The organism is Paenibacillus sp. OK003 (genome assembly GCF_900109515.1).
Lineage (GTDB): Bacteria > Bacillota > Bacilli > Paenibacillales > Paenibacillaceae > Paenibacillus > Paenibacillus marchantiae.
In genome coordinates, this window is the sequence record NZ_FOBD01000004.1 from 1 (window position 1) to 57,671 (window position 57,671).

53 protein-coding genes, 9 tRNA genes, 2 rRNA genes and 2 pseudogenes (1 of these 66 running past the window's edge) are annotated in these 57,671 nt (G+C 46.2%); 50 read left to right on the forward strand and 16 right to left on the reverse strand.

The window, feature by feature from the left end; translation table 11 throughout:
* The 19 genes from BMW94_RS07020 to yajC form a co-directional block, all read left to right on the forward strand.
* Positions 1 to 95 (forward strand): 23S ribosomal RNA (locus BMW94_RS07020); the annotation flags it as partial.
* Between the two features lie 143 nt (positions 96 to 238).
* A 5S ribosomal RNA gene (gene rrf, locus BMW94_RS07025) occupies positions 239 to 355 on the forward strand.
* An 84-nt stretch (positions 356 to 439) separates the two neighbouring features.
* Positions 440 to 515, forward strand: a tRNA-Asn gene (locus BMW94_RS07030).
* A 4-nt stretch (positions 516 to 519) separates the two neighbouring features.
* A tRNA-Glu gene (locus BMW94_RS07035) sits at positions 520 to 591 on the forward strand.
* A gap of 124 nt (positions 592 to 715) precedes the next feature.
* Positions 716 to 791: transfer RNA gene (locus BMW94_RS07040), tRNA-Val, on the forward strand.
* A gap of 19 nt (positions 792 to 810) precedes the next feature.
* Positions 811 to 884: transfer RNA gene (locus BMW94_RS07045), tRNA-Met, on the forward strand.
* Positions 885 to 911: 27 nt separating this feature from the next.
* Positions 912 to 989: transfer RNA gene (locus BMW94_RS07050), tRNA-Asp, on the forward strand.
* 138 nt (positions 990 to 1,127) lie between these two features.
* Positions 1,128 to 1,202 (forward strand) — tRNA-Gly (locus BMW94_RS07055).
* Positions 1,203 to 1,208: 6 nt separating this feature from the next.
* Positions 1,209 to 1,285: transfer RNA gene (locus BMW94_RS07060), tRNA-Arg, on the forward strand.
* Between the two features lie 14 nt (positions 1,286 to 1,299).
* Positions 1,300 to 1,378 (forward strand) — tRNA-Leu (locus BMW94_RS07065).
* Positions 1,379 to 1,385: 7 nt separating this feature from the next.
* Positions 1,386 to 1,459, forward strand: a tRNA-Pro gene (locus tag BMW94_RS07070).
* A gap of 240 nt (positions 1,460 to 1,699) precedes the next feature.
* Positions 1,700 to 2,392 carry a BofC C-terminal domain-containing protein gene (locus tag BMW94_RS07075; RefSeq protein WP_175480609.1) on the forward strand — a complete coding sequence of 231 codons (693 nt, stop codon included), beginning with the start codon at positions 1,700 to 1,702 and terminating at the stop codon, positions 2,390 to 2,392.
* Between the two features lie 282 nt (positions 2,393 to 2,674).
* The gene (gene ruvC / locus BMW94_RS07080; RefSeq protein WP_053779097.1) at positions 2,675 to 3,178 is read left to right on the forward strand and encodes a crossover junction endodeoxyribonuclease RuvC; all 504 of its coding nucleotides are present in this window, start codon (positions 2,675 to 2,677) and stop codon (positions 3,176 to 3,178) included.
* Positions 3,175 to 3,789 carry a Holliday junction branch migration protein RuvA gene (gene ruvA, locus BMW94_RS07085; RefSeq protein WP_090996321.1) on the forward strand — a complete coding sequence of 205 codons (615 nt, stop codon included), beginning with the start codon at positions 3,175 to 3,177 and terminating at the stop codon, positions 3,787 to 3,789. The genes ruvC and ruvA overlap by 4 nt, the downstream gene beginning before the upstream one ends.
* 55 nt (positions 3,790 to 3,844) lie before the next feature.
* Positions 3,845 to 4,855 carry a Holliday junction branch migration DNA helicase RuvB gene (gene ruvB, locus BMW94_RS07090; RefSeq protein WP_053779099.1) on the forward strand — a complete coding sequence of 337 codons (1,011 nt, stop codon included), beginning with the start codon at positions 3,845 to 3,847 and terminating at the stop codon, positions 4,853 to 4,855.
* Positions 4,856 to 4,921: 66 nt separating this feature from the next.
* Complete coding sequence (locus BMW94_RS07095) at positions 4,922 to 7,009, forward strand: SpoIID/LytB domain-containing protein (RefSeq protein WP_254790179.1); 2,088 nt, start codon at positions 4,922 to 4,924, stop codon at positions 7,007 to 7,009.
* 7 nt (positions 7,010 to 7,016) lie between these two features.
* Positions 7,017 to 8,045 (forward strand): tRNA preQ1(34) S-adenosylmethionine ribosyltransferase-isomerase QueA, encoded by a 1,029-nt coding sequence (gene queA, locus BMW94_RS07100; RefSeq protein ID WP_090996328.1) that lies wholly within the window; start codon positions 7,017 to 7,019, stop codon positions 8,043 to 8,045.
* A gap of 45 nt (positions 8,046 to 8,090) precedes the next feature.
* Positions 8,091 to 9,227: a tRNA guanosine(34) transglycosylase Tgt gene (tgt, locus tag BMW94_RS07105; protein ID WP_064635839.1), complete on the forward strand. Its 1,137-nt coding sequence runs from the start codon at positions 8,091 to 8,093 to the stop codon at positions 9,225 to 9,227.
* Positions 9,228 to 9,294: 67 nt separating this feature from the next.
* Positions 9,295 to 9,606, forward strand: coding sequence for a preprotein translocase subunit YajC (gene yajC, locus BMW94_RS07110; protein WP_063567705.1), 312 nt, complete (start codon positions 9,295 to 9,297; stop codon positions 9,604 to 9,606).
* Positions 9,607 to 9,738: 132 nt separating this feature from the next.
* Here the strand turns inward: yajC and BMW94_RS07115 are convergent, their stop codons facing one another.
* Positions 9,739 to 10,131, reverse strand: a complete 393-nt coding sequence (locus tag BMW94_RS07115) for a TIGR04086 family membrane protein (RefSeq protein ID WP_090996331.1) — start codon at positions 10,129 to 10,131, stop codon at positions 9,739 to 9,741.
* Between the two features lie 222 nt (positions 10,132 to 10,353).
* Between BMW94_RS07115 and BMW94_RS07120 the strand changes: the two genes are divergently transcribed.
* The gene (locus BMW94_RS07120) at positions 10,354 to 11,076 is read left to right on the forward strand and encodes a YetF domain-containing protein (protein ID WP_090997040.1); all 723 of its coding nucleotides are present in this window, start codon (positions 10,354 to 10,356) and stop codon (positions 11,074 to 11,076) included.
* 3 nt (positions 11,077 to 11,079) lie between these two features.
* Here BMW94_RS07120 and spoVB read toward each other — a convergent pair whose 3' ends face one another.
* Complete coding sequence (gene spoVB, locus BMW94_RS07125) at positions 11,080 to 12,681, reverse strand: stage V sporulation protein B (RefSeq protein WP_090996334.1); 1,602 nt, start codon at positions 12,679 to 12,681, stop codon at positions 11,080 to 11,082.
* 223 nt (positions 12,682 to 12,904) lie between these two features.
* Here spoVB and BMW94_RS07130 point away from each other — a divergent pair, with 223 nt between their 5' ends.
* The 6 genes from BMW94_RS07130 (at position 12,905) to BMW94_RS07155 (ending at position 19,422) form a co-directional block, all read left to right on the forward strand.
* The gene (locus BMW94_RS07130) at positions 12,905 to 13,144 is read left to right on the forward strand and encodes a post-transcriptional regulator (RefSeq protein ID WP_175383441.1); all 240 of its coding nucleotides are present in this window, start codon (positions 12,905 to 12,907) and stop codon (positions 13,142 to 13,144) included.
* 90 nt (positions 13,145 to 13,234) lie between these two features.
* The gene (gene secD, locus BMW94_RS07135) at positions 13,235 to 14,485 is read left to right on the forward strand and encodes a protein translocase subunit SecD (RefSeq protein WP_090996337.1); all 1,251 of its coding nucleotides are present in this window, start codon (positions 13,235 to 13,237) and stop codon (positions 14,483 to 14,485) included.
* Entirely contained in the window at positions 14,475 to 15,383 is a 909-nt protein-coding gene (gene secF / locus BMW94_RS07140; RefSeq protein WP_090996340.1) for a protein translocase subunit SecF, read from the forward strand. The genes secD and secF overlap by 11 nt, the downstream gene beginning before the upstream one ends.
* Before the next feature lie 75 nt (positions 15,384 to 15,458).
* The gene (locus tag BMW94_RS07145; protein ID WP_090996343.1) at positions 15,459 to 16,424 is read left to right on the forward strand and encodes a cation diffusion facilitator family transporter; all 966 of its coding nucleotides are present in this window, start codon (positions 15,459 to 15,461) and stop codon (positions 16,422 to 16,424) included.
* Positions 16,425 to 16,463: 39 nt separating this feature from the next.
* Positions 16,464 to 18,872: a single-stranded-DNA-specific exonuclease RecJ gene (recJ, locus tag BMW94_RS07150; protein ID WP_090996346.1), complete on the forward strand. Its 2,409-nt coding sequence runs from the start codon at positions 16,464 to 16,466 to the stop codon at positions 18,870 to 18,872.
* 37 nt (positions 18,873 to 18,909) lie between these two features.
* Entirely contained in the window at positions 18,910 to 19,422 is a 513-nt protein-coding gene (locus BMW94_RS07155; protein WP_024633046.1) for an adenine phosphoribosyltransferase, read from the forward strand.
* Between the two features lie 194 nt (positions 19,423 to 19,616).
* On the opposite strand, the gene uraA is transcribed toward BMW94_RS07155, so the two are convergent.
* Complete coding sequence (gene uraA / locus BMW94_RS07160; RefSeq protein WP_090996349.1) at positions 19,617 to 20,933, reverse strand: uracil permease; 1,317 nt, start codon at positions 20,931 to 20,933, stop codon at positions 19,617 to 19,619.
* A 375-nt stretch (positions 20,934 to 21,308) separates the two neighbouring features.
* On the opposite strand from uraA, the gene BMW94_RS07165 reads away from it, so the two are divergent.
* From BMW94_RS07165 to BMW94_RS07220, 12 genes are all read left to right on the forward strand, one after another.
* Positions 21,309 to 23,486, forward strand: coding sequence for a RelA/SpoT family protein (locus tag BMW94_RS07165; RefSeq protein WP_090996351.1), 2,178 nt, complete (start codon positions 21,309 to 21,311; stop codon positions 23,484 to 23,486).
* Positions 23,487 to 23,498: 12 nt separating this feature from the next.
* Positions 23,499 to 23,960: a D-aminoacyl-tRNA deacylase gene (gene dtd, locus BMW94_RS07170; protein ID WP_090996354.1), complete on the forward strand. Its 462-nt coding sequence runs from the start codon at positions 23,499 to 23,501 to the stop codon at positions 23,958 to 23,960.
* Between the two features lie 77 nt (positions 23,961 to 24,037).
* Positions 24,038 to 24,205, forward strand: coding sequence for a hypothetical protein (locus BMW94_RS30405; RefSeq protein WP_175480610.1), 168 nt, complete (start codon positions 24,038 to 24,040; stop codon positions 24,203 to 24,205).
* A 285-nt stretch (positions 24,206 to 24,490) separates the two neighbouring features.
* Positions 24,491 to 24,997 carry a type 1 glutamine amidotransferase domain-containing protein gene (locus tag BMW94_RS07175; protein WP_090996358.1) on the forward strand — a complete coding sequence of 169 codons (507 nt, stop codon included), beginning with the start codon at positions 24,491 to 24,493 and terminating at the stop codon, positions 24,995 to 24,997.
* 114 nt (positions 24,998 to 25,111) lie between these two features.
* The gene (locus BMW94_RS07180) at positions 25,112 to 25,558 is read left to right on the forward strand and encodes a hypothetical protein (RefSeq protein WP_090996361.1); all 447 of its coding nucleotides are present in this window, start codon (positions 25,112 to 25,114) and stop codon (positions 25,556 to 25,558) included.
* Positions 25,559 to 26,173: 615 nt separating this feature from the next.
* Positions 26,174 to 27,451: an SEC-C metal-binding domain-containing protein gene (locus BMW94_RS07185; protein WP_090996364.1), complete on the forward strand. Its 1,278-nt coding sequence runs from the start codon at positions 26,174 to 26,176 to the stop codon at positions 27,449 to 27,451.
* An 821-nt stretch (positions 27,452 to 28,272) separates the two neighbouring features.
* The gene (hisS, locus tag BMW94_RS07190; RefSeq protein ID WP_090996366.1) at positions 28,273 to 29,526 is read left to right on the forward strand and encodes a histidine--tRNA ligase; all 1,254 of its coding nucleotides are present in this window, start codon (positions 28,273 to 28,275) and stop codon (positions 29,524 to 29,526) included.
* 202 nt (positions 29,527 to 29,728) lie between these two features.
* Positions 29,729 to 31,507 (forward strand): aspartate--tRNA ligase, encoded by a 1,779-nt coding sequence (gene aspS, locus BMW94_RS07195; protein ID WP_090996368.1) that lies wholly within the window; start codon positions 29,729 to 29,731, stop codon positions 31,505 to 31,507.
* A gap of 18 nt (positions 31,508 to 31,525) precedes the next feature.
* A complete protein-coding gene (locus BMW94_RS07200) occupies positions 31,526 to 32,284 on the forward strand; it encodes a tRNA threonylcarbamoyladenosine dehydratase (RefSeq protein WP_090996371.1) in 759 nt (252 codons plus the stop codon).
* 189 nt (positions 32,285 to 32,473) lie between these two features.
* Positions 32,474 to 33,772 carry an NCS2 family permease gene (locus BMW94_RS07205; protein WP_090996374.1) on the forward strand — a complete coding sequence of 433 codons (1,299 nt, stop codon included), beginning with the start codon at positions 32,474 to 32,476 and terminating at the stop codon, positions 33,770 to 33,772.
* A gap of 38 nt (positions 33,773 to 33,810) precedes the next feature.
* Positions 33,811 to 35,634, forward strand: a complete 1,824-nt coding sequence (locus BMW94_RS07210) for an ABC transporter ATP-binding protein (RefSeq protein ID WP_254790155.1) — start codon at positions 33,811 to 33,813, stop codon at positions 35,632 to 35,634.
* A 538-nt stretch (positions 35,635 to 36,172) separates the two neighbouring features.
* Positions 36,173 to 36,478 (forward strand): hypothetical protein, encoded by a 306-nt coding sequence (locus BMW94_RS07220; RefSeq protein WP_090996380.1) that lies wholly within the window; start codon positions 36,173 to 36,175, stop codon positions 36,476 to 36,478.
* Between the two features lie 197 nt (positions 36,479 to 36,675).
* On the opposite strand, the gene BMW94_RS07225 is transcribed toward BMW94_RS07220, so the two are convergent.
* The 3 genes from BMW94_RS07225 to BMW94_RS07235 all read right to left on the reverse strand — a co-directional run bounded on the left by BMW94_RS07225 (position 36,676) and on the right by BMW94_RS07235 (position 38,126).
* The gene (locus tag BMW94_RS07225; protein ID WP_175480611.1) at positions 36,676 to 37,341 is read right to left on the reverse strand and encodes a winged helix-turn-helix domain-containing protein; all 666 of its coding nucleotides are present in this window, start codon (positions 37,339 to 37,341) and stop codon (positions 36,676 to 36,678) included.
* A gap of 351 nt (positions 37,342 to 37,692) precedes the next feature.
* A complete protein-coding gene (locus tag BMW94_RS31255; RefSeq protein ID WP_368086904.1) occupies positions 37,693 to 37,806 on the reverse strand; it encodes a transposase in 114 nt (37 codons plus the stop codon).
* A 5-nt stretch (positions 37,807 to 37,811) separates the two neighbouring features.
* Positions 37,812 to 38,126: an ISL3 family transposase gene (locus BMW94_RS07235; RefSeq protein ID WP_139209319.1), complete on the reverse strand. Its 315-nt coding sequence runs from the start codon at positions 38,124 to 38,126 to the stop codon at positions 37,812 to 37,814.
* Positions 38,127 to 39,159: 1,033 nt separating this feature from the next.
* Between BMW94_RS07235 and BMW94_RS30870 the strand changes: the two genes are divergently transcribed.
* Both BMW94_RS30870 and BMW94_RS30875 read left to right on the forward strand, forming a co-directional pair.
* Complete coding sequence (locus BMW94_RS30870; protein ID WP_254790156.1) at positions 39,160 to 39,369, forward strand: hypothetical protein; 210 nt, start codon at positions 39,160 to 39,162, stop codon at positions 39,367 to 39,369.
* A 171-nt stretch (positions 39,370 to 39,540) separates the two neighbouring features.
* Positions 39,541 to 39,645 (forward strand): annotated as a pseudogene (locus BMW94_RS30875) (IS30 family transposase); the annotation flags it as partial.
* Between the two features lie 300 nt (positions 39,646 to 39,945).
* On the opposite strand, the gene BMW94_RS07245 reads toward BMW94_RS30875, so the two are convergent.
* The 7 genes and pseudogenes from BMW94_RS07245 to BMW94_RS07265 form a co-directional block, all read right to left on the reverse strand.
* On the reverse strand, positions 39,946 to 41,730 hold the full coding sequence (locus BMW94_RS07245) for an ABC transporter ATP-binding protein (protein WP_090996394.1): 1,785 nt from the start codon (positions 41,728 to 41,730) through the stop codon (positions 39,946 to 39,948).
* A gap of 220 nt (positions 41,731 to 41,950) precedes the next feature.
* Entirely contained in the window at positions 41,951 to 42,601 is a 651-nt protein-coding gene (locus BMW94_RS07250) for a hypothetical protein (protein ID WP_090996397.1), read from the reverse strand.
* Positions 42,602 to 42,605: 4 nt separating this feature from the next.
* Positions 42,606 to 43,115, reverse strand: a complete 510-nt coding sequence (locus BMW94_RS07255) for a MauE/DoxX family redox-associated membrane protein (RefSeq protein WP_090996401.1) — start codon at positions 43,113 to 43,115, stop codon at positions 42,606 to 42,608.
* 422 nt (positions 43,116 to 43,537) lie between these two features.
* On the reverse strand, positions 43,538 to 43,867 hold the full coding sequence (locus BMW94_RS07260) for a transposase (RefSeq protein ID WP_368086905.1): 330 nt from the start codon (positions 43,865 to 43,867) through the stop codon (positions 43,538 to 43,540).
* Between the two features lie 45 nt (positions 43,868 to 43,912).
* Positions 43,913 to 44,044: a hypothetical protein gene (locus tag BMW94_RS31125; RefSeq protein ID WP_302847994.1), complete on the reverse strand. Its 132-nt coding sequence runs from the start codon at positions 44,042 to 44,044 to the stop codon at positions 43,913 to 43,915.
* Between the two features lie 111 nt (positions 44,045 to 44,155).
* Positions 44,156 to 44,362, reverse strand: a pseudogene (locus BMW94_RS31260) (hypothetical protein); the annotation flags it as partial.
* Between the two features lie 16 nt (positions 44,363 to 44,378).
* The gene (locus BMW94_RS07265; RefSeq protein ID WP_139209320.1) at positions 44,379 to 44,762 is read right to left on the reverse strand and encodes a hypothetical protein; all 384 of its coding nucleotides are present in this window, start codon (positions 44,760 to 44,762) and stop codon (positions 44,379 to 44,381) included.
* Between the two features lie 346 nt (positions 44,763 to 45,108).
* Between BMW94_RS07265 and BMW94_RS07270 the strand changes: the two genes are divergently transcribed.
* Positions 45,109 to 47,295, forward strand: coding sequence for a HelD family protein (locus BMW94_RS07270; RefSeq protein ID WP_090996410.1), 2,187 nt, complete (start codon positions 45,109 to 45,111; stop codon positions 47,293 to 47,295).
* A 135-nt stretch (positions 47,296 to 47,430) separates the two neighbouring features.
* Here BMW94_RS07270 and BMW94_RS07275 read toward each other — a convergent pair whose 3' ends face one another.
* Positions 47,431 to 48,333, reverse strand: coding sequence for a DMT family transporter (locus BMW94_RS07275; RefSeq protein ID WP_090996414.1), 903 nt, complete (start codon positions 48,331 to 48,333; stop codon positions 47,431 to 47,433).
* Between the two features lie 28 nt (positions 48,334 to 48,361).
* Positions 48,362 to 49,102, reverse strand: coding sequence for an SDR family NAD(P)-dependent oxidoreductase (locus BMW94_RS07280; protein ID WP_175480628.1), 741 nt, complete (start codon positions 49,100 to 49,102; stop codon positions 48,362 to 48,364).
* Between the two features lie 162 nt (positions 49,103 to 49,264).
* On the opposite strand from BMW94_RS07280, the gene BMW94_RS07285 reads away from it, so the two are divergent.
* From BMW94_RS07285 to crcB (BMW94_RS07300), 4 genes are read left to right on the forward strand one after another with little or no spacing between them, the layout of a single operon-like run.
* Complete coding sequence (locus tag BMW94_RS07285) at positions 49,265 to 50,143, forward strand: LysR family transcriptional regulator (RefSeq protein ID WP_090996421.1); 879 nt, start codon at positions 49,265 to 49,267, stop codon at positions 50,141 to 50,143.
* Positions 50,144 to 50,196: 53 nt separating this feature from the next.
* Positions 50,197 to 51,504, forward strand: coding sequence for a replication-associated recombination protein A (locus tag BMW94_RS07290; RefSeq protein WP_090996424.1), 1,308 nt, complete (start codon positions 50,197 to 50,199; stop codon positions 51,502 to 51,504).
* 28 nt (positions 51,505 to 51,532) lie between these two features.
* The gene (crcB, locus tag BMW94_RS07295) at positions 51,533 to 51,934 is read left to right on the forward strand and encodes a fluoride efflux transporter CrcB (RefSeq protein ID WP_090996427.1); all 402 of its coding nucleotides are present in this window, start codon (positions 51,533 to 51,535) and stop codon (positions 51,932 to 51,934) included.
* The gene (crcB, locus tag BMW94_RS07300; RefSeq protein WP_090996430.1) at positions 51,931 to 52,290 is read left to right on the forward strand and encodes a fluoride efflux transporter CrcB; all 360 of its coding nucleotides are present in this window, start codon (positions 51,931 to 51,933) and stop codon (positions 52,288 to 52,290) included. The genes crcB (BMW94_RS07295) and crcB (BMW94_RS07300) overlap by 4 nt, the downstream gene beginning before the upstream one ends.
* Before the next feature lie 141 nt (positions 52,291 to 52,431).
* Here crcB (BMW94_RS07300) and mnmA read toward each other — a convergent pair whose 3' ends face one another.
* Complete coding sequence (mnmA, locus tag BMW94_RS07305) at positions 52,432 to 53,556, reverse strand: tRNA 2-thiouridine(34) synthase MnmA (RefSeq protein WP_139209321.1); 1,125 nt, start codon at positions 53,554 to 53,556, stop codon at positions 52,432 to 52,434.
* A gap of 323 nt (positions 53,557 to 53,879) precedes the next feature.
* Between mnmA and BMW94_RS07310 the strand changes: the two genes are divergently transcribed.
* The 5 genes from BMW94_RS07310 to BMW94_RS07330 all read left to right on the forward strand — a co-directional run.
* Positions 53,880 to 54,299 (forward strand): cysteine metabolism transcriptional regulator CymR, encoded by a 420-nt coding sequence (locus BMW94_RS07310; RefSeq protein ID WP_076287765.1) that lies wholly within the window; start codon positions 53,880 to 53,882, stop codon positions 54,297 to 54,299.
* A 125-nt stretch (positions 54,300 to 54,424) separates the two neighbouring features.
* Entirely contained in the window at positions 54,425 to 55,576 is a 1,152-nt protein-coding gene (locus tag BMW94_RS07315) for a cysteine desulfurase family protein (RefSeq protein WP_090996434.1), read from the forward strand.
* Positions 55,577 to 55,740: 164 nt separating this feature from the next.
* Entirely contained in the window at positions 55,741 to 56,262 is a 522-nt protein-coding gene (locus tag BMW94_RS07320; protein ID WP_024633069.1) for a PRC-barrel domain-containing protein, read from the forward strand.
* Positions 56,263 to 56,272: 10 nt separating this feature from the next.
* On the forward strand, positions 56,273 to 56,482 hold the full coding sequence (locus BMW94_RS07325; protein ID WP_024633070.1) for a hypothetical protein: 210 nt from the start codon (positions 56,273 to 56,275) through the stop codon (positions 56,480 to 56,482).
* Between the two features lie 251 nt (positions 56,483 to 56,733).
* A protein-coding gene (locus BMW94_RS07330; RefSeq protein WP_076287766.1) for an AI-2E family transporter crosses the window boundary here: on the forward strand, positions 56,734 to 57,671 show its 5' portion. 130 nt of this gene lie beyond the right edge of the window; only the first 938 of its 1,068 coding nucleotides appear in the window; the start codon lies at positions 56,734 to 56,736; the stop codon falls past the right edge of the window.

Below are 57,671 nucleotides of genomic sequence, written 5' to 3' on the forward strand. Positions count from 1 at the left end.
AAGACCCCTTGAAGACGACGAGGTAGATAGGCTGGGGGTGGAAGTGCAGCAATGCATGGAGCTGACCAGTACTAATCGGTCGAGGGCTTATCCAATATGCAGGTTATAAATCGCGAATTTCGTTTCGGATCTAGTTTTCAGAGAATAATCTCTGAAATGAAAATCGGTACATCACGGAATGTGTGTATGATTTTCAGTTCTACAATGATTTCAAGAAGCTATGCTTCGACAAATCGCGTTTGGTGGCGATGGCGGAGGGGTTCCACACGTACCCATCCCGAACACGACCGTTAAGCCCTCTAGCGCCGATGGTACTTGGACCGCAGGGTCCTGGGAGAGTAGGACGCCGCCAAGCGAACTCTTTCATCCTACATAGAAAACAGGCTCTGCATGTTAGCCTCGTACGATGAATTGCATTTGCACTGCAGATGCTTAGTATTCCCTGATAGCTCAGTTGGTAGAGCACTCGACTGTTAATCGAGTTGTCACAGGTTCGAGCCCTGTTCGGGGAGCCATTAAGGCCCGTTGGTCAAGGGGTTAAGACACCTCCCTTTCACGGAGGTAACAGGGGTTCGAATCCCCTACGGGTCATTGCTATATTTATTAGCTTGAAAGAGGGATGAGAATCCCAAAGGTTCGTCGGAGGATAAACTTCGTTAGCAGTTGCTTCGCAGTCTCGAACGAAGTGAGAGTATCCCCTACGGGTCATATATATGGAGGCTTAGCTCAGCTGGGAGAGCATCTGCCTTACAAGCAGAGGGTCGGGGGTTCGATCCCCTCAGCCTCCACCATATCATTTTTGAATAACGACGCGGGGTGGAGCAGCCCGGTAGCTCGTCGGGCTCATAACCCGAAGGCCGCAGGTTCAAATCCTGCCCCCGCAATTATACTTTCCTTTGAGAAAGTGATCTGGAACCGTGGTGTAGTTGGCCTAACATGCCTGCCTGTCACGCAGGAGATCGCGGGTTCGAATCCCGTCGGTTCCGCCATCTTGATTTTGCTTCAGGGATGAGAATCCGTTTTTGGGTTCGTCGGAGCAATCACTTCGAGAGCATAAGCTTCGCAGTCTCGAACGAAGTGAGAGTATCCCGTCGGTTCCGCCATTTTTATATTTATTAATACCGTATGCGGAAGTGGCTCAGCGGTAGAGCATCGCCTTGCCAAGGCGAGGGTCGCGGGTTCGATTCCCGTCTTCCGCTCCAATATTTGCGCCCTTAGCTCAGCTGGATAGAGCGTTTGACTACGAATCAAAAGGCCGGGAGTTCGAATCTCTCAGGGCGCGCCATTACAACTTCATACGCCGGCGTGGCGGAATGGCAGACGCGCTCGACTCAAAATCGAGTGGGAAACCGTGGAGGTTCGAGTCCTCTCGCCGGTATATATAACGGGATGTAGCTCAGCTTGGTAGAGCACCTGGTTTGGGACCAGGGGGTCGCATGTTCAAATCGTGTCATCCCGATCTCAAAAAATACGGATTATCTATTTATAGATAGTCCGTATTTTTATTTATGTCTAAAAGTTGATTGTGTTTTAAGCAATCATAACCTCTTAATTCATGACAACGTTTAATAAGGAATAAATGTAGCTTTCATCTTATTTGCGCTCAAGCGCAAAGTATTGCTGGTGCCTTAGGTTAATTTTGCATAAACCCCAGTTCTTTCGGTCACAATAGGTTTAAAAAGTGATAGAAGGGGTTCATGTGAACACGTTTAACTTCAAAAAACAATTTAAGAGACGCTGGCGTCGGTGGAAGCGAACAGTGTGGATGACTGCAGCGTTGGTTGCCGTAGCTATACTGGCTTACAGTGGTTTGCCGATTTCTTCTGCGGTCGAGCGTTTATTAACGACAAATTTCAGTGAGGCTGTATCTGTAATGGGACCTGCAGCGAGTGAACAAAGGTCTGAGCAAAAAATTCAGACTTTGATGGAACAACTCGGGTCTGATCCGGATCGTTTAACGAGCGTTGTATTAGAGACGCAATATATTTGTGGGGTAGAGACGGAACAATTGGGAAAGATGGCGATTCCCCAATTGAAGATGCTGCTTGTTCAACATCCGGATTGGGATGCTCAGGTTGAATCGGCAGAAGTGTTACGCATTAAGCAGCATGTGGATGATCTTTCTCCATTATGTAAAGAGCAGGCGTATATTAGCATAGATGCTGTGGGTAATCTCAATCTTTATGAAGGACGGCCCACAGAAGAGAAAGTCATCCGTACTTTTTTTCAAATGGACGTAGGCACGTTGGAGACATCATTGCCTGAAGGTGTGTTGGAGCAATTACAGCAGGGTATCCGTATCCAGGACAAGGATGAGTATGACAGTGTAATCTCTACGTTCAGCGATTATGCGGTGGATGAGGCCAATAAAGAAATCCGTAATGGCGGATAAAAAGAACAGGCTGATCCGCACTGAATGTATTTTTTAACATGGCGTAGAAGAGAAGTGCCTGGTCGAAGGACATTCAAAGATTATAGAACATACCAAGTGAACCGAGGGGCATCGAAAGATGTCCTTTTTGTCGTTCCATGACCGATACATCTGAATATAGGAAGGTATTCACGAATTGAAGCGAGTATATGGAAGGACAAAGTTTTTCCTGCCGTAGGGTCTATCTTTTGTTATAATGAAATGAACGATACATATGTTCGCTTTTGTAAGGGAGAGATGGATTTGCGTTTTTTGGGAATTGACCCGGGGATTGCAATTGTCGGTTTTGGTTTTGTGGATAAAATCGGCAGTAAGGTAACACCTGTACAATATGGCTGTATTCAGACAGAAGCTCATACCCCTGAAGAGGAACGACTGCTTCATGTATATGAGGGCATGGTACAGCTGATTGATAAATATAAACCGGACGCGGTAGCACTGGAGAAACTTTTTTTCAATCGTAACGTCACAACAGCGATGTCTGTAAGTCAGGCTAGAGGTGTTATGGTACTGGCTGCTGCCCAGAAGGGACTGCCTATTGCCGAATATACGCCGATGCAGATTAAGCAGGCGATTGTTGGATACGGAAAAGCAGAGAAGCGGCAAGTGCAGGAGATGGTGAAAATGTTTTTGCGTTTACAGGTGATTCCGAAGCCGGATGACGTAGCAGATGCTTTGGCTGTAGCCGTGTGTCATGCACACTCTTATACATTAAATTCCAAGTTGAATGAGGTACTGCGAAAATGATTGATTTCCTAAGAGGACAGTTCGTACATCTGGAGAATGAATATATTGTGCTTGATGTGCATGGGGTTGGTTATCGTGTGTTCTGTCCTAATCCTTTTGCATTTGCGAAGCAAGAAGGCGAAATTATGGTGTATACCCATCACCATGTACGTGAGGATGCGATGTTGCTGTTTGGCTTTGCTACTCGGGATGAACAGAAGTTATTTCGCAAGCTGATCGAGGTATCAGGTATTGGACCCAAAGTTGCTCTGGGTATACTCGCTGGCGGTACGCCGGACCATGTCGTGACTGCCATTTATCAAGAGAATTTGACGTTCCTGACCAAACTGCCGGGGATTGGTAAGAAAACAGCGCAGCGTATGATACTGGATCTTAAGGACAAATTGGATGGTTTCGGTGCTGCTACGTATGCAACAGGTTTGTTTGCCCCTCCTTCGGAAGAAGCAGGAAGCGGCTCGGCCTGGGATGAGGCTCGTGAAGGTCTTAAGGCGCTGGGTTATACTGACAGTGAACTGGATAAAGTATGGCTCAAACTGAAGAAAGATGTCACTTCGGCCGATTCTGTTGATGTGTTGATGAAACGGGCACTGCAAATGCTGTTTACGGGATAATTAATTTTGCCTCTATAATAGAGCAGTAAGCCGCATAAAAAAGGTAGGGATGAACATGGATGACCGGATTATTTCCGCGAACCTGATGATGGAGGATCAAGCTGTGGAGCTTAGCCTTCGTCCCCGGTATTTGAATGAATATATCGGGCAGAACCAGGTCAAGGAGAATTTGAAAATATACATTGAAGCCGCCAAGATGCGCAATGAGGCGCTCGATCATGTGTTGTTATATGGCCCGCCTGGACTGGGTAAAACAACACTTGCCAATATCATTGCCAATGAATTGGGTGTTAACTTGCGCACAACATCGGGACCGGCGATTGAACGCCCAGGTGATCTGGCTGCATTGCTTACAAACCTGCAAGAAGGGGATGTCCTGTTTATTGATGAGATTCATCGCCTTCATCGGACGGTAGAAGAAGTGATGTATCCCGCCATGGAAGACTTCGCACTGGATATCATGATCGGAAAAGGCCCAAGTGCCCGCTCCGTACGTCTTGATCTGCCATCCTTTACGCTGATTGGTGCTACAACCCGTGCAGGCTTGCTGTCTGCGCCTCTCAGAGACCGATTTGGTGTTATCAGTCGGCTTGAGTTCTACACGGTGGATGAGCTGGCCTACATCGTCTCACGGGCCTCAGAGATTCTAGGGGTTGAGATTGTTGGTAATGCCGCAGAAGAGATCGCATTGCGCTCCCGTGGGACACCGAGGATTGCCAATCGATTGCTAAAAAGGGTGCGTGACTTTGCCCAGGTACGGGGTGATGGTATTATCACACAGGCTCTGGCGGAAGAAGCACTGCAACGTCTTCAGATTGATCCGCGTGGTCTGGACGAGATCGATCACAAGATGCTCAAATCAATGATTAACAGTTTCCGGGGAGGCCCTGTGGGTCTGGATACGATTGCCGCTACGATTGGTGAGGAGAGTCAGACCATAGAGGATGTCTACGAGCCGTATCTATTGCAGATTGGCATGCTTCAACGCACACCGAGGGGCAGAATTGTAACGGACCTGGCCTATCATCATCTGGGTTTGCCAGTTCCACCGAGAGACGCCAAATAATTGTGATGATATATCAATGAGATTCATTTTAATATACAACTTGGGACAAACATGGAGAGGAGACTGATCGTGAAAGCAATACAAACAAAGAAGTGGAGTCGGCGTTTGAAGGTGTTGGCCGCAGCTCTGTTGACGGTAGGATGCCTGCAAGTGCCGGTTTATGCCGCTGAAGGTGATGGGCAGATGATCCGGGTAGCCATGTTTGCAAATCTGGGAAGTACGTATAAATCGACTACACCACTGATTACGCTTGAGTCGAATGGAAAATGGAATATCGGTTCGGAAAGCGGGGCAAGTATAACTCTGCCAGCAGGACAAATCCGTTTCAGTGCAGATGGATTCCGTGTCAAAGTGTTGGAAACAGGGGATTTCAAAACGGCAGCAGCAGCCGCAAAATTGTTGCAGGCCACTAGTGATAAACCGTTGTTGTTTACAACGTCTCTGAATGGTAAAGCGACCTATCAGCTCTACACAGGAAACTATGCAACAGAAGCGTTGGCCGGACAAGCGGTAGCACGTGTACAAAAAGTGGCTGCAGCCCAATTGGGTGGACAAAAACCAGCGGTGACGGGCAGCAAGCGTCTGTCTGCAGGAGTCTACAGTTCTCTCCAAGAGGCAGAAGCTGCACAAGCATCCCTTTCATCAGCAGGAGTTAGTTCCTATACAGTGCTTCAACTGGATGGAGGGAGTCAAGGGTATGCCGTATGGGTGGGAGAAGCCGCATCAGATGCTGATCTGTCTGCATTCAAAAAGAATGTGGAAGCCAGTGTTCCAGGAGTAAGCCTATCTCCGGTGAACAGTAACAGTGCTGCGCTTATCATCCGCCAGGATGCCGGGTTAAGCACAGATACTCTTAAAACAGCCCCGCATTACACCATTGCTGGCAGTGAAGCCAAAGCTTTTGTGCAAGGAGACGGCAGTGGAATCAAAGTGGTGGAACGTTCCGGGCGGACGTATCGCGGTGACATGGAAATTAGCATTGTAAGCGGCGATTTGGCTTTGGTTAATGTAGTTCCACTGGAGCAATATTTATATTCTGTTGTTGGTGCAGAAGTGTATTCCTCCTGGCCAGCAGAAGCGCTGAAAGTACAGGCTGTCGCTGCACGCTCTTATGCGCTTCAACAGGGAGATCGTTTTAAAATTGCCAACGTTGTGGATACCACGCTCAGTCAGGCATACAACGGAATGGGTTCAGAGAATGATAAAGTCTCCAGTGCGGTTGACGCTACCTCTGGAGAAGTCATCAAGAGCGGCGGTAAAATTGTGGAAGCTGTATTCTCTTCCAATGCGGGGGGACAGACTGCACATCCATCCGAAGTATGGAACGGAGGAGGGGATGTATTCAGTAATGTGGATAGCCATGGAGATACATCGGCTCAAGCTGGATTGCAAACCTGGTATCATGTGCTGTTGAGTACAGGAGTCAGCGGCTATATCCGCGAGGATAATGTAAAAGAATTAACGACCAAAACGGATGCGGGTTTAGCCAAAGTGACGGTTACTGCCCAAAACACCAATGTACGTCCCGTTCCGCTAATTCAATCCAATGTTGATCCGGTAGCGAAAATGAATCCAGGCAACGAGGCTGTTGTTCTGGCCAAAGTGCCGCAATCCAATGATTATGCTTGGGTAAGAGGACCGTTTACGTCAGCCCAGTTGGTCAAATCTTTGCAGGGTAAAACGACTTCTACTGTTCCATCCTCGATCTCAACGCTCGAAGTGACCAAACGTGGGCCATCAGGAAGAGCGGTTGAAGTTACAGCCAACGGCCAGCCCATGACGGTAAAATATGCAGATACATACCGCTCTGCTTTAGGTGGATTACCGAGTACTTTATTTGATATTGCAGGGACCGGAAGTTATACTGTATTAGGCGCTGACGGCAAGACAGCAAGCAAAACCGGCTCACAGGGTGCTGCTGTACTATCTGTCTCAGGCACAGGAACTTCATCCAGTAATGCTCTTGTGGTTATGAGTGGTGATGGTCAAGCCCGAGCTGTAACTCAGGGCCAGAGCTTCATGATCATCGGTCAGGGTAATGGGCATGGATTGGGCTTGTCCCAATGGGGTGCCAAAGGCATGGCAGATGAAGGGTATGATTACCAGGCAATATTGAAACACTATTATCAAAATGCGACTATTGTTAAGGAATGAATTGAATATGAATGTGAACTTATATGATTTTGAATTGCCGGAGCAATTGATTGCACAGACGCCACTGCTTGATCGCACGGCGTCCCGGTTGCTTACCTTAAACAAGGAGAGCGGTGAGGTTAACCATCACACGTTCCCTGATATTATCGACTTCCTTCAGCCTGGAGATACACTGGTGTTGAATGATACACGTGTTCTTCCAGCCCGTTTGTTCGGAACCAAAGAGGACACGGGGGCAAAGGCTGAAGTACTCCTGCTCAAAAACGTGGAGGGCGATCGTTGGGAAGCTTTGGTTAAACCGGGCAAGAAGCTGAAAGCTGGTTCGGTCATCGTTTTTAGTGACGAGCTCAGGGCGGTCATTGATGAAGAAGGCGAAATGGGTGCTCGTTTGCTTACTTTCTCCTATGATGGAATCTTTCAAGAGATTCTGGATCGTCTGGGTGAAATGCCGCTGCCTCCTTATATCAGAGAGACGCTGGATGACCGTGAAAGGTATCAAACGGTATATGCGAAACATGAAGGATCAGCCGCTGCACCGACAGCAGGATTACATTTTACAGAAGAACTGCTAAACCGGATTCGGGATAAAGGGGTTAATGTTGCTTTCATCACGCTTCACGTTGGACTCGGAACATTTCGGCCCATGTCGGTTGACAATGTAGAAGAGCATGTCATGCATGAGGAATATTACTCTTTGTCTCAAGAGACGGCGGATTTGATTAATGAAACGAAAAAACGTGGCAACCGTATATTTGCTGTAGGAACGACAAGTTGTCGTACACTTGAAACGGTAGGCAGCAAGTTTGAAGACGGGCAGTTGCAAGAAAGCAGCGGCTGGACCAAAATCTTTATCTATCCGGGATATACGTTCAAAGTGATCGACGGGATGCTTACGAATTTCCATCTCCCCAAATCCACGTTGGTCATGCTGGTCAGTGCGCTTGCGGGTAGAGAACAAATCATGCATGCATATGAGGAAGCAATTAAAGAACAATACCGTTTCTTCAGCTTTGGCGATGCCATGTTGATTTATTAAGATATGAATGTATTACGATTAATTTTTAGAGGATGATTAAAACCAATGGCAGCAATTACGTATGAACATATCAAAACCTGTAAACAATCCGGAGCTCGTTTGGGACGTGTACATACACCTCACGGTATTATTGAGACACCAACCTTCATGCCTGTAGGAACACAGGCGACGGTGAAGACGATGAGTCCCGAAGAGCTGAAAGAGATGGATGCACAGATCATTTTGAGCAACACGTACCATCTGTTTCTGAGACCCGGACATGAAATTATTCGTCAGGCAGGCGGCCTGCACAAATTTATGAACTGGGATCGCCCGATTTTGACTGACAGTGGCGGGTTCCAAGTGTTTTCTCTGAGTGAGATGCGCAAAATCACGGAGGAAGGCGTTAACTTCCGCTCCCATCTAAACGGAGATAAAAAATTCCTTTCGCCTGAAGTGGCAATGGAAATCCAGAATGCACTGGGCTCCGATATTATGATGGCATTTGATGAATGTCCGCCGTATCCGGCTGAGTATGAATATGTAAAAAAATCACTTGAAAGAACGAGCCGCTGGGCAGAACGTTGTCTGGAAAGTCATGCTCGTCCGAATGATCAAGGGCTGTTTGCCATCGTACAGGGAGGCATGCATGAAGATCTTCGTCGCCAGAGCGCGGCAGATTTGACTTCCATGGATTTCCCGGGTTATGCTATTGGTGGACTGAGTGTTGGAGAACCGAAACATTTGATGTATGGTGTATTGGATTACACAATTCCTTTGTTGCCGTCCAATAAACCACGCTATTTAATGGGGGTAGGTTCACCCGATGCATTGATTGAGGGATCGATTCGCGGAGTCGACATGTTCGATTGTGTTCTACCTACCCGAATTGCCCGTAACGGAACAACGATGACCAGCCAAGGACGTCTGGTAGTTCGTAATGCCAAGTTTGCAACTGATTTTGGGCCACTAGACCCTGAATGTGATTGCTATACTTGTCGTAACTATTCAAGAGCCTATTTGCGTCATTTAATCAAAGCGGATGAAACGTTTGGCTTACGTTTGACGACCATCCACAATCTTCATTTCTTGCAGAATTTGATGCGCAATGTGCGTAAAGCCATAATGGAAGATCGTTTGCTTGATTTCCGGGATGAATTTTTCGATCAATATGGTCTTCATGACAATGACAAAGGTTTCTGATCAGGTTTTTGCGGAACCGAAAGTAACAAGCATTATCTGTACGTATAGTCGATAAGGGGGAGTTTGAATGTTCCAAGCATTACCAGCTACAACCGCTAATGCTGGCGGTGGAATTGTATCTTTGATTGTACCTTTGGTACTCATGGTTGCAATTTTTTACTTCTTGATGATTCGTCCACAGAACAAAAAACAAAAGCAACGTAATTCGATGTTAGGTCAATTGAAAAAAGGCGATAAAATTGTTACAATTGGCGGTCTTCACGGAACAATTGCTGAAATCACGGATGATGTGGTTGTATTGCGTGTTAACGATGTAACTAAACTGACATTCGATCGTAATGCGATTAGCAGTGCAGTTGCTCGTGAAACGGCTGAATAAATCATAGATGTTCAAAAAGCCTGTAAGGCTATGAGTACGTTTGCAGCGTATTCTTCATTATCAGAGAACTGGATCTCATGGAGACCCGGTTCTCTTTTTCTTTTTCCAAAATAACCGTTACACCCCGATCTTCTATGATCTTCGTGTGTTGACTCCAAATATACCGCCTAGTGCAGAAATCAGAAATGCACTTGCAAGCTGCAGACTGTCTTTCCAATTGAACGAAGCGTCGAGTGCCAGAAACCCAATCAGCAATACAATTAATCCGTAGACGATTCCGGTAATACCTCCGTGGTACCAGCCTCGCTCACCTGACCTCTTGCCAGATACGAAACCACCAACCAGCAAGGACAAGCCATGAACAACGTACGTATACAGGGAAAGATCCTGTTCCCGCATTCCAGTCATCCAGAGAAAGAAGGACAGAACCAGTGCGCCCAACATCATCCACACAAAAGCATGACAGAGGCCCGAAAGAATCGGGTTTGACATTCGAAATGAAACCATTCGGCGAATCAACTGCATGAAGCGACCCCCTTGTACAAGTTTGAAATTAATACAGTGTATGGTCAAGCCTTCGGACTTATGAACTGAATTTTCCATTAAATGAACGGATTATATTTGCATGAGCATGTAAGCTTCAGGTCAAAATAGGGATTACGCTTCAGGTACCTGTATAAAATTCAGATCCGAAGGAGGAACCCTGCTGTGAATTTCTCAGATGTCGGAGCACATATCTTTCGAACCATGCTCATGTACTTCATTGTCTACGCTTCTATTCGCATAATGGGTAAACGTGAGATCGGGAAGCTGTCCATGTTTGATCTGGTCGTATCCATCATGCTTGCAGAAATTGCGGCATTTGTCATTGAAGATATCAATAAGCCGTTATTCCATGGTATTGTACCGATGCTAACAGTCCTGGTCGTGCAGATTGCCATAGCTTTTCTCAGTCTCAAGAGCCGGAAGTTGCGGCTGATGATTGATGGCAAGCCAACGGTGTTAATCTCCAAAGGTAAATTGCATCGAGATGAGATGCGCAAGCAGCGTTACAATCTGGACGATTTGCTGCAGCAACTTCGTGAACAGAATATAGACAGCATTGGTGAAGTAGACTTCGCCATATTGGAGACCACAGGCAAGCTGACTGTTTTTCCGAAAGGCCAAATTTCTTCAGGCGGCAACAGCGGCTCATCAGGCTCTGGTTCCACCGGATCTAATTCCAAACCAAAAGGGCGGAAGAACAAAATAGATGGATTTGAAAATATCAAATATGAAGGGCTGCCATTGCCATTGATCATGGATGGCAAAGTTCAGGATCAGAACCTTGAACTGATTCAGAAAACGAGATTTTGGCTTAAAAATCAGATTCAGCACAAAGGGATTATGGACTTCAAAGACGTGTTTATCTGTTCTATCGATCATAACGGGAAAGTTTATGTAAGTTCCAAAGATGATAAGGATAATTGATGTCTAAGAACGGCGTTTAAACCAGGAACCGATAATAGGCGCACGGGAAAGATCGTGAAAATCAATCATTTTGGTCCAGCCCATAACCATGAAATAAACGATCAGACCAACAAGGGACGCGAGAAGCATTCTGAGCCAAAATGGAAGTAAGGATACGGTCTGTTCATAAATGACCAAAGTAGCGGCGCCCATGATGAGCATACCAGTGCCTGTTTTGACCCAATCCATCATCTTGAAACGGAACTGTAACAGGCTGCGCACACTTCTTGCATGTAAAAGAGTCACGACCGTTGAATTGACACAAATGGCAATCACCGCTCCAAAAATGCCGTATTCCGGCCGGGAGGCGAGCACCAAAATCAACGTAATTTTAATGACAGCACCAATAAATGTATTGAGCAGTGCTTTTCCTGGACGATCAAGTGCCTGAAGAGCAGCTTGAAGAGGAGCTTGAATGTAGATAAACAAAGCAAAAGGAGCCATAAGCTTAAGCATGCTTCCAATCGATGCATCATTATACAGAACAAGACACATCGGTTCGGCAAGCACATACATAAAAACAGAAAATGGAGCCCCTGTGACAAGTGCTAGCCGCAGCGCCTGATGCATCCGTTTATGAATGAGCGCACGGTCACCTTGAGCAGAGGCCTCAGACAATGAAGGGACAAGTGACGTGGCTAACGAGGACGTTAATGCTCCCGGTAGTAGAAGTAGTGGTATAATCATGCCTTGTAATGCACCATACTGGGCCGTGGCGAGCCCTTTGGAGATACCTGCAATAGCCAGACTCTGTGCGGTTACAATCGTCTCAGCGAGATAGGAGAGGGAACCAACTAACCGCCCGGCAGTTACAGGTACGGAAATCGCGAGTAAACGACGAAGAAGTCCAGGTTCTGAGCCGGTTGAGTTTTTTGAAATAGCAGGTATGGGTTCGATTGGAGATTCGAGTATGGGCAGATGTTGATCCATATATTTCTTCTGTCTGGCATAGTTCCACAATAATACGAGCATACCGATGAATTCACCAACAAGTGCTCCCAGCATGGCTCCTGCAGCAGCTTGAGCAATTCCTCGGGGCAAGAGCAGCCAGGAAAACCAGATCACACAGATAATGCGAATGACCGTTTCTACGATTGATGAGACAGCCGTAGGCATCATGTTTTGCTTTCCCTGGAAATAACCTCTGTAGACTGCAGATACGGCGATGATGGCAATCATAGGGCTCATGCTGACAAACGTGTGATAGACCCTCTCATCGGTCAGAACATAACGGGTGACCCATGGGGCGAAGATAATACACAAAAACATAAACACAACGCCAAGAGTCAGTGTGAAGCTCAGGCTGATTTGCAAAATCCGTTGGGGTGAATAACGGTTGGCACCTGTATCCGCTTCGGCTACGAGTTTGGCTACAGCCAATGGAATACCGCCAGTAATTAATGTGACGAGTACGATGAAAAAAGGATAGCTCAGTTGGTAGATGCCAACACCTTCTGCACCGATAACCCGTGGTAGCACAATGCGCGGGATGAACCCGAGAATCCGATTAATAATGCCTGCGGCGAGCAGGATCATGGCTCCCTGGATAAATGTTTGTTTCTTCAAGACTACCCCTCTTTCCCGGTTGGAGTACAGGTATTCATAAACGGGACAAAGCCGTCGTTCTTCATCCTATGCCAGTCCAATATCTTCTCATGACAACTTGGACACGATTAACAAAAAGATCCATCACCAGCAAGAAGGAATATGATCGGGTAAAGTCGAATGATGTAATATTGATGCCGCATAAAGGCTTGGATGTATGAAGGGAGGCTCCCCGTTGGAAGAAATGAATGATGTGGAGTTGGAACAGTCTATAGAGATGCTCTGCCGTAGCAAAGCAGAGGAGCTAAGGCTTGTCGGTTACGAATATGTCACCAGCAAAGATGTCTGGAATTGCATCAGTCATAAATATGAAAAGCAGGGCATTCCACCGCTTCACCAACTGGTGAACGACATATTGTCACTGAAAGCAACAAGCTTTATGAACTTTATGACCGTGTCTGCATACCGGGGGTCCTCTTTCTAGCGAAAGGGATCTTTTTTGTTGGAAATTGACTGCTTTTTACGGCATCGCTATAATGGGAATATTGAGAACGAAAGGGGATCTAGGAACGGCATGAAAAGAATCGTCAGTTTCATTTTGGTCGTGCTTGTGACCGCAGGAGTAATGTTGGGCACAAGTCCAGGGCTGCTCAAAAATATACGCTTGGGCCTTGATTTAAAAGGAGGCTACGAGATCTTATATGAAGCAGAGCCACTGGAACAAGGACAACAAGTCACCAAAGCATCTTTGGTGCAAACAGCAAAAAGTCTGGAGAGCCGTGCCAATGCGCTCGGAACAAGCGAGCCGGAAGTAACTACGGAGGGAACCAACCGGATTCGATTGAAGCTGGCCGGGGTTACCGACGAGGCCGAGGTTAGAGCCAAAATGAAAGAACCTGCTGTTCTGACCTTCCGGAGTAAAGCTCCGAATGACAAGGAAGGAGAATACTCCAAGATCGAGCTTCGCGGAAATGATTTTGTCGAGAATGGGGCCAAGGTTGTTTTTACAAGTTTGAATGAGCCGATGATCGACATTAAAGTGAAGGATAAAGCCAAATTTTCTGAAATTACTAAACGTTTGGTTGGACAACTTCTTGCCATCTATTTGGATGATCAGTTGCTTTCAGCACCAGAAGTTAAACAGCAGCTGAGTGACGGCTCTGCGCAAATCACGGGTAACTACTCACGTGAGGAAGCCAATCAGCTTCGCGATACCATTAATTTGGGTGCGTTGCCGCTGAAACTGACAGAGAAGTACTCTCAAAGCGTGGGTGCAACGCTTGGTAAACTATCTCTGGACCAGACGATTAAAGCGGGATTAATTGGTTCCGTCATTATCCTGGTGTTCATGATTGGTTTGTACCGTATTCCTGGGATTATTGCGAGCTTTGCCCTGATTACACATACGTGGCTTGTACTTGCAATCTTCTATATGGGAGAATTCGTACTTACCCTTCCGGGGATCGCGGCCTTTATCCTGGGTATAGGGATGGCCGTGGATGCTAACATCATCACGTACGAGCGGATCAAGGAAGAAATGCGCAGTGGTAAGTCGATATTGTCTTCGGTAAGAGCGGGTGGTAAAAGTTCGTTCCGTACAATTATTGACTCTAACATTACAACCATCATTGCTGCAGCAGTTATGTTCTTCATGGGTACAGGTGCGGTTAAAGGTTTCGCACTGGTACTGATTTTTGATATCGTGACCAGCATTATCACGAATATTTTCTTCTCCCGCTTCCTGTTGACCCTGCTTGTGCGGGCTAACGTATTGAAGAAGCCTAAGTACTTCGGAGTGAAGGAGAGTGAAATTCGTGCGCTTTAATTGGAATTTTGATTATATTAAAGGCAGTAAAATTGCCTATGCCTTTTCCATCATTTTGACGATTGCAGGGATCATCAGTATTTTGGCTCTGGGATTGAATTATGCGGTTGATTTCCGTTCAGGTTCAAATGTGGATATTACAGTGTCTAAAGCAATCACCGCAGAACAAATTAAGCCCATCGTCAGTGACCTAGGTGTTGACACCAAGGATGTTCATATTACACCTGGTGCTGATCGGGTTAACGTTCGTTTCTCGAACGTACTGGATGAAAATCAGGAAAGCAAGTTTAAGCAAGAGTTCACCAAGCTGGATTCAACCGCTTCTTATGAAGTCAACACGGTTGACCCGGAGATGGCTAAGGAACTTGAACGCAATGCCATATACGCGGTTCTCATCGCAAGTATCGGGATTATGATCTATGTAGCCATCCGATTTGAATGGCGGTTTGGTTTGGCTGCTGTCATTGCGCTCTTCCATGATGCATTTGTAGTGATTAGTGTGTTCTCGATCTTCCGATTGGAAGTGAATCTGACCTTCATCACGGCTGTACTGACCATTGTCGGATTCTCGATCAATGATACAATCGTTATCTTCGACCGGATTCGTGAGAATATGCGTTTTGCTAAAAAGACTTCGAAAGCCGATTTGCGTGAAGTAGTCAACCGCAGTTTGGCGCAAACGATGACACGTTCCCTGAATACAACATTCACCGTGTTTGTCGCTTCGCTCTGCTTGTTTATTTTTGGTGGAGAATCCATTCGCATGTTCTCACTGGCTATGGTCATCGGAACATTGTTCGGTGCATATTCTTCGATCTACATCGCCGCTCCATTGTGGCTGGTACTCAAAGGTAAACAAACAGAGAAACCTAAAGCAGCTGTCAAAGCATCTAACTAAACATTGTATTGTCAAGCCGCGTCTGCTAGGCGCGGTTTTGCAACTTTAGGTAGAGTATTAAGGGGGGGCATCGCCATGACCAGAGAACGTTTCCCTTCTGTTCACGCTGCCACGTGGAGCGGGATCGCCGGGAATTTGACACTTGCAGTAATCAAGGCTGGGTTCGGTTATATGGCAAACAGCAAATCGCTGCTTGCAGACGGCCTGCACTCTGCTTCAGAAGCTGCTTCTTCATTGTCCGGCCTCTTTCCCTCGAAGTCTGTACAAACAAAAACAAAGGCTCGTAGGGAGCGGTCAAAGGAACATTCACGTATCGCGAGACCTGGAATTTCGGTATTATTATCTGTACTCATCCTTATGGGAGGCTTGCAGATCGCGATCTCGGCTTTGGGTAGTCTATCTGGAGAGGAACCAGAATCGCTAGATAAGTATACCCATGCACTTGTTGTAGCTTTTGCAGCACTGGCTGTGAAGGAAGCAATCTTTCAATATCAATACCGATATTTCCGTAAACGAAATCAATCGCAGGCTCTGGCTTATGCACAGCAACATCGTCGGGCACTCTACTGTTCACTTATCGTCTTGGTCGGTATTGTAGGTTCCATGACAGGAGAAACGATGGGGTGGAGCGTTCTTCGATACATGGACCCCGCAGCTGCATTGATAGCTTCCTGCTTTGTGCTTCACAAAGGCTACAGAATGATTGTGGATACCGTATATGGTTCACTTGTTCAGGAACTGGAACAGGAAGAAGCACTTGACTTCAAAGAGACGGTGCAGCGTGTATATGGCATTATTACGATTGAACATCTGGTAGCACGTGAACAGGAACATGATGTTACGATTGAACTGGTCATTAGTGTGAACCCTAGAATTTCCGTGCTCGAGGCACAAGAGATTTCCAATCGGGCGAAGACACTTCTCTTAACTCGTTTCAGTCATGTGAAAGAAGTACAGATCCAGGCTGTACCTTATGATCCTGGATATCCTTATAAATCCAATCATGAACTGCCAGATCCTGAAGCGACATTAATTCAGTAATGAAGCTTGGTCCAGTAGATCAGGAAAGGAGCGTTATCATTGCTTTATTCGCAATACCGGTGGAACACACCGAATATCGATCTGGAGGCGGCTGCGGGACTCTCGCAGGCGCTTTCCGTTTCATCACTTGTTGGACGTTTGCTGGTCAGTCGGGGGGTTCATAATGAATCAGAGGCAGAACAATTTCTTCATCCTGATCTGAATCAAATGCATGATCCTTATCTGCTTCGGGGCATGAAAGAAGCTGTACCCCGAATCCAGCAGGCCATTGAGCGTGAAGAACATATTTTAATATATGGGGACTACGACGCGGATGGTGTATCCAGTACATCCCTGATGATCCATCTGATGCGTTATCTCGGTGCTTCTTATGATATCTATATCCCTCATCGTTCCAATGAAGGCTACGGATTACACAATCATGCCTTGGATTGGGCTCATCAACAAGGAGTCACGCTGGTGATTACGGTAGATACTGGAATCAGTGCTGTAGAGCAGATTGCTTATGCTGCAACACTGGGAATGGAAGTCATTGTGACGGATCACCATGAACCACCTGAAGTTTTGCCTGAGGCCTATACGCTCATTAATCCCAAGCTTCCGGACTGTCCTTATCCTTTTAAAGGGTTAGCTGGTGCGGGTGTAGCGTTGAAGCTGGCTCAGGCATTGATCGGAGAAGTGCCTGGAGAATGGATGGAAATTGCCGCTATTGGTACGGTTGCCGATTTGATGCCTTTGGAAGGCGAGAACCGGGTTATCGTCAGTTATGGTGTTGAGTCCATGCGAGGTACACGTCTGCCTGGTGTAAGTGCTCTGCTTGAAATTAGTGGTGTGGATCAAACTCAGGTCACCTCAATCAATATTGCCTTTGCCATGGCTCCGCGTATTAATGCAAGCGGACGTCTGGATCATGCCGGCCGAGCCGTATCGCTGCTTACAACCGAGGATCTGGATGAGGCACACACTCTGGCAGGCCAACTGGACTTGCTGAATCGTGAAAGGCAACAGGTTGTTGAGGGCATACTTCTGGAAGCGACAGCCCAGTTGGAGCAGAAAATCCAGCTTAATTCCCGAGCAGTGCCGGATGTCATCGTTTTAGCTGGAGAAGGCTGGAATGTAGGGGTTGTAGGTATCGTGGCTTCCAAGTTACTTGAACGGTATTATCGGCCAACGCTTATCCTGGGCATTGACCCGGAGAGCGGCGCTTGTAAAGGCTCAGCACGCTCCATAGAGGGGCTGGACATCTATGAAGCATTAACGGCTTGCAAACACACGATGGACCATTATGGGGGTCACCCGGCTGCAGCAGGCATGAGCCTTCATCGCGATCAGCTTAAAGAGCTGGAAGCTGGACTGAATGAGTTTGCTGCATCCGTGCTGACGGAGGAGGACTTTGTTCCCCATCGTCTTGCGGATGACGAGTGCAGAATCAGTGATGTGCCACTGCAAGTCATTCAAGAGATCGACAGACTCCAGCCATTTGGCATGAGTAATCCTTCTCCTCGTTTTGTACTGCGCAATGTGACTGTAAAAGAAACACGGACGATGGGACGCGAAAAGCGTCATCTGAAACTGGTTTTGGAGCAGGATGGTCAGCAACTGGAGACGGTCGCTTTTGGCAAAGGAGCATTAGCTGAGTTTCTGCCTCCAGGCTCTATCATTGATGTCATGGGCGAGTTGTCCGTTAATGAGTGGAACGGGCTGAAGAAACCACAATTGATGCTGCAGGACATTCAGGTCCCACATGCGCAAGTTTTTGATTTGCGAGGCAGTACGGAGCCTTTGAACGCGATGAAGCAGTTCTTAAGTTCGCTTGAAATACATTTACGATACAAGTCAGGTTCTATTGGTGCCATCGTTCGGAAAGAAACGAATGTTTCCGAGGGAAATTCATTGTATGAACCGTGCCTTTGGGTATATGATAGAAAGGTCGGGTTATTTCCGTGCAATGCTGCCGCGCAGCATTATGGGCAGGAACAGGTCCGGACGTTATTTGTGTTTGATACGCCGGAAACCCCGGAACAACTTGATGCAATGCTGGCTTTATTCAGCGGAGCCGAGAATATCATCCTTCTGCACGGATCAGGCAACCGCCGAGATCGCCTTCAGATGCCTTCCAGAGAACTCTTCAAGCGTATTTATATGCTGGTATCCAAATGGAGAGCTGAACCGGTGGAGGAACAAGAGATCACTCCTGTGCTCAGTCGTCAGTGTGGCTGCTCGCCGCGTATGATTACCATGATGTTGGATGTTTTTGAGGAGTTATCGTTCATTACCCGAGAAAATGGAAAGATTGTGTTTGTGGATAACCCACCCAAGCGTGAGCTAACCGCTTCGCGTCATTACCAGGCGCTGGAGAGTATGGCCGAGACAGAGCAGGTGATGCTGGATGCATCGACCCCTCAACTGACACAATGGATGATATCCCGGATGAAGGGCGTATCTTAGATAGAAGTTGTGCTATTTATTTTAGGAGGAGATTATTTTGGATTTTAAAGATTATATTCGTGTCATTCCTGACTTTCCACAACCGGGAATCAGCTTCAAAGACATTACGACATTGTTGAAGGATGGAGAAATGTACCGCAAGGCGATCAATGAGCTGAAAGTAATGGTTTCAGATCTCAAAATTGACGTTATTGCCGGACCTGAAGCACGTGGATTCGTTGTGGGCGCTCCACTGGCGTACGCTTTGGGTGTAGGTTTTGCTCCGATCCGTAAAAGCGGTAAATTGCCTGGAGAGACGATCGAAGTCGGTTATGATCTTGAATATGGCAAAGATACGCTTGCTATGCATACAGATGCGATCGAAAAAGGACAAAATGTCCTGATTGCGGATGATCTGCTCGCGACAGGCGGAACGATTGCTACCTCCATTAACCTGATTGAACAATTGGGTGGCAAGATTGTAGGGGCAGCATTCCTCATTGAGCTGTCTGATTTGAATGGACGTGCAAAATTGCCGGGAATTGATGTATTTACATTGATGAACTACTAGAATTCCGGCATTCATTGCTGTTAAATCACGTGAACTGGATCTCCCGTTTCCCGGGAAATAATATACAGCATTAACTATTTGCAAAAAAGCCTGTCCCTCAACCCGTAAAGGTGAGAGAGCAGGCTTTTTGCGTTGTACGATGTATAAGATGAAGAATGAATAAACATTGTTCGTTCAGACCAGTCTGCAAGAAATCAATCTGGAGTTTTCTCGGTTAAAGGCTGTTTCTCCGTTTGATCATTCGACCAACCCAGTACTTCAAATAATTTAAACAACAAGCTCAGCAGAATTCCGACGATGGTTGCCAGAGCCATTCCCTTGAGATGAATACCATAAAACGTGATCTCCGTACCACTGAGTCCGATGACGAGTACAAGAGTAGTTAATAACAGGTTGGTTGGTTTGGCAAAATCCACTTTCTGTTCGACCAAAATACGCAAACCGGATGCCGCAATAACTCCGAACAGAAGCAAAGAGACACCACCCATAACCGGAACGGGAATGTTAGCTATAAGTGCCGAGAACGTACCTGAGAACGAAAGCACGATCGCGATAACGGCTGCGCCGCCAATAACATACGTCGAGTAAACCCGGGTCAGAGCCATAACCCCAATATTCTCACCATAAGTAGTATTCGGAGTGGATCCTACAAAACCGGAAAGAATAGTTGAAACGCCGTTTCCGAGCAGGGAGCGATGCAGACCCGGGTCCTTGGACAGATCTTTGCCCACAATGCTGCTCGTAACAAGCAGATGTCCGATGTGCTCAACAATGACAACGAGTGCCACAGGCAAAATGGTGAAGATGACAGACCAGTCAAATGTCGGTGTTGTTAATGTAGGCAGCGAGATAAAGTCAGCGTTCGCTATGTTCTCGGTTTTTACCTCACCCATAAAGTATCCAAGCACGTAACCGGATACAATCCCGATTAGAATATGAATGATCTTGGGGAATCCACGGAAGGTTACTGCACCAATAACAGTGATACCAAGAGTAACTAGGGCTAAAATAATCGGTTTGGCTTGAGGTATCCAGTCGGGATTCTCAGCAGGGTTTGAATTGATCAGACCAGCCATTTGCGCTGCAACAGGTACAAGCTCAAGACCGATCAGGGCAACAATCGCACCCATAACCGCTGGCGGGAATACCACGTTAATCCAGCCTGTGCCCGCGTATTTGATGATCAGAGCTACAATGCAGAAAACAACTCCCGTTACGATGAATGCTCCAAGTGCCATGGAGTATCCGTTATCAGGGTGTGCGAGTAACACGGAAGAAACAGGTGCAATAAAAGCAAAGCTTGATCCAAGATAGGCCGGGATTTTTCCTTTACACATGAGTATGTACAACAATGTTCCAATACCGTTCATAAGCAAGATCATACTTGGATCGACACCGAACAGGTTCGGCACAAGTACCGTGCTGCCAAACATGGCGAACAAATGCTGGAGACTCAGCAGCGATCCTGAGCCAAGCGGCATTTTTTGATTAACCTGAATTTCACGTTGCAATGAATGTTCATCTCCTTTTTCCGAAACACAAATCTTCAATATAGTACAGAGTTTCTCTTCATTTAGCAATAACATTTTTCCACTAAGCATGGCGGAACCCTTTTTATTTTGCGAATCGACCCTTCTATTTCGGCAAATAACGGTAATAATACATCTTAAATAAGAATGATTTCCAACCTCTGTTGAATATCGGGCAACATCTTTGGGGAATGACACATCACGTATAAAAAAATTGGATATGTGCTCTTATTCGTCAGTAGTTGACGGGAAACGGGCGAAGCGTCATAATTATAGGAAATTACTTTTACGGGGAACCTGTGTTGATATTATGTCACGGGTTCCATTTTGTATAGAAAGGACACGGAACAGATCAGAATGGGCATAGAGCAATTACTCGAGAAGGCCGGGGCATATATCAAAGAACCCGATCTGGTGCGCATACGTGAAGCTTACGAATTTGCTGATCAGGCCCACCATGGACAGACGCGAAAATCGGGAGAACCGTATATTCTGCATCCGCTTGCGGTTGCCGATATTGTTGTAAACATGCAGATGGACACCATCTCCATCATTGCAGCGCTTCTTCATGATGTAGTAGAAGATACTACGGTTTCACTTGAAGAAATCCGCAATCATTTCGGCAATACGTGTGCCATGCTTGTTGACGGCTTGACGAAGCTGGAACGTATTCAGTTCCGCTCCAAGGAAGAACAGCAGAACGAGAACTACCGCAAAATGTTCATCGCCATGGCGCAGGACATCCGTGTCATCGTGATCAAATTGGCTGACCGTCTGCATAATATGCGGACACTCAAGTTTCAGTCGGAAGAAAGCCAACGCCGGATTTCATATGAAACGTTGGAGATTTTCTGTCCGATTGCGAACCGTTTGGGTATCTCTGCGATCAAATGGGAAATGGAGGACATCGCCCTCCGTTATTTGAATCCGCAGCAATATTACCGAATTGCAAACCTGATGCACAAAAAGCGTGCGGAACGTGAGCAATATATTGATACGGTTATGGACGGTATTACGAGCAAGCTGGATGAGATGGGAATTCAGGCAGATCTGTCAGGACGTCCTAAGCACATCTACAGCGTGTACAAAAAAATGACAACGAAAAACAAACAGTTTAACGAGATTTATGATCTGCTTGCGATTCGTATTATTGTGGATAACATCAAGGATTGTTATGCTACCCTCGGCATTATACACACGTTATGGAAACCGATGCCTGGACGTTTCAAGGACTATATCGCGATGCCGAAGGCGAACATGTATCAATCGCTGCATACCACAGTCGTAGGTCCGAATGGTGAACCGACTGAAGTTCAGATCCGGACATGGGATATGCACCGCACCGCTGAATTCGGGATTGCTGCCCACTGGGCCTACAAGGAAGGCGCTGCGAACGGGAACAATTTTGAAGATAAAATTACGTTCTTCCGCGAGATTCTTGAACTTCAAAATGAAGCGCAGGATGCGTCTGAATTTGTAGAATCGCTTAAAATGGATTTCTTCTCCGATCTGGTATTTGTATTCACGCCAAAAGGTGAAGTTATCGAACTGCCGACGGGATCTGTTCCATTGGATTTTGCATATAGAATCCATACAGAGGTGGGTAATCGGACGATTGGTGCGAAAGTAAATGGTCGTATCGTTCCGCTCGATTATCATCTCAAAACAGGCGATATCATTGAAATTTTGACGTCCAAACATTCTTATGGACCGAGCCAGGACTGGCTTAAAATCGCCAAATCCTCTCACGCACGAGCGAAGATCAAGCAATGGTTCAAGAAGGAACGGCGGGAAGAAAACGTTGAAAAAGGACGCGACAGTTGTGAACGTGAACTCAAGCGCATGGGACTTGATCCATCTGCCTGGATGACGGACGATAAGTTGCAGGAAGCAGCCAAAAAGTATGCCTTCAATGATATTGAGGATATGCTCGCAGCTGTTGGATTCGGTGGCATTACGGCTGCACAGATCGTGACCAAAGCAACGGAGAAACTTCGCAAAGAGCAGGAAGAATCCAGCTTGCTTGAGCTGAACTCCGAAATGCGTGAGCTGAAGCCTGCACCTGAACGCAAAAACCGTCCGACGAATGGCATCCGTGTCAAAGGTATAGACAATTTGCTTGTTCGTTTTGCACGCTGCTGTAACCCTGTACCAGGGGATGCTATTATCGGGTATGTTACACGTGGACGTGGGGTTTCGGTGCATCGAACGGACTGTCCAAATATCCCGTCCAGTACGGATGGGGAAGAAGCAGCTCGCGTCATTGAAGTCGAGTGGGAAGAGAATATTGAAGCCAACTACAGTGTGGATATTGAGATTACGGGCCATGATCGCAATGGCTTGCTCAATGAAGTGCTTCAGGCTGTTTCCGAAAGTAAAACCAATATATCTGCCGTCACCGGACGTACAGATAAAAATAAATTAGCATTGGTGCACGTCACAATTCTGATTCGCAATACGGAGCATCTGCATTCGGTTGTGGAACGGATCAAACGGGTGAAAGATGTCTATTCTGTGCATCGGATTATGCAGTAAGGAGCCTGTAAGATGAGGGTGCTAGTACAACGCTGTAAAGAGGCTCAGGTGACCGTTGGAGAAGAACTGACGGGGAGAATTGAATCCGGATTGATGTTGCTCGTGGGAATTACACATGAGGACACGGAGAAGGATGCCATCTATTTGGCAGACAAAATCGCTGGACTTCGTATCTTTGAAGATGAGCAGGAAAAGATGAATCTCAGTCTGATCGATGTGGGCGGGGCTGTATTATCTGTCTCACAATTTACCTTGTACGGAGATTGTCGCAAAGGAAAACGCCCAAGCTTTGCAGCTGCAGCCAGACCTGAAGCGGCAGAATTGTTGTATGAAACGTTTAATCAGCTGTTACGGGATAAAGGAATTCAGGTGGAAACCGGACGTTTCGGAGCAATGATGGATGTGACTTTCACGAATTGGGGACCGGTGACTTTAATGCTTGAAAGCCCTATTCGTCAAGAAATACATGCATAATTGGTTGAGGAACAGGCCATAATGAGGGATAATTCGGTTCATTAACATAAGATGATCAAAGGAGTATCCCACCCATTATGCGCCAATCCGTCAAGGAAACACGTTCCCGAATTGAACCTTTGCTTCTGCCTGGAAACCTGTATGAGTCCCTGAAGCTTGCCCGTGCTGCTGCCGAGTGTGCAACAACGATTTGGGCTCTTCGGGATTCGGACAAAGGGGAGCAGAGCCGTCTTCCGCGTGACTGAGTGCTGACCATTAGGAATGAATGAAAAGTCTTGATTCGATCATCGAATCAGGGCTTTTTTTGTTATGGAACTTAACTGTAGCTGAATCAGATGGTCTGATCAAAGTCAAAATAATACAGGCTCGTCATGTTATAAACGGCTCTGGTTAGGGTAATAACAGAACGAGGCACGATGGCGTGCCAGGTTCAGTATTTATTACGGGCAATGAACAAGAAATGTACACCAACAATTTCTGCGAATACCCGATTTCAAGAAATTTCGAACACGGAAAGGAGAACATACGTTATGAGTAAAGTTGCTTTTTTATTGGCGAATGATTTTGAAGATTCGGAAATGCAGGTTCCATATGATGAGGTGAAAAAAGCCGGACACGACGTGGAAATTATCGGCTTGAAAGCAGGAGAGACGCTGAAAGGTAAAGGTGGTAAAGCCTCCTATACTTCGGACAAAGCGATCGCTGAGGTTTCGGCTTCGGATTACGACGCAGTTGTCATTCCTGGTGGATCTTCTCCTGAAAATTTGCGTACGGATGCACATATCCTGAAATTCGTAACGGAGATCAACAGTGCGAAGAAACCAATCGCGGCGATCTGCCATGGCCCGCAAATTCTGGCAAGTGCGAATCTGTTGAAAGGCCGTACGATTACATCCTATCCTCCGCTCAAGGATGATATGGTGAACGCAGGAGCGGAGTTCAAGGATCATGAAGCTGTAGTAGATGGCAATTATATTACATCCCGTACGCCGGCCGATGAACGGGCATTTGTCCGTGAGTTGTTAAAAGTCATTTAATGACTTGGGGCAGGACGTACGTTAATGTATTTTCTGATCAAAATGTAGATTGAAGCGCGCAGCTTCTAAGTTTTCATTACACTAAGCATTTATTCCGATAAAGGAGGGTTTGACATGACAAAACATATTCAGGCGTATTTTCGGACCGAGGACGAGGCAGAGGGGGCAAGAACCTCACTTCAGACGTTCCGTACAGAGCATTTGGAAGTAGGGCAACTGGATAGCGCGGTTGGCAGAGACAAACGGATTATGGTACCTCTGGTGCCTTATAATACAGCGGGTGGCGTAGGAACCAATCGAGCTATGGGTGTGGGTGCTGCTCCTGGGGTTCCCGCCAGTGAAAATGTAATCCCGGTCGTCAGCAATGTGGATCGTGATACCGAGCGGGGTTCCCGGCAGAATGTGAATGAGGATGGCGATCTGTTGGATGCTGCGGATGTGTCCTCGGGGGATTATGACGATCTGCGTTATGTTTTGTCTGCCAAAGTAAGGGATGAGGATTATGAGGAAATCATTCATAAACTTCGTTCCAACCAAGCTTATGTGGAAGAATTGAATTAATATGTAGTATGAAGCCCTTGCAGGGTCTGACTTCCATGTCAGGGCCATCTGCAGGGGCTTTTATAATGGAGAAAACAACAAATTATAAAGCGCTATCATTTTTGTAATATTACTGTAATATTAGTTACATAAGCCTTTAACATAGCCCGTTTATAATAACACACATGACCCCCTTTTTTTATATATCCTTTGAGCCTGCACACCGTGTGCAGGTTTTTTTTTTGAAATGAGAATTTATATGTTTTGGGCGAAGCTTACCCCTTGTTTAAATTTTTTGCTAGAATAGAGAAATGGGTTAATGTATTTTAAAGCGCATTGTTTTCATAGTTGGGCTATATTGGACGGTAAATCAAGCTTCCAGCGATTGGGCTCAGGCAAATCCAATCCTATGATCGAGAGTATGAGGAATTCATCGCCAGAGTGATCGTTATATTCTAGATGAACATATACTCGCTGAAACGGCCCCGCCCTTATATAAGGGCGGCAACCGTTTCTGCTTGATGCTAGAAATTGTAAGTTATATAGAATGCCTCGTTTGAGAAATGACACCTATAATGCTAAAGCAACAGTGTTCTCATGCGAATGGCTAGTGACAGATTTAAGGGGGAATTAGTTTTGAGTAAGGTTGGAAGAAATGATTTATGCCCATGCGGAAGCGGGAAAAAATATAAGAAATGCTGTCTGGACAAGGAGTCCTCTGCGGTAGAATCCGTACTGAGGCTGATATCAACGGAACAGCCTGTTCAGGAAGCCTCGGTTCAGCCTGAGAGCAAACTGACCTTGACCAAGCTGAAAAAGATGGTAGAGCGCGAACTGAAATGGGAGCATCCGGCTCACGAACAGCTGGCCCTGCAGCTTATTGAGGACATGAGGAACGAGTACGATCGGGAGCTGATTTTGGAAGGTCTGATGCTTTGGAACGGCTATTCCCGTCAGACCCGCCCTTCTGTGAAGAAGACAGGCTCGTTCTGTGCGGCTATCGAGTATTTGCTGTCCGAGGAATACGGCTTCAATGTTTCGAAGGCTGAGCTGGCCGTTAAATATGAGGTAACGACAGCAACGATCTCCCGAAAGGTTAAGGAGATGTTCAATTACATCGAAGAATACGGCATGGGCGGCGAAACGGACGAGCTGATGATTCTGAACAGCCCAGGCACGTCAAAGGACAAAGCGCAGGCTCTGCTGTATAAGGCGATGGAAGCCAGTTCTTCCAAACGCAAAATACAGCTGGCGAAAACGGCGCTGGAGATGTATTCTGACAGCTCTGATGCGTATCTTATCCTGGCTGAGGAATCGGACAATGAGACGGATGCACGGGCTTACCTCAAGGCCGGAATCGCTGCTGGCGAACGCGAACTGGGCGAACTGTTTTTTGAAAAGAACAAAGGGGACTTCTGGGGGCTTCATGAGACTCGTCCATATATCCGGATATGCAAAAGCTACGCCGAATCCTGCTGGTTTGGCGGAGATGCCGAAGAAGCAGCACGAATCCTGGAGCATATTTTGGAGCTTAATACGGAAGACAATACGGGAGCGCGTTACCTGCTCGCTGCTGTGTATTTGTACAGCAACCAATTGAAGCAGGCAGAGCAAACGATGGATAAATATGGGAAAATTGACGCCACAGCCGCCTTTGCCTATGACCAGATCATTCTGGAATATAAGAAGAACGGAATTACCTCACGGCTCAAAATGCTGTACCGTGTTGCCCGGGGTGTGAACAAACATGTGCCTGATTACCTGCTGGGTTTGAAGCGGCTGCCGCATAACCTCCCTGATTTTGTCGGAATGGGCGATTCCGACGAAGCGATTGAATATGTCATTATGCACTCCCGTCTATGGGCGAGTGTACCGGATCTGCTAAAGTGGATGCTGAAAACAATAGAGGTATAAGAAGGCAATAGAAGTTCGAATTCATTGGTTGAATCGAGCTTCTATTATCTTTGATTTCTGTGGACTCGACATCCCGTACGGCGTGTGAGAATTTTTTTTAGTGCTATCTTTTTGTGCTAGCCCTTGACTTTAGCACTGCGGTTCATTACAATCAGAAAATAAATTAACTTTAAACGTTGTATAATAACATGTAACCATATAACTTGATGATTTGATGACGGGACCAAGTACTCCGTGCCCACATGAACAGAGAGGAATCCCTTGGCTGTAAGGATTCTCTTGATGAGCGGACGAATGACTTCCCCGAGAACAGACAGCGAACACATTAGATTTATATCTGATGGTCATTAGCTGGCCTGCGCAGGGCGTGCGTTATACGTAGAGCGGAATGATCTGTTTGATCGGATTGCTAAGGCAATCTTAGATCCTTACATGATCACCTGAACGGCGAAAGTGTCAGGGATTCCGGAATGTGGGTGGTACCACGGGTGAATGTGTAAACACAATCCCTCGTCCCTTTGTTTGCTGTGTATACAGCGACAGGGCGAGGGATTTTTTTGTTATATAAGTTGATCCTAACATTTATACCATAACGGAGATTGCAGAACCAATCTGTAGAAGCGAAGCGTTCGGCTAAAAGCTTTCTGCAAGAAAGCTGCTTCGGAACCATATGCTATCCCCGGATTTCCCCATTGAAAATTGAATTAAAAAATCTGGGGATAACAGCGATCGGAAGATGGTACTGCAATCGGAGTGGGCAGGTGTAACAGTCCTGGAACAACTTATTATACAGAGAAAAATAGATGCTGGAGGGATGAAAGATGGCTTTTCAAAAACCGACTGGAACGCAGGACTTGCTGCCTGGTGTTGTGGAAAAGTGGCAGTTCGTAGAGGAAAAAGCGCGTGATCTGTGTCGTCGCTTTAATTACCGCGAGATTCGCACACCGATCTTCGAACAGACTTCTTTATTTGTACGTGGCGTTGGAGAAACAACCGATATTGTTGAGAAAGAAATGTATACTTTTGATGACAAAGGCAATCGAAGTATGACACTTCGTCCGGAGGGAACAGCGGGTGTTGTCCGCGCTTATGTGGAAAATAAAATCTATGGCGAACCGGATGTGAGCAAGCTCTATTACATCGGTCCGATGTTCCGGTACGAACGTCCGCAAGCAGGTCGCCAGCGTCAGTTCCACCAGTTCGGTGTAGAAGCCATCGGTGCCCTTGATCCAGCCATCGATGCTGAAGTCATTGCGCTTGGGTATCAACTGTGTGTAGAACTGGGGTTGAAAGATGTCAAAGTGGAGATCAACTCCGTTGGAAACTCGACCAGCCGTGCAGAATACCGCGAGACGTTACTTGGGTTCCTCAGACCGATGAAAGACAGCCTGTGCAAGGACTGCCAATCCCGGATGGAACGTAATCCGCTGCGTGTGCTCGACTGCAAAGTTGATCAGGACAAATTCGTAGGGGCACCGTCCATACTGGATAGTCTGGATGAAGAGTCATTGAACCACTTTGCCAAGCTGAAAGAGTATCTGGATGATTTCGGCGTGGATTACGCGGTGAACAATCGTCTGGTACGCGGATTGGATTACTACACATTGACTGCTTTTGAACTGAAAGCCCAAGGTATTGGCGCGATTGATACAGTCGGGGGTGGCGGCAGATACAACGGCCTCGTTGGAGATATCGGTGGGCCGGATCAGCCTGGTATTGGTTTCGGTATCGGTCTGGAGCGTATTCAACTGATTCTGGAGCACCAAAATATTGAGGTTACTACACTGGCTCCATTGGATGTGTACTTTGTTGCTTTGGGAGATGCTGCTGATCGTGAAGTGAACCGACTGTTGTTCAAAATCCGTCAATCCGGCCTGTCCGGTGAACGCGACTATCTCGGTCGCAAGATGAAAGCCCAGATGAAATCAGCCGACCGTTTCAAAGCCCGTTACACTGCCATTCTGGGTGATGATGAGCTGGAGCGCGGGGAAATTGCCCTGAAGTCCATGGATACAGGTGAACAACAAACGGTGAAGCTGGATGATCTGGTAGCAGCTATACGCGGAAGTAAATAAGCACGAGTTTGAAAATGCCAAATAGCAACAATTGATCCGGCAAAATTACCGAGGTTAGCCAAATGTTTCCGATTAATCGGGGGTTGACGAGTCTGAGGTAACCTGCCTTTTCGAATAAAATCGTCTTCACGCAACCGCACTGTTGAATAGCGGGCTCTGCCCGCCCATACAGAACGGAAATTCACATATGAGGAGCTTGGTTATGAAAAGAAGTCATCATTGCGGCGCATTAACACCCGCACACATCGGTGAAACCGTAACATTGAACGGCTGGGTACAGACCCGCCGTGACCTGGGGGGCGTACTGTTTATCGATCTGCGTGACCGCAGCGGAATTGTACAAGTTGTTTTCAACCCCGCTTACTCTGGCGAAGCATTGCAAATCGCTGACAGAGTGCGGAGCGAGTATGTTATCGCGGTAACGGGTAAAGTCGTTAAACGTGACGAAGAGACTGTAAACAAAAACCTGCCTACAGGCGAAATTGAAGTCCAAATTACCGAGATTGAAGTGCTGAACGCGGCAAAAACACCTCCATTCTTCATCGAAGATGGTGTGGAAGTGGACGAGTCCCTTCGTTTGAAATATCGTTACCTGGACCTGCGTCGTCCGGAAATGTTTGAAACATTGAAATTGCGTTCCAAAGCATCCAAAGTGTTCCGTGATTATCTGGATGGCGAAGAATTCGTTGAAGTCGAAACACCAATCCTGACCAAGAGCTCCCCGGAAGGTGCGCGTGACTATCTCGTACCAAGCCGTGTGCACGAAGGTGAATTCTTCGCCCTGCCGCAATCCCCACAAATTTACAAACAATTGCTGATGGTCGGCGGACTTGAGCGTTACTATCAGATCGCTCGTTGTTTCCGTGATGAAGATTTGCGTGCAGACCGTCAACCGGAATTCACCCAAGTCGACATCGAGACTTCCTTCCTGCAACAGGATGACCTGCTGCCAATGATGGAAGAGCTGATGGCCAAATTGCTGCGTGAGACAAAAGGAATTGAGCTGGAACTGCCTTTCCAACGGATTACGTATGCAGATGCCATGGGTAAATATGGTTCGGACAAACCGGATCTGCGTTTCGGCATGGAACTGGTAGAAATGAACGATATCGTAGCGAACAGTGGTGTGAAAGTATTTGCTTCTGTCATTGAAAAAGGTGGCGAAGTAAAAGTGCTGAACGCCAAAGGCTGTGGCACATGGAGTCGTAAAGAGATCGATGACCTCGGACCATTCGCAGCGCGTTACGGTGCAAAAGGACTGGCATGGATTCAAGTGAAAGATGGCGAGTTCAAAGGGCCAATCGTGAAGTTCTTTACGCCGGAAGAGATTGAAGCAGTCAAAGAACATACGGGTGCTGAAGAAGGCGACTTGCTGCTCTTCTCTGCTGACACCAAAAAAGTGGTTGCTGATGTACTTGGCGCACTTCGTCTGAAAATCGGCCGTCAACTGGGACTGATCGATGACAGCAAATTCAAATTTGCATGGGTTGTGGACTTCCCATTGCTCGGGTACGATGAAGATGCAAAACGTTATGTCGCAGAGCACCATCCGTTTACACGTCCAAAAGACGAAGATGTACATCTGTTTGACACCGATCCGGGTGCAATTCGTGCACAAGCCTATGACCTTGTTCTGAATGGTTATGAAGTGGGCGGCGGTTCGATGCGTATCTACAAACGTGACGTTCAGGAAAAAATGTTTGCTGCCCTGGGACTTTCCCCAGAAGTAGCTAATGAAAAATTCGGATACCTGCTTGAAGCATTCGAATACGGAACGCCACCACACGGCGGAATTGCCTTTGGTCTTGACCGTCTGGTGATGCTGCTGGCAGGCCGCACAAATCTGCGTGAAACGATTGCCTTCCCGAAAACGGCAAGTGCAACGGATCTGCTCATGAATGCACCTTCTGAAGTGGATAACTCCCAATTGGAACAACTTCACATCCGCGTAACCCGTAAACCGGTGGCGGAAAAGAAATAAAGGAGGCATCGATTCTCAATGCTCCATCAATTTTCCAGAACAGAACTGGCTATCGGACCTGAAGGTCTGAACGCCTTGAAAAATAGTACAGTCGCAGTGCTTGGCATCGGCGGCGTGGGCGGTATTGCAGTGGAAGCTCTCGCCCGCAGCGGTGTTGGACGTATTATTCTGATTGATAAAGACGTAGTGGACATCACCAACATCAATCGTCAGATTCATGCTTTGACCACGACCGTGGGTCAGAAAAAAGCAGATCTGATGGTGGAACGGGTGAAGCTCATCAATCCGGAGTGCGACGCGATTGCACTGAATATGTTTTACACGGAAGAAACGTATGAGGAATTATTCAAGTATGAGCTGGATTATGTGCTGGATGCTTCCGACACGATTATTTACAAAATTCACCTCATCAAGGAATGCCTCAAACGTAAGATTCCGGTGATCTCCAGCATGGGTGCGGCAAATAAAATGGATCCGACGAAATTCCAAGTTGCAGACATTTCGAAAACGACCATGGACCCGATTGCCCGTGTTGTCCGCACAAAACTGCGGAAAGAAGGCATCAAAAAAGGTGTGAAAGTGGTCTTCTCCACCGAAGAACCATTGAAACCTCGCGCAGACGTAACGCAGAAAATCGTTCCTGAGAATGCACCGGAAATTCGCAAGGCCAAACAGCCACCAGCGAGTAACGCCTTTGTTCCTCCAGTAGCCGGGCTGATTATGGTCAGTGTAGCTGTCAAAGACCTGCTTGCAAAAGCGGAGAAGTCAGAGGCGTAAGGTGAATGCTGCTAGTTAGCAGATTAGCTTCGTTCAATGTTCGCCCATCCAGCGCGGGTGCCATGTGCACCTGCGCTTTTTGGTGTTTTTCTACGGCATGTACTTCCCCGCAAAAACGGTGTATGATATGGTGTGGTGCGCGAAATGATGATACATACAGGATCGTAAGCAGAGAGGGGAACAGAACGAATGAAACACGGATGGATGTCCAGACAGCTGGGCATGACACCAGAAGATCAGTGGAAGAAGGAGATTGTGGCGGGGGCCATTTCCTATTTTGCTGTCGTATATATTGTGATGGTCAATGCAACCATTCTTTCCGATGCAGGAATGCCGCTGCAGGCAGCGATGGTGGGCACACTGCTCACGTCCATTGCCGGATGTCTGCTGATGGCATTTGGCGGTAAATCACCTATTGTGGTGGTACCTGGCATGGGGATCAATGCGTTTTTCACATATACACTTGTGCACTCGATGAAGCTGACATGGCAGGAAGCGCTTGCTGTGGTGGCTGTTACGGGATTGCTGTTCGCTATTGTTGCCTTTACATCGTTATATAAAATAATTAGCGAGGCAATTCCTAAAAATCTGCAGCACGGCATTACCGTAGGGATTGGATTATTTCTAACCTTTATCGGACTGCAAAAGAGTGGCATTGTCATCGCCCACCAGACAACCTTTGTTGCGATTGGGCATTTCAATGATCCGAATGTGATCACAGCCTGTGTAACCCTTGTACTTGCAGTTATTTTATTCATACGCAATGTGCAGGGCGGGCTGCTCATCAGTATTTTGATCGGGACAGGGCTTGCCTACCTGCTTGGAGCAGTACATCCCGGTGAACCGGTATCCGCGCTGGATGCACTGCGTCAATACGGTGGCTTGTTCGGTCAATTGTCTCTGATGAAGCTGGCAGATATTGCGTTCTGGATTGCTGTATTTCTGCTGTTATTGATTGTCGTGTTTGAAAATATCGGACTTGTTACCGCCCAGACCAACATGATTAATCGTCCGGCACGTTTCAAAGGCAGCCTGCGTGCGTTATCGATCAGCACGGTGCTGGCAGGCATCTTCGGCAGCAGTCCGCCAGTGGCGGCAGCCGAGACAACAGCGGGCATTGCTGCAGGCGGCCGTACAGGGTTAACTCCGCTTGTGACAGCTGTGCTGTTCGGAGCAACCTTTTTCTTCATTCCGCTGCTCGGTTATATTCCCGACAGTGCGATTGCACCTATTTTGATCATCATCGGCGGTTTGATGGTACAGGGTGTGAAGGATATGGATTTCAGTGATTTTACAGAAGCGTTTCCAGCGTTTCTGATTATGGTGATGATTCCTTTTACATACAGCATTGTGGATGGCATGGCTTTTGGATTTATTGCCTATCCGCTGGCAAAGCTTGCTGCGGGGAAAGGGAAAGAAGTGCCTGTCGTGATGTACGGCATTTCGATCCTGTTTCTGGCGAACTTTGTGCTGCATGGTGTTCTGTAAAACGAAGGTGAACTGATCAAGAGCAGGAGGAACGGATAATGGAAGAGCAGGAGGCACGGGGAATGGAAGAACAGCAGCAGTTGGAGTCTGATTCAAACGAGCCCAAAGTAGGGAAGAAAGGATTCAAGGATTTCGTCAAGCTCATCGCTTCTACGAATCCACCGAAATTGGTTCTGATTGTGGCTCTCATCCTGACATTGATTCAAACGACAGCAGGATTAATCGTTCCCTTGATGACCAAAGGTCTCATTGATGGGCTGACCACATCAGCGCTGAATAAAACGGTTATTTTTCTGTTACTCGGAGCTTTTGTCATTCAAGCCATTGCCTCCGGTATCAGCATCTATATGTTGAATTATGCGGGTCAGCGCGTTGTAGCTACGCTTCGTACCAAGCTGTGGAACAAAGTGTTATCGCTGCGTATGCCTTATTTTGACCGCAACCGTATCGGGGACACGATGAGCCGGATTACGAATGATACAAGTCAAATCATGACCCTGATTGCGGATTATCTGGTTTCATTTGTTTCCAACATCGTTGCTGTGATCGGAGGTGTGGCGCTTCTATTTTATCTGGATTGGGTGATGTCGCTCATCATTCTGAGTCTGGTGCCGTTGACCATGCTGATTCTCATGCCCGTGGGCCGGAAAATGTACAAAATCTCCAAAAAACAGCAGGATGAGATGGCCGGGCTTACTTCCGTGTTAAGTCAGGTCATTAGTGAAATACGACTGGTCAAAGCGTATGGAACCGAGAAGCAGGAAGCAGAGGCGGGTGATTCCCGAATTCGCAAAATGTTTGCGTTTGGGTTACAGGAAGCACGTATTCTGGCGCTGATTGGTCCCTTGTTTACTTTTGTCATGACGGCTGTGTTGGTTGTCATTCTTGGTGTTGGGGGGATGCGTGTAGCTTCCGGCCTGCTGTCGCCAGGGGAATTAGTTGCATTCATTCTGCTGCTTTTCCAGGTCATTATGCCGATGGGACAGTTCACAACCTTATATTCACGTTTGCAAAAAGTAGTCGGTGCCACTGAGCGTATTCAAGCTATACTTGCGGATGACGTAGAACCGGATCACAGTACCAAGCAGGCTCCTCGCGGGAATGATACAATCACATTTCACAATGTACATTTCTCCTACGTTACCGGGGAAGCGGTGCTGCACGGTATAAACTTGACCGTTCCGACCCGTAAGGTGACAGCGATTGTTGGTCCGAGCGGCAGTGGCAAATCCACGCTTTTCTCGCTGGTGGAGCAGTTCTATCTGCCAGATTCGGGCTACATCTCCTATGGCGGAGAAGCGATCAGCGAGTATTCCCTCGCTTCCTGGCGTAACAAGATCGGGTATGTATCGCAGGAAAGTCCGCTGATGGCGGGCACGATCAAAGACAACATTACCTACGGTTTAGATCGTGAGGTGACGATGGAAGAGATCAGAAGAGCGGCAGAAATGGCATATTCGGCGGACTTTATTGACAAGCTGCCGCAAGGCTATGATACGGAAGTGGGCGAACGTGGCATCAAGTTATCTGGCGGGCAGCGTCAGCGAATTGCTATTGCCCGTGCGCTACTGCGCAGCCCGGACATTCTGATGCTGGATGAAGCCACCTCCAGCCTGGATAGCACCTCGGAATACGAAGTGCAGCAGGCATTGTCCAATCTGATGGAGGGCAGAACGACCATTGTTATTGCGCATCGATTATCTACGGTGGTGGACTCCGATCAGATTGTCGTGCTGGAGCACGGACATGTTACCGGGACAGGAACTCACACAGAGTTGATCAGCACTCATCCGGTCTATCGTGAACTGGCACAGAAGCAGTTTGTGGCACAGGATGGGCAGAATAAGCATACGGAGCTATAAACGAGCAAATTGGCTTCCAGTAAACTGTAAAATCAAAAAGAATAGAGACAAAGCGCTCTCCTTGTGGTAAAAAGTGGTCACTACAACTCATTTTACACAAGGAGAAATCACTATGTCTCATACCACCATCGTATCCGATCATGCTTCCCTGCGCAACTATTTGTTGCAGCACCGCCTGCCATGTATTTTTCAAAGCCGGTCTTGGCCATATCGAGACCATATATGGCAGCCTTACGGCGAAAGGATTTCGTCGTAAGGTGGTGGACCTGGCGGAATACAGTGATCGCCACCGGACCACGCTTGGCCATTTTATGGCAGAGGGCAAGTGGGATGAATCCGTGCTGCAAAACAAAGTCAAGACGGATCCCTCCGCCATGTGGTCGAGATCGCTACAAGCACGCAAGAGCCATTGTTTGTCATCCACGATGATACGCGATCTCCAAGAAGACAAAGCCTTCGTCACAGGCCCAGTCTCCGATCGAGCAAGCAGGTTTTCATCATTCGCAATTTGGAAGGCAAAGTTGTTAGGGGGCATCAAGTGCAAGCCGCGGTTGTTCAAAGCGGGGGCAGTACCTTGATCCATGCGATTGATCCGTACGATAAAATGAAAACACATCCCGACGGCACGATCTACACGAAAATGGATCGTGTATCCGACCTCGCCTCGCCGCGTCCTCTTCCCCCGTACAGCGGCTATGTGCTCGTGAATTCCTGGTTTAAATATACCCGCGTCATCGACAATTACGCCGCCGCAGATGTTGCCTGGCACATCCGAAAAGAAGACGTTCGCCTCCGTGACCGTGATAGCAATTGTGACCATTTGGCCAAGTACTGTGGGCTATGACATCGAACGAGCTGTTCTAGACAGCCGCTCTGCTTCTCCGTTACAACAATATCTATTTTTTTAGGTCCTCTTAAGATCCGTTTCAACTCTATGAACATTATTATTGTTCTTAGAGTATACTATATTTTATAGTGGATTTAACCATTTGTATATTTCGAAATTATGCACTAGGTTTTCGAGTGAGAGGTCATGGATGATTATTCTATATCTTCTATTTTTACTAAATACCCTCTTCCTCGATGGTTTATTAAAATTTGTGGATCATGTGGATTTTTTTCGATTTTTGACCTGATATTTTGGATATGTACATACAATGTTGCTAGTCCTGGAAGATCCAGTTGATCTAGGAGCTCATGAGAACTAAATATCTTTCCTCGATTCCTGACTAATAGAAATAGCAACTTGAATTCTGTAGATGATAATGGAGTGCATCTACTATCTTTTCCTATACAATGTCCGGTAATATTAAAGAAAACCTCTTTAGTAAGCTGGATATATTCTAGCACATCGACAGGCCTTTGTTTTTCTTCTTTTTCATTATGAATATAGCGACAAAAATCTGTAATAGGTTTTGCTAAATGTATTGTCGCTTTCTGTTGCTGTATATCATGATATATCTTTGAGCTGTCTGCACTGAAAATAAGGATAGGGAGTGGCGATAAATCCAATAGTTGTTTCCAGAAACTAAGATCATCATTCGAGCAAATTTGTAAATCTAAAATAACCGCTAGGTATTTTTTATGCTGTTCTAAAATGATTTTTTTTAACTTACTTTGGTCGTTAATTTGGGTTAAGCTAATTTCGGACAATTTAAAAATGCTTTTTAAAATAGGTTCCTCATTGGAAAGTTTATTTGAAAACATAAGAACCTCCATTTTCTGCGCCCCTTTCTTTCAATATTATAATAAATTTTTGTTGTAAAAGGAATGAAATAGAATAATTCATCTTTGGCTACTCGCTATACTTCGTGGGACAAGTTAATATAGGTCGTGGTTGATAGAGTAACTTGACATCGAGCCTCTGCGGGCATGCAAAAGGGAGAAACCACAAGGGTTTCTCATGACGGGTTTAGCCTATCATGCCTGCTCCTTCATGTAAATTCAGTCTATAAAAATTAGGTCAACCCACTTCGAACAGCGACGAGCCGAGCCATATTTTGTGCACTTCAGTTCAGGTTCTTGCTATTGTTCGTGGATTCGCACTTCATCCATGGCTTAGCCAACCGGCCTCATTACATGGAATTTATCAAACGTAATCTCTGTGTCAGGAAAGTACTTTTGGATGCCATTAGTAAAAGCAGGTGACATATCGAAGCAAACCTCTTCAATCTGCTTTACAGAAGCGCCTTAAAGCGTTTGAGCGTATCCATCCCTGCAAACAGGACTGTTTTATGATCCACGTCCACGAGCAGGGTAATGTATCGATATCCGCGCCTTAAAGACGTTTCATCAATGGCAATCCGTTTTACGTCTGAGAGATCAAGTTCTTTGATGGCTTTATCCACATAGTGATAGAAAATAAGCCACATACGAGCGTCATGCCCACGGAGTTCGTGGGCTGCTGCGTTAACAGGTATTTCAATCATCAACCGCATCGCCCAAGCGTCAAACAACAGCGTAAAGTGGGATAACGATCTGGCCCATTTCACAGATACTTGAGTTACTCTAGTCGCACATGTTGGATTTTACGCTCGGCAGCCTAGAATGCATGAACGTATTCCAGTCCCAGAAATCCAAGTGCCGCCAGTGTTTTTTCTCCGTGTCGTGAGCTTTACATGACGTTCCGCAAAGGTAGTTTCTCTTGCAAAATCATCAAACAAATGCCAGGATTGATCTTGATCGTCAAACTCAATATGAGTCAATCCCCAAGGATATTCCAATTACAAAGCTGTTCTAAACATGTCTGAAATCAGATTGTTATTACTGCTCATTGAAGTCTACATTTGTCATACCGCTGCTACTAATCTTCTTACTAAGCAGTATTTATGAGTCAGACATAGCCGCGAACTATTAGCGAGGAAGCGAAAGACTTTGATACTGCCGAAGTTGGTGGCATTTAGCAAGGGGAAGTCGATCTTGATTTTACAGATAGATGTGGAGCGCTTTAAACCGAACTAGTGGGTATATATGATTTTTTTGTATTTTTTTCTCATTTATAGATTTATATATATTATCTCATAACTCGTGTATAAGCGTCAAATTTAGCCCACTTTCGACTTCAACACAAGCGGAATTTGTCTATACCCGAAATTCTCATAGCATTATTCTGAAATCGGTGAAGAACCAGTGATACCAAGGAGTGATGGATTGTAAAATGAAGTGAAACACTCACTGGAAATAAATAAACAAAGGGCCCATGACCGGATTCGTGTAGAATGAAAGTTCTCACACCCCATTCACACAAGGAGAATCCACCATGAGCTACACACACTTAGCTTAATCGAGCGCAGCAAGGCTAAAAATCCTCTATCAGTAGGGGAAAAGTACCCGAGCGATGGCCAAGGAGCTTGGCAGACATCATGGCACCATTAGCCAGGAGAGCTATGCCCAGCGCCGTAAGGCTTCAGTTCCCTTAGGGAAGTGGAATCCAGAGCTGGCGAGTAGCATCGAGGAAAAGCTTCAGGCGACCTGGTCTTCGGAGCAGATCATCGAGCGATTGCGTCAGGAGGGTCAAGCGATGGTATGCTTAAAACGATCTATCGCTGGCTCTATGCAGGCTTGTTGGCAAAAGGGAAGCTCACCGTGCTCTGGCATAAAGGCAAGCGGCAGAAGCCAGTGGAAAAGCGGGGCAAGTTTGCCATGGGCAAGACGATTTCTCAGCGCCCCAAAGAGTTCGTTTTCGTTGTTTCAAGTCGTGGGGAAAAGCAAGGGTTGTGTGGCTACGTTTGTTGAGCATAAAACCCGTTTGTACACCGCGATTCGCATGCCTGACCGTACAGCTTTGTCGATGGAGATTGCCTTTGTGGGGTTGTGGCCTCACAGTACCCTGCCCATGCATTTCAAACCGCTAGCGCTGACCGTAGCAAGGAGTTTGCCTGTTACGCCAGCTTGGAAGAAAATCGTGGCGTACAGGTGTATTTCGTAGATCCGTATTGCTGCTGGAAACGCGGCTCCAATGAGAATGCCAATGGCCTCTTCGGGAGTCTTCCCAAGGGGACCGATTTCGCCCAAATCACGGATGGAGCCTTGGAGACTGCTCTACGCTTGATCAAGACGACGAAAATGCTTAGGCTGGAGACCGCTCACAATCCTTTTCAGAGGAACTGTCGCACTTGGCTTGACAATCCATCATTTGATAAATTCTCGATAGAACTTTTCACTGTCCAGATGTATTGTTTACTCCCGAATTCTCCCAAATTTCATTGTCCTGTTCGTTCCCTCCGAATTCGATTATTGATCGGTCTAGTATGTCCCATTTCCGTCGTTTCCAAAGGTTCTATTTATTAATTTTACACTCCCAAGGATATTTTATTCAACCATGTTTTCTTCAGCGATATACCATTCTGACTGTGCCAAAAACATTTCTCTATACAAAGATTCCTTGTTTAGTAGTTCATTGTGTGTACCAATTTCTTTTATTCGGCCTTTTTCTAAAACTATTATCTTATCTACCCATTTGCACATCCCTAATCTATGGGTGAGAATAATAGATGTTTTTCCTTTTGAAATTCCAAAAAAATGTTTATATATCTCATTTTCTGAGACAGGATCTATTGCAGAAGTAGGCTCATCTAAAAAAACAATATCAGCATCTCGAAAATATACTCTAGCTAGGGCTGTCTTTTGCCATTGTCCACCGGACATATCGATACCTTTATTAAACTCAGGGCCAAGGCTAGTGTTTGATCCATTTGGAAGTGAACTAATTGTGCTGCAAGAGTTGCTTGATTTTAACGCTTGGTTATAGAGATCCTCATTATCTCTATTTTTTAAATCACCTATTATTACATTTTCTTTAAAACTAAGTGGATACTTTCCATAGTTTTGAAATAGTACGGCAATCTTATTCCTTAACGTATCTTTATTATAATCACTTATTGATAGACCATCATAATAGATTGATCCTTCAAGAAATTCATCATATAAACCAAGCATACATTTAACGAGTGTTGTCTTTCCGGAACCGTTATGTCCGACTATTGCGACCCTCTCCCCCTTCTTTATAGAGAAGGTGACGTCTTCCAGTATCCTAGAACTCGAATTTATATATTTAAAAGATAGATTGCTTACCACAATCCCCTCTTTTAGTTCACTGAATTCTCTTCCTTGATCCTGCTCTTCCTCTGGCAAATTAAGAACTTCAAAATACAGCGGAAGAAAAGTAAATGTTTGATGTATATGGCTTAAAGAAGCTACGAGCTCATTAGCACGTCCCTGAATCTGTAATATAGCTTGTGTAAGTAAAATAAAAGTACCTACCGATAAGGCTGAACCAGAAGTATTAACTAGTATAATAAGCATAACTAATTGAAGTAAATTAATTGATATTTGAATTGAAGATGCAAGTACACTCCTTCTATTCATCAATTTCACATTCGGTGTTTCTACCTTCCAGAAAACAGCTTCCCATTTTTTTAAGAAAAATTTGTGAAGTTGGAACATTCTGCTTTCGGACATTAATTCCCGATTAAAAAACAACTGAGAATAGTATTCTTTTTTTCTCATATCTTCACTTGTAGTGTTGTAAATATTCATTTGTACTTTGTTAAATATATTCGAAATAAGAATATTTACGAGGCTAAATAAAACTAGCAAAATAAGGATGGAAAAATGAATGTTTCTCAGTATATAAATCATACCTAAAATGGATATAGTTGTTTGAAGTAAGGTAAGTATGCTCGATAATAATGACACGCCGATTTGGGGAATAATATGTTGAACAGTTACGATTCTATTATGCATTTCCGTGTCATCAAGCAAAGCAATTTTGATTTTGGATAGCTTCTCTTTTAAAGAAGTATTTAAGTGAAAATTGTATTTGAGGTTCAACTTATTCTCTATCATATTGTTAGCTAGCAAAAATAGCTGTGTTAAGCAATATAAACCACTTTGGATAAATAAAAGAAAAATAATTACATTAGCTCGTCCACCAGCGAGAGAATCTCCCACTTTTTCAGTGTAAACCAACATTAAACTTTGTAGTAACGGTATAAAAATGGACAAGAGAATTATCCATAATAAACCAACGGGGGAAACTGATCTATAAATTCTTATTATTTTTATAGCACATGCTAAATTTTCTTTGATTTTCATTAAATATATGCCTCGATCCTAGTGAGACTTGATGCGCCAAAAGAACTCAATTGCGTAATTGAGTTCTTTTAACGCATTCGCTAAATATGTCTGTTTTTATTAACAACCACACTTAGCTGGTGGAATCCAATAGGAGCAACTAGATGGACAGCTAGAACAGTCAGTCCAAGATTCGTAACCAAAGCAACTCAGCTTAAATGTACATCTACGCACACAGCACTCAGTAGGACAATTCATCTTTTTCACCTCCTTTCATGAAATGTGGATCTACGAAATCAGAGCGAAATTGCAAATGGTTGACTATGGACTGATAGTGACCTGAATAAGTTCCCATTACCTGTCCATTTGGTGTTACACGGATTAGGGTTGGAAAGGTATTAACCTTTAAATCATCTAATACTTTTTCTCCAACTATTAATTGAAATCCAGAAATTTTTTCGACTAGCATTAGGTGCTTCTCACGAATGTTTTCATGGACTATTTGAGGAGGATCAAACGATAAAAGGACAATATTTTGCTCAATTTGACTACAATCATAATGAGATAATCTAATGAGAGCCTCTTCACAAGGTTGACATCCAATTCCTGTAATCAATATAAGATTTTCTCTAGTGTCACTTAACTTATACGGATAAGTGGCTTCTGAATGCAAAAGGTCTGTAACTATTACACTAGGAAATTCGTCATTCATTTCCAAACCATAATCAAGTGGGAATAGCTTGTTATCCGGATTGCTGGGGACTTGGACTTTTAATTCACTCATTTCCTCCAGTATTTTCTTATTCATTTTCATTATCTGCAACTGATAATATCCAAAAATCACTATCATAGTGACTATTAAAATTGAAACTAACAGAATCAGATTTTCCATACTATCACCTCCTACTTTGTAAAATAGTTTTGGCTTCTCTAATAAAGAAATAGACAAACAATATAGAGACTGATGCTATTTCCATAAGAACTAATTGTTTAATTGAAGTTGAAGTTGGATAGGAGAAAAATAAGTATATTAACCCTAGGGATAACACAGAGTTTCTTATAGGTATTTCCTTGCTTATGACATGATTCCCTAAAAAACCTCCACAATTGCATTTTATTGTTGAGTTATTCTTAATTTTTTTTATAACCAATATGCTAAAAACATTTAACATCAAGATGATTGCAATCAATGATACCAATTTATACTCCGGAATAAACAACATAATAGGAAATGCTCCTTCAGATACAACAACCATTAACGACACAAGGTATAATATTCTTTTACTGTGGATAGGTGCAAATTGGCTGACAGTGTTTACAAATGGTTGAAAATTTTTAACCTTAGATATAAAAGCGCTTAAGAATATTGTTGCAATCATCAATTTAATAAAAAGAACTACATCCAATTTCGTCACCTCCCTCCATATAAACTCTTCCCGACCCGAAGTTATGTAGAATTTTTTTCGCTCACTAAATATAATTTGATATAAGCCTATCACTCAGTTAGTAAACTAACATCCAATTAAATTTAAGGTTAAGCTAAATTTTTATTTAGGGCGTGTCTGAAAACAACTAGCTATTGCTTCAAAAGCAACACCGGGGCATAATTTTACCGGACGAAATGACGAGGGGACCTGTAAAATTATGCTAAGACGCCACGAAATCAAGGATCAAGACTGGAAGCGGACTCAACAACTACTACTACCTGAAAATATAGCCGAAGTGTTCACTGTCGTGCATGGGAAACCAGTACCGCTGGGATCATCCAGAAGACACGTCTCATCCGGGATACGGTATACTTTTTGGCTTCCTGCGGACCGATTTCCAGCTAGAAGCCTTGGTAGACATTGTAGGCAATCATCTTGAGCATCGCATCGGCTGCATTGGGATAAAAACCATCATTCGTAATCGCATCCAAAGCAAATCCGTTTTTAGCTTCCTTGATGTAGTTTTCCATCCCGCAGCGGTGATTGTAGAAACGCCATAGGTCTTCACCCTCCCAGTGGAGGTTGGTTACGATCCATTCGTATTCCCAACCGTATTCCGGGAACAGCGCCATTTGTTCGTCATCCACCACTTCTTTCGTACGCACAGCTACGATGCGGCGAGGGATACTCCATCCGTTCGCTTGGTACATAAATTCGGTGTATTCGATGATGTGGGTGCCTTCATGAAACCTGCACCATGGCCGGCTTAAAGCCTTCTAAACAGCGGGTTGCTTCGTTTCATTTTGATCGTCATAGCCGATCATCCGCTCTTCACAGGCGGCGTACATGGCTTCTCCGCCAAAGCCTTTGTCGCCGCGGCAATACAAGGTTTCGATGGATGCTGGCAACCGTTTCAGCATATCTTCGATGATCTAATACCGTTCGATCTCATCCACCATTAAGTCGGCGGTCACCTCTTTGTTTGGGTAAACGAAAGCGCGACCTCGTCAGTGGTCACATCAAGGATGCCGAACGGTGTGACGAAGGTCTTGGAAAAATCGTGATCCGCCACTTTTACTGCGACTCAATCCACCTCTAGAAAAATCGCCGATTTTCACACGGTCTTTGGTATCGATTGAGAGGCGAACCACGTTGCTCTGACCTTTCGTCTCTTCATGGACTTCCTTCAGTTTGCTGAAGATCGCGTTCGTTTGCTCGATTTTTTTAACGGTTTGGCTTTCTTTACTTCTTCAGCGTGTAGCCGAACCCGTTGACTTTGGTGTGGATCGTTTGAAAGGTGGGCAACTCCTCATCCGTGTAGCCCTTTTCCCAAATCAACTGCTTTCGAATTTCCCTTACCGTCAGCCTCATATACAGCTTTTCGGTTTTAAAGCTTGGATTGGTCTGGCACTGGCCGTCTGCAATGGCCTGAATGTCCTTCAGCAAGCCCGGCAACTTCTCCCCAGCCCAAAGTCGTCCCCGCTCGTGGAATTGGTCGGTGATCTCAACGCCAGTTTCCACCTCTCGCATCCCTTTGGCGATTGTATTTTGACTGACCTGGAAGGTCCGTGCGACGAGCATTGATTCGCCTCGGCCAACCTCTTTCGTTAGTTTGGTCAATGCCATCCACTTGTGAGATCCTTTCAGTGATGACACGGCACCTTTCAGAAATTCTTTGCAATTATGAAACCATTGCGTTACCATTTGAATACATCATTTGCTATGTTTTGGTTCTTTTGGGAATCCAATCAAAACATATCACGAAGGATTTTTCAGCTTCTTCAGTCCTCTGCCATCCCTTTACGATGTTACCACCATTTTGCTCTGTTATTTTATTGGGTGTGCCTTATACACTTATACATTATCAAAAAAAATGTAGCTTTCAGTTGCTCTATATGATATGGTGGGTATCCTTTTGTGTCGTCAGCGATTGACTATGCAGAAAAACATATTCTTAGGAGGTAACTGAAACATGTCAGACAGCTTTCAAAGTGCCTATCAAGAAGAAGAGTACAGGTTAGAGCGAACGATGAAGGAAGTGGACAGTCAGCTGGAACGGCTGCAGAATATCCCGGTATACACCGGCCACGACTTCACAGAGCAAGTGCTGGAGGCCGGACGTGAAGAGCGCCGCACCGCCTTGTCCAAGAGCGCGCAGCAACCCTATTTCGGACGCTTGGATTTCGAAGAACAGGGCAGTGGTGCACGGAAACCGCTGTATATTGGCAAAATCGGCGTAGACCGCGAAGAGGTGGGAGAGCATCCGCTCGTCATCGATTGGCGTGCTCCTGTCGCAAGCCTGTTTTACTCATTTACCGGAGGGGAAGCCTCCGCAATGTATGAAGCCCCAGAGGGACTTATTGAGGGCCTGGTTTATCTGAAACGAAACGTTGTCATTCGGCAGCGTATATTGGAACGTGTGGCGGATACGTACAATCGGGACAGTGACCAGCCAGCCGTATCAGATGAATTCCTTGTGTATCGATTGGGTGAGAACAAGGACAACAAGCTTCGTGATATCGTATCCACCATTCAGGCGGAGCAGGATCAGATCATTCGTGCGGCGAGAAACACCGCATTGATCATTCAGGGTGTGGCCGGTTCGGGTAAAACAACCGTCGCACTGCATCGGCTTGCCTTTTTGCTATATCAATACAAGGAACAGGTATCAGCGGAGAAAATGGTTATTTTCGCACCCAACCACATGTTTCTGGATTACATATCCGATGTACTCCCAGAGCTCGGTGTAGGAGATATTCAGCAGCGTACATTCCCGGATTGGGCGATGAACTTACTGGGGTTAGACCTGCCTTTGGCAGACACGTCGGAGACTTTGAACACTTGGTTTGAAACGCCGGATGCACGTCCTGAACTCAATGATGATGTGCCTGGGCGTTATAAAGGCTCGATCCGCTTCATGGAACTGATTCGGGAGTGGCTGTCCGGGATGGAAGAGGAATCGGTACCCGATATGGACTTCAGTCCATGGGATGGTGCAGTGCTCAGCAAAGCCGAGATTGAGAACTGGTTCGGGGATGAGTACAAACATTATCCGCTGGCGAAACGCAAAGAGCGGGTCATGGCGCGTATTCACCGCTGGATTGAGATGGAACTTAAGAAACCGATGCCAGAAGCTGTGCGCAAAGAACGCAAGAAAAAAGCGTCTACTCGTGAGAAAGCTTATGCCAAAAAATGGCCTCAATACGAGCCGCTTACGTTATATAAACAGCTGTTCAAAGCTGCAAAGGGCGGCTCTGTGCCAGCCTCGCTCAGCGGGCTTATTCCCAAATTTGTGATGAAGCAAACGGCTGCAGATCTGAAGCAGGATATCATCCGTGAAGAGGATTTGCCTGCATTGGTGTACATTCATACATTGGTCCATGATATTGAGGGTTCGGAGCGGTTTGATCATGTCGTCATTGATGAAGCGCAGGACTTTTCTCCTTTTCATGTGGCGCTATTGGATCAGTTTGTCAAAGGGCATTCTTTCACCATACTGGGGGATCTGTCCCAAGGCATTCATGAGTACCGTGGTGTTCACGCGTGGGAAGAGATGAGTTCGCTGTTTCCCGAGGAACAGAATGCATACTTTGCATTGACTCGGAGTTATCGCTCGACAATGGAAATTATCGATTATGCCAATACGATTCTGGAGCGGGGCGTCAAAAGCGGTATTACGGCAATTCCTGTATTCCGGAGTGGTGATCCTGTACGGACATTGTCCTATGGGGTAGAAGGGCGCACAGCAAGCCTCGGACAGGCTCTGAAGCTCTTGACGGTCAAAGACTATCGCACAGTCTCTATTCTGACCCGTACCCTGCGTGAGGCAAAGGAGCTTCACCATGAACTCCAGGCCGCAGGCTGGGATCTGAACTTGATTGACGGCGGCAAAAAACAGTACACAGGCGGTCATTCCGTTTTACCTGTCTATTTGTCGAAAGGGTTGGAGTTTGATGCAGTTATCGTAGCGGATAGCGATGAGAAACACTATTTGCCCAATGCGGGTGATGCGAAGCTGTTGTACGTTGGCTGTACACGGGCATTGCACGAACTGTGGTTATTCCACGACGGCCCATTGCCAGACTATGCTGCTGCAACCCACAATCCGGAAGGCGAGTCTGTTGCCATTCAGGGTTGGCCTGACAGCGAGGCAGAGTGAAACCTTGTTGTTGAACATAGCATTAATATAGAAAGAGCATGGCGCTGTTAAAGCACCATGCTCTTTTTTGTACTTTTCAGATGAGTATTATTATCGAGTGGCTCACCTAAAGTTTCGCTGTTATTCTTCTGCTAGTTAACTTGCAGGTGTACGTTGGGTCAAACCCGGTTTATCCAAAGCTGAGTTATGACTGACGGGACGTCGGTTAACCAGGAAAATCCCCAGACAGATCATTACCCCGCCTGCACCCACAATCCAGCCGACATGCTCTTCCAACAAGACGAAGCTCGACAGCAGTCCAAACAGCGGCGCCAGAAAAAGAAAGGAACTGGTTTGGGCAGGATCTGTGTTCTGCAGCAAATAAAACCAGAGGGTAAACTGAATGATGGAACAGAAAATCGTCAGCCATACCAGGACAACGATGGACGTTGTATTTACGATAAAATGAGGCTGCTCTGTAAAGACACTCAGTAGAAGCAGAACTGCGCCTCCAGCGAGCATTTGGTAAGCGGTAAGCACAAATGTATCATGAGCAGCTCCCCAGCGCTTAATGAGCAACGTGGATACAGCAAAGGAGACAGCGCCGCCAAACCCAATCCATGTCCCAGGACTCAAGCTCAGATGGAATCCAAAGGTCAACGCCACTCCGACAAATCCGAGAATCACACCGGTCCACTGGCTAAAACGATAGGATACACCATATAGAGCAGCACTCAGGATGATGACAAGCAACGGATTCGTAAAGGTGATTATGGCGGACTCTCCCGAACTGATCCAGTTCATACTGTAGTAGGCACAGCCCATCACTCCCGCCGACTGGAACAGACCGATTACAGCGATTTGCATCCACTGTTTCCAACCCACAGGCATAGGATGTTTTCTGATGATCCACGCAAGTAATGCTCCTGCCAATATATAGCGAAGCCCCATTAACAAAAAGGGAGGAGCATACATCATGCCGATTTTGCCTACGGGAAACGAGGTTCCCATGATGAGAGTTGTAACAAGGATCAGCAACGTATATTTTAAAGGTTTCATCAGGATTCCTCCCTTTCGCTTCCTATGCTCATAACGTCTGACCGCTATCTACTGTAATCAGTTGCCCGGTCATGGATGGCTGCTCCAACGCGGCGCATATCATATGTGCAATATCTTCGCTTGCCGCTATTCGCTGTAATAATAACTCACCGCCCAGACGATGCATCTGTTCTTCCTTTCCTGCCCACCAACGGGTCGCGACTGCACCCGGAATGATGGCGTTAACTCGAATATCGGGGGATAGCGCATGTGCCAAAGACTTCGTTAAACCGTGTACTGCTGCTTTGGAAACGGCGTAAGGAAGGGAGGACCCAGATCCTGTGCTGCCAGCTATGCTGCCGAGGTTAAGGATTGCGCCTTGACCTGCCTGCTGCATTCCTTTCGCTACAGCTCGTGCGCAGTAAAACATGCCTTTAACATTGACGTCATATAGTTCATTCCATATGTCATCCGTTACGGATTCCAGATCCTTCATTGGGATATGATGCGTAATGCTGGCGTTATTTACGAGCGCGGTCACAGGGCCAAATTTTTCAGTGATAGCGGCGGCCATTTGGTGAACCTCGACATCGGAACCCACATTAGCCTGAACTGCAAAAGCTTGACCTCCCGCATTCAGAATATGTTCTACAGTCTCTTCGGCCTCATCCTGGGAACGGGAGTAATTGACGGCAACGGCTGCTCCACGACTAGCGAGCAGTATACTGGTAGCTTGGCCTATACCCGTACCGCCTCCGGTTACCAAAGCTACAGTGTTCGTCCAGTTGATCATTATTAACACTCCTTAAGTGAACTCATCCAGTAGTAAGTTGCTGTGTTCTGATTACCCCGATTGTAGCTCGAAGCAGCTATACTGTATAATGATTGTTAATGGAGTAGATATCATTTTAAATGATGTCAGAATGGATATCGTTTTATTTGGGAGGTTACTATGGAAAGTGGGGATTTAAGGATATTTCAATGTGTCGCACAAGAGGGGAATCTGACCCGAGCTGCGGAGCGCCTCGGTTACGTGCAGTCCAATGTGACAGCAAGGATACGACATCTGGAATCCGAAGTAGGGACACTGCTGTTTATTCGTCATAATCGGGGGATGACGTTATCTCCAGCAGGTGAGATGCTGCTGACGTATGCGGATAAAATTGTAGGCCTGCTCGATGAGGCGGGTAAAGCGTTGAGCTCTACAATTGAACCTTCTGGACCACTACGCATAGGCTCCACGCAGACTGCCGCAGCGGTACGTTTACCTGAGCTTTTTGCGAAATATTATAAACAGCATCCGGCTGTCTCCTTATCTTTGACTACAGGTAACTCTCAAGTGCTTATGGATCAGGTTATTGGGTATGAATTGGAAGGAGCGTTTATCGGTTGTTCATGTGATCACCCTGATATTGCTTCTACTCCCGTATTCGATGAAGAACTATTCGTTGTCTCCTCCGGTATGGGACCAGAAGATGAAGAACTCACCAGTAAACCGATTCTGGTCTACAGCATGGGATGTTCGTATCGTCAGATTTTGGAGGAATGGTTATCGGCTAGCGGTGTAACCCGTCCGGTCATTATGGAATTTGGAACCCTTGAAGCGATTATTAGCGGGGTTACATCCGGCATGGGAATTTCACTGTTACCCGAAATCGTCATTCGGCATCAGATCAAAAATGGATCACTGCGCAAGCACACACTCCCGGCAGGCATGAATCGGATGATGACTCATTTTATTACGCGCAAGGATGCCTTTGTCAGCAGTGCGCTTGGCGCATTTATGGGTATGCTGCCGCGGGAGTATGATATGATAGAGAATAGCGATTAATCAGAAATTTATCAGGAACAAGTAAAGGCAATCCGTTAAGGAAGTGATGAGCAATGGATTTATTTTCGTTTCAGCAAGATTCAGAACCTCAAGCAAGACTGCTCGCTGACCGCATGCGGACAGAGCGGCTTGATGAATATATTGGGCAAGAGCATATTATTGGACCGGGAAAATTGCTTCGGCGCGCTATTGAAGCGGATCAGATCTCGTCCATCTTGCTTTATGGTCCTCCGGGATGTGGCAAGACGACATTGGCACATATTATTTCCCAGCATACCCAAGGACAGTTCGTCCGTCTGAATGCGGTGGATGCTTCCGTCAAAGATGTACGTGAAGTCATCGAGCAGGCGCAAACGAACAAGCAGTTGTACGGAACAAAAACTATTTTGTTCCTCGATGAAGTACACCGCTTTAATAGTTCACGTCAGGATGCGCTGCTGCCCGCAGTAGAGAAGGGCACGATCATTTTTATCGGCGCAACGACAGAGAATCCCTTTCATTATGTGAATGGGGCCTTGATGAGCCGTTCCACGCTGTTTCAGCTGGAGTCTTTGAACAAAGAGCATTCCCTGATTGCGATGCGCCGAGCGCTGGCAGATGCGGATAAAGGTTTGGGATTCATGGACCTGCAGGCAGACGAGGAGGCATTGGAGCATATTGCGACGATGGCAAATGGCGATATTCGGCGTGCGCTGAACGCCTTGGAACTTGCTGCACTGACTACACCGCCTGAGAAGGACGGCTCGATTCACATTACGCTTGATGTAGCTGAAGAATCTATTCGTCGTCCGATTGTGAAGGCAGATGAATCGACACAATATGATGTGTTGTCGGCATTTCATAAAAGCATCCGGGGTTCCAGCGATGCAGCACTGTTCTGGTTTTTGTATGCGGTAGAGAAGCTGGGCATGGACCCGATGACGTTTATACGTCGTCTGATTGCAGCGAGCAGTGAAGACATTGGACTTGCGAATCCGCAAGCGATGACCCAGGCCATTGGGGCGCTGGATGCTTATCGCAATAATGGCTGGCCTGAAGCCAAGCTGAACATTGCTCAAGCGATCCTGTTTGCTGTTGAAAGTCCGAAGTCCAATGCGGTGTACACTGCGATCTCGAAAGCGATGAATGCCATCGATGAGGTGAAATCAGCTGAGGTCCCTCTTCATCTGCGGGATACCCATTATTCCGGTGCAGTGAAGCTGGGACATGAAGGCTACCAATACCCGCATAATTATCCGGGCCATTACGTGAAGCAGGAATATTTACCGAAACAGCTCTCACGCCGCGTTTTCTATGAAGCAACGGAACAAGGCAATGAATCCAAGATTCGTCTAAACCAGCAGCGGCGCAGAGAGCTGTAAGATCGATGACCCGGGAGATGCTTGAACGATGAAAGAAATTTTATATATTGGAATCGGTGGAATTTTGGGTACGTTATGCCGATATGGGATACAGTTATGGCTTCCAGCAGCCAATGAAGGCTTCCCTTGGGCAGTGCTGCTGATTAATGCCGTCGGGAGCCTGTTTTTGGGTTGGTTCTTCACCATAGCTGTTCCAGGTAAAATAACGCCTCAACTTCGTCTTGCAATTGGTACGGGGTTTACCGGAGCATTCACCACATTCTCCACCTTTACTCTCGATCTGGTCCGTTTATCCGAGGGAGGAATGTGGGTGAAGGCTGTTGTATACCTCGTTGTGAGTTTACTCGCAGGGTTATTACTGTGTGCATTGGGGATTAAGGTGGGGCAGCGAATGCTGGGTAAACCGACGCAGGATGGTGTTGCACCATGATCATCTGGATTGGTCTTGCAGGAATGCTCGGGGCAGTGCTTCGCTACAGTTTGGGGCGATGGATATCCGGTTCGATCGGAACGGCCTTCCCATGGGGGACATGGGTCATTAATATCAGTGGTTCATTGGTACTTGGATTGCTCTATGGCTGGCATCAGTCAGCTTCAATCCCGGACGAAGTCTGGGTAATCTGGGGGACTGGATTTTGCGGAGCGTATACAACGTTCTCTACATTTGGTTATGAGACCCTCGGTCTGATGGGGCAGGAACGCTATTCTAGAGCGATTTTGTACGTTATCAGTTCGGTGCTGTTGGGGGTTGCGGCTTCTTTTGCAGGAGTGTGGCTGACTGCATAAGTAAAAATAATTATTTTTTTTGCAGGAAAAAGAAGGAAAAAAGCCATCCGTCATGGTATACATGAAAGATGGCTTTTGTTATAGGAATACAGGGTATTGTGCAAAATCCATATGGGAATGGATTCATTTGGGTTATTGAATCTATTGCATCGCCGGTACAGGCACTTTTTGGACCTGATCAATCGTGCCGCCGCCGAGACACACATCTCCATCATAAAACACAACAGCTTGACCAGGCGTGATCGCTTTTTGCTGTTGGTCAAACTGTACATCCACGCTGCCATCTTCCTGCCATGTCAGGGTTACACCCTGATCCGGCTGACGATAGCGGAATTTGGCGGTACAACGGAATGGTACGTTAGGCATGTGTGCTGCACCTGCGATCCAGTTTACACCTGTTGCAGTCAAACCGGTTGAATACAGGCTTGCATGTGCATCGCCTTGAACGACAAGCAGTTGATTTTTCTCCAGATCCTTGTCTGCGACGAACCAGGGTTCACCATTACCGGAACCGCCGATCCCGAGACCTTGACGCTGTCCAAGCGTGTAGTACATCAGACCGTCATGACGGCCCTTCACTTCTCCAGTTGCAATATCAACCATGTCTCCGCCTTTGGCAGGAAGATAGTTGCTCAGGAACTCTTTGAAATTGCGCTCGCCGATGAAGCAGACACCTGTGCTATCTTTTTTCTTCGCGGTGTACAGGCCAGCCGCTTCTGCAATCTTGCGCACTTCCGGTTTTGGAAGATGACCAATCGGGAACATGGCTTTGGACAGCTGGTTCTGATTCAGTGCATTGAGGAAGTAAGTTTGGTCTTTGTTACTGTCCACACCGCGCAGCAGTTTGAACGTTCCATCTTCTTCAATGAGGCGAGCATAGTGGCCTGTAGCCACATAGTCAGCGCCGAGATCCAGTGCTTTGTTCAGGAATTCGCCGAATTTGATCTCACGATTACACATGACATCCGGATTCGGAGTCCGACCCGACTTATATTCATCAAGGAAATAGGAAAATACTTTATCAAAGTACTCTTTCTCGAAGTTGACAGTGTAGTAAGGAATGCCGATCTGTTCGCAAACCCGGCGTACGTCCTCTGAATCTTCTTCAGCAGTACAGTGGCCGAACTCGTCCGTGTCATCCCAGTTTTTCATGAAAATGCCGATGACATCGTAACCCTGCTCCTTCAGCAGCAGTGCGGTGACGGAAGAATCGACACCTCCGGACATGCCAACGACGACCCGTGTATTTTCAATTGTTTTGGACATCGTTATCACCATTTCTCTATATAAATGTGTTTCGTTTCTTATTCTAGCATAACCGGACTCAAGTTACGATACACCCGGCCAACTTTGGATAGTGTCCACCACAGGCGCACATTTTGGAATTTCGTCAATCTTTCTTTTCCATAAAGCATGCAGATATGTTAACATTAGCTGAGGGTTATGATCGGAATACGGAGGATTAGCAGGACTAGACCTGTATTTTTCATATCCCGCTGTGGCGGATCCTGGAAAGACGGTCTTGGACCACATCCTGTTATTTTATGTTTCACAACTTGTTTTTTCGAAAATGGAAAGAGGTGACTCCTTTGAAAATATCGACAAAGGGCCGTTATGGGCTCACAATCATGATGGAGCTGGCAGCCAGAACAGGCGAAGGCCCGACATCTTTGAAAAGTATTGCGGAGCGTAACCAGCTCTCGGAGCATTATCTGGAGCAATTGATCGCTCCATTGCGTAATGCAGGACTGGTCAAGAGTATTCGTGGCGCCTACGGCGGTTACATTCTGGCAGGCGATCCTGCTACCGTAACGGCAGGGGATGTTATTCGTGTACTCGAAGGTCCAATCTCTCCAGTGGATTTCACGGAGGAAGATGATCCGGCGAAGCGCGACCTGTGGTTGCGCATCCGTGATAGCATTGCAGAAGTACTGGATTCAACAACGCTGAAGGATCTGATTACATTCCAGGATCAGGAGCAAAAAGACAGCTACATGTTCTATATCTAATATAGTTGATGATGAGCATCACAGACGACACACTAAAGCCCCCATATTTGGGGGCTTTAGCCGTGCAACAAGCTTCTTTAATGGTTTGAAAATATGGAAGTCCAACATATAACGGGGTGAAATCAATGAAAAGAATATATTTGGATCACGCCGCATCGACACCTATGCACCCACAAGTTGCGGAAGCGATGATAAAGGTGATGACAGGGCAATATGGCAATGCATCAAGTATCCATGCCTTTGGGCGTGAGGCCAAACGTACCGTCAGTGGAGCAAGGGATGTCATTGCGGCATCTTTGGGTTGTTTCCCAGATGAACTCGTATTTACCGGAGGCGGCACGGAAAGTGACAATCTGGCGATATTTGGCGCAGTTTCAGCGAGAAAAGAACGGGGACGGCACATCATTACAACGGCTATTGAACATCATGCGGTATTGCATACTTGTCAGGAGCTGGAGCGACAAGGCTATGACGTGACCTATTTGCCTGTAGATGAATACGGAAGAATACGTCTGGAAGAGCTGAAAGATGCCATCCGGCCAGATACAGTGCTGATCACCATGATGTATGCCAATAATGAAGTGGGTACGATTCAGCCTATCCGCGAAATTGGTGAACTGGCTCGTCAACATGATATTTTGTTCCATACCGATGCAGTTCAGGCTCTTGGCACCCAGGAAATTTCCTGCAAGGAACTGCCTGTGGATCTGATCAGCTTCTCTGCTCATAAAATTAATGGCCCTCAAGGCGTGGGTGCACTCTATGTACGGCGGGGAATTACGCTGGAAGCGAGAGCACACGGTGGCCTTCAGGAACGGCAACGACGTGCAGGCACCGAGAATATAGCGGGTATCGCTGGTTTTGCGGAGGCGTTGAAATTATCAGGAGAACAAGCGGAGGTACGCCTTGAACATGATCTGGCATTGCGATCATTACTGCTGGAACAATTGGAACAGCATGTAGGGTTGGAGCATTTCCACGTCAATGGACATCCGGAATATACGCTGCCCAACATCCTGAACATCAGCTTTCCGGAAGTTTCCACAGAGACGATGCTCATGAATCTGGATATGGAAGGCATCGCAGTTGCGAGCGGTTCGGCATGTACTTCCGGTTCCCTCGAAGTATCTCATGTGCTGAAAGCGATGAAGCTGCCGGAGACATTTTTGCATTCCGCGATTCGTTTTAGCTGGGGGTTGGGTAATACTTCGGAAGAAATCATGATAACCGCCGAAAAAATTGGAACCATTCTTGGGCGACTGCGTAATAGAGCCTAAGGGGCTCTTTGCACATGGAACAGAAGGAGGGAAGAAGTTCCATTTCATCGGTTGGATAGAAGCGGTTTTGATGGTCGGCGTCTGATTGCCACTCATCAACTTTGGGCATACCTAGCAATAGCGCCGCGACTATTTAATGATAAGAAGATGAGGGGGACCCTGCGATGAAGCTTCAGGAAATGATCGGACTTGCCGTTTTTGACGTTGAGGATGGGAAGCAGGTCGGTAAAATCCAGGATTTCATTGTGAATGACGATTGGAAAATTGAAGGCATTGAACTTGAGAACAAAGGCCTGTTTACCAGTCATGTCAAAATCGTGCAGTGGCAAGATATCGTTGCCTACGGCGAAGATGCCGTCATGATCCGTAATCAACAGGCTGTCCGCAAAACGGGAGCCGACGACATAAAACACACGTACCTCCTCGGCCAGTCTAAATTGAAGGAGATGTCCGTGCTCACCGAAGAAGGTTTGCTGCTTGGACGTGTCTCTGATGTTTATTTTGACCAGGAGTTGGGAAATACAATAATAGGGATTGAAATTACGGACGGTTTTGTGTCCGATTTGATTGAGGGCCGCAAATGGCTGCCATGTACAAGCGATATGTCTATTGGTGAAAGTGCCATTATGGTGCCGCCGCTGAGTGAACAGCGCTTGGAAAATGCCATTCATTCTGTTAATGGATAGGTGAATGATTATGAAATGTCCAAACTGTAGTTCCAAAGATATTGGGAAAATTGGTTCCCACCAGTTTTATTGCTGGGGATGCTTTATCGAATTAACAGTGAACGGTGAGAAAATGTCCGTATACCAAGTGGAAGAAGACGGCACGCTCAGTTCCCTCGATGATCTGTTCTTCGGGGAAGAGCTGCCGCAAGACTTCCCTCACCTTCATGCTTCTTCTTAATAAGCAGCATAACTTCTTCTATATGCGGTTTCCTGACAAAGACTGTCATTGAATGCTGTCATGAAATGATGACAGATGTATATAGCTGCGGTTACATAGTGGTTCAAGGGAACTTGTATGAATATATGCTAACCCGGATCACAAGATGCGTCTCCTTCATCATGAAGGGGGCGCTTTTTTTGAGCGTTAATAAATATTCCCTTCCTTACATATACTGACTTTCAGAGCCAGTCCAAAAGGGAGAGATGCAAGTGGAGCAATTAACCAAAAACAAGCTGTTCCGTTATGCCATCTGGCTGCTACTCGGATTGATTATTCTGTATTTTATCTGGCTGCTGCGGCCATTACTGCTTCATATATATGGATTTCTGAAAACAGTGCTGGCACCATTTATCGTGGCACTCATCATATCCTATGTTCTCAATCCGATTGTAAGCATGCTGGGAGGGCGCAAAGTCCCTCGAACCATTGCCGTGCTCTTAATCTATGCTTTTTTCCTCACCTGTATAGGAGTCATCCTGATGAATGTCATTCCAGTGTTGATTGAACAGTTGGAGGAACTGAACGAGCATATGCCGGAGCTGTCGATGCGTGCCCAGAGTCTGATGAACAATATGGATCACAAATTAATGCCGCCAAGTGTGCGCACAGGTATGAACAGCTGGTTTTTTCAGATGGAGGATCGGCTGACCCAAGGGATCACGAAGCTGATGGATAATATCGGGACAACCATTAATGTGTTGTTCAACGTGTTTATCGTGCCGTTTCTCATTTTCTATATGTTAAAAGATTTTGAGGTGTTCGAGCGTACGATTGTGGCGTACCTGCCCCGCTCAAGGCGCAAGGCCATTGTTTCAGTTATGAAAGAGATTGACACGGCCTTGGGAAACTATATTCGCGGACAATTTATCGTCTGTGTGATTGTGGGCATCTTTGCCTACATCGGTTACATCGTTATTGATATGCCTTATGCACTGCTGCTCGCCAGCATTGTCGCTGTATTTAACATCGTGCCTTATCTTGGCCCGTTTCTTGGAGCTGCTCCAGCAGTGGTTATGGCGTCTACAGTATCGTTCAAAATGGTGCTCTTCGTGGTCATTGTGAACACACTGTGCCAGGTGCTGGAGAGTAACGTCATCTCCCCTCAGGTGGTAGGGCGGACTCTGCATTTACATCCGCTGTCGATTAT

What these genes read in the sequence shown, in the direction of transcription:
- ruvA (WP_090996321.1), top strand. Translation starts at nt 3,175, where the DNA reads ATGATTGATTTCCTAAGAGGACAGTTCGTACATCTGGAGAATGAATAT.
- ruvB (WP_053779099.1), top strand. Translation starts at nt 3,845, where the DNA reads ATGGATGACCGGATTATTTCCGCGAACCTGATGATGGAGGATCAAGCT.
- queA (WP_090996328.1), top strand. Translation starts at nt 7,017, where the DNA reads ATGAATGTGAACTTATATGATTTTGAATTGCCGGAGCAATTGATTGCA.
- tgt (WP_064635839.1), top strand. Translation starts at nt 8,091, where the DNA reads ATGGCAGCAATTACGTATGAACATATCAAAACCTGTAAACAATCCGGA.
- yajC (WP_063567705.1), top strand. Translation starts at nt 9,295, where the DNA reads ATGTTCCAAGCATTACCAGCTACAACCGCTAATGCTGGCGGTGGAATT.
- BMW94_RS07115 (WP_090996331.1), bottom strand. Translation starts at nt 10,131, where the DNA reads ATGCAGTTGATTCGCCGAATGGTTTCATTTCGAATGTCAAACCCGATT.
- BMW94_RS07120 (WP_090997040.1), top strand. Translation starts at nt 10,354, where the DNA reads ATGCTCATGTACTTCATTGTCTACGCTTCTATTCGCATAATGGGTAAA.
- BMW94_RS07130 (WP_175383441.1), top strand. Translation starts at nt 12,905, where the DNA reads ATGAATGATGTGGAGTTGGAACAGTCTATAGAGATGCTCTGCCGTAGC.
- secD (WP_090996337.1), top strand. Translation starts at nt 13,235, where the DNA reads ATGAAAAGAATCGTCAGTTTCATTTTGGTCGTGCTTGTGACCGCAGGA.
- BMW94_RS07145 (WP_090996343.1), top strand. Translation starts at nt 15,459, where the DNA reads ATGACCAGAGAACGTTTCCCTTCTGTTCACGCTGCCACGTGGAGCGGG.
- BMW94_RS07165 (WP_090996351.1), top strand. Translation starts at nt 21,309, where the DNA reads ATGGGCATAGAGCAATTACTCGAGAAGGCCGGGGCATATATCAAAGAA.
- dtd (WP_090996354.1), top strand. Translation starts at nt 23,499, where the DNA reads ATGAGGGTGCTAGTACAACGCTGTAAAGAGGCTCAGGTGACCGTTGGA.
- BMW94_RS30405 (WP_175480610.1), top strand. Translation starts at nt 24,038, where the DNA reads ATGCGCCAATCCGTCAAGGAAACACGTTCCCGAATTGAACCTTTGCTT.
- BMW94_RS07175 (WP_090996358.1), top strand. Translation starts at nt 24,491, where the DNA reads ATGAGTAAAGTTGCTTTTTTATTGGCGAATGATTTTGAAGATTCGGAA.
- BMW94_RS07180 (WP_090996361.1), top strand. Translation starts at nt 25,112, where the DNA reads ATGACAAAACATATTCAGGCGTATTTTCGGACCGAGGACGAGGCAGAG.
- hisS (WP_090996366.1), top strand. Translation starts at nt 28,273, where the DNA reads ATGGCTTTTCAAAAACCGACTGGAACGCAGGACTTGCTGCCTGGTGTT.
- aspS (WP_090996368.1), top strand. Translation starts at nt 29,729, where the DNA reads ATGAAAAGAAGTCATCATTGCGGCGCATTAACACCCGCACACATCGGT.
- BMW94_RS07200 (WP_090996371.1), top strand. Translation starts at nt 31,526, where the DNA reads ATGCTCCATCAATTTTCCAGAACAGAACTGGCTATCGGACCTGAAGGT.
- BMW94_RS07205 (WP_090996374.1), top strand. Translation starts at nt 32,474, where the DNA reads ATGAAACACGGATGGATGTCCAGACAGCTGGGCATGACACCAGAAGAT.
- BMW94_RS07210 (WP_254790155.1), top strand. Translation starts at nt 33,811, where the DNA reads ATGGAAGAGCAGGAGGCACGGGGAATGGAAGAACAGCAGCAGTTGGAG.
- BMW94_RS07225 (WP_175480611.1), bottom strand. Translation starts at nt 37,341, where the DNA reads ATGTTTTCAAATAAACTTTCCAATGAGGAACCTATTTTAAAAAGCATT.
- BMW94_RS30870 (WP_254790156.1), top strand. Translation starts at nt 39,160, where the DNA reads ATGCTTAAAACGATCTATCGCTGGCTCTATGCAGGCTTGTTGGCAAAA.
- BMW94_RS07245 (WP_090996394.1), bottom strand. Translation starts at nt 41,730, where the DNA reads ATGAAAATCAAAGAAAATTTAGCATGTGCTATAAAAATAATAAGAATT.
- BMW94_RS07250 (WP_090996397.1), bottom strand. Translation starts at nt 42,601, where the DNA reads ATGGAAAATCTGATTCTGTTAGTTTCAATTTTAATAGTCACTATGATA.
- BMW94_RS07265 (WP_139209320.1), bottom strand. Translation starts at nt 44,762, where the DNA reads ATGGCATTGACCAAACTAACGAAAGAGGTTGGCCGAGGCGAATCAATG.
- BMW94_RS07270 (WP_090996410.1), top strand. Translation starts at nt 45,109, where the DNA reads ATGTCAGACAGCTTTCAAAGTGCCTATCAAGAAGAAGAGTACAGGTTA.
- BMW94_RS07275 (WP_090996414.1), bottom strand. Translation starts at nt 48,333, where the DNA reads ATGAAACCTTTAAAATATACGTTGCTGATCCTTGTTACAACTCTCATC.
- BMW94_RS07285 (WP_090996421.1), top strand. Translation starts at nt 49,265, where the DNA reads ATGGAAAGTGGGGATTTAAGGATATTTCAATGTGTCGCACAAGAGGGG.
- BMW94_RS07290 (WP_090996424.1), top strand. Translation starts at nt 50,197, where the DNA reads ATGGATTTATTTTCGTTTCAGCAAGATTCAGAACCTCAAGCAAGACTG.
- crcB (WP_090996427.1), top strand. Translation starts at nt 51,533, where the DNA reads ATGAAAGAAATTTTATATATTGGAATCGGTGGAATTTTGGGTACGTTA.
- crcB (WP_090996430.1), top strand. Translation starts at nt 51,931, where the DNA reads ATGATCATCTGGATTGGTCTTGCAGGAATGCTCGGGGCAGTGCTTCGC.
- mnmA (WP_139209321.1), bottom strand. Translation starts at nt 53,556, where the DNA reads ATGTCCAAAACAATTGAAAATACACGGGTCGTCGTTGGCATGTCCGGA.
- BMW94_RS07315 (WP_090996434.1), top strand. Translation starts at nt 54,425, where the DNA reads ATGAAAAGAATATATTTGGATCACGCCGCATCGACACCTATGCACCCA.
- BMW94_RS07320 (WP_024633069.1), top strand. Translation starts at nt 55,741, where the DNA reads ATGAAGCTTCAGGAAATGATCGGACTTGCCGTTTTTGACGTTGAGGAT.
- BMW94_RS07325 (WP_024633070.1), top strand. Translation starts at nt 56,273, where the DNA reads ATGAAATGTCCAAACTGTAGTTCCAAAGATATTGGGAAAATTGGTTCC.